Origin of the sequence: Pseudomonas kitaguniensis (genome assembly GCF_049199985.1) — a bacterium.
Classification (GTDB): Bacteria; Pseudomonadota; Gammaproteobacteria; order Pseudomonadales; family Pseudomonadaceae; genus Aquipseudomonas; species Aquipseudomonas kitaguniensis.
The window spans coordinates 1-57,671 of record NZ_JBLZPT010000006.1; the positions used below are offsets into that span (position 1 = coordinate 1).

51 protein-coding genes are annotated in these 57,671 nt (G+C 60.1%); 21 read left to right on the forward strand and 30 right to left on the reverse strand.

Going from position 1 to position 57,671, the window contains the following annotated elements; translation table 11 throughout:
* Positions 1-342 precede the first annotated feature (342 nt).
* The 4 genes from ACOZK9_RS10255 to ACOZK9_RS10270 form a co-directional block, all read right to left on the reverse strand.
* Positions 343-744 (reverse strand): DUF4440 domain-containing protein, encoded by a 402-nt coding sequence (locus tag ACOZK9_RS10255; RefSeq protein ID WP_421555776.1) that lies wholly within the window; start codon positions 742-744, stop codon positions 343-345.
* A complete protein-coding gene (locus ACOZK9_RS10260; protein WP_421555777.1) occupies positions 745-1,557 on the reverse strand; it encodes an SDR family oxidoreductase in 813 nt (270 codons plus the stop codon). It lies immediately after the preceding gene.
* A 13-nt stretch (positions 1,558-1,570) separates the two neighbouring features.
* Entirely contained in the window at positions 1,571-2,035 is a 465-nt protein-coding gene (locus ACOZK9_RS10265) for a hypothetical protein (RefSeq protein ID WP_058414242.1), read from the reverse strand.
* A gap of 272 nt (positions 2,036-2,307) precedes the next feature.
* Positions 2,308-2,856, reverse strand: coding sequence for a hypothetical protein (locus tag ACOZK9_RS10270; RefSeq protein WP_421555778.1), 549 nt, complete (start codon positions 2,854-2,856; stop codon positions 2,308-2,310).
* 93 nt (positions 2,857-2,949) lie between these two features.
* Here ACOZK9_RS10270 and ACOZK9_RS10275 point away from each other — a divergent pair, with 93 nt between their 5' ends.
* The gene (locus ACOZK9_RS10275; protein WP_421555779.1) at positions 2,950-5,940 is read left to right on the forward strand and encodes a dermonecrotic toxin domain-containing protein; all 2,991 of its coding nucleotides are present in this window, start codon (positions 2,950-2,952) and stop codon (positions 5,938-5,940) included.
* 50 nt (positions 5,941-5,990) lie between these two features.
* On the opposite strand, the gene ACOZK9_RS10280 is transcribed toward ACOZK9_RS10275, so the two are convergent.
* From ACOZK9_RS10280 to yaaA, 14 genes are all read right to left on the reverse strand, one after another.
* Positions 5,991-6,266 (reverse strand): DUF3077 domain-containing protein, encoded by a 276-nt coding sequence (locus ACOZK9_RS10280; protein ID WP_058414241.1) that lies wholly within the window; start codon positions 6,264-6,266, stop codon positions 5,991-5,993.
* A 1,178-nt stretch (positions 6,267-7,444) separates the two neighbouring features.
* The gene (locus tag ACOZK9_RS10285; RefSeq protein ID WP_122250900.1) at positions 7,445-8,896 is read right to left on the reverse strand and encodes a mannose-1-phosphate guanylyltransferase/mannose-6-phosphate isomerase; all 1,452 of its coding nucleotides are present in this window, start codon (positions 8,894-8,896) and stop codon (positions 7,445-7,447) included.
* 170 nt (positions 8,897-9,066) lie between these two features.
* Positions 9,067-9,720, reverse strand: a complete 654-nt coding sequence (locus ACOZK9_RS10290) for an alginate O-acetyltransferase AlgF (RefSeq protein WP_058412017.1) — start codon at positions 9,718-9,720, stop codon at positions 9,067-9,069.
* Between the two features lie 16 nt (positions 9,721-9,736).
* Positions 9,737-10,921: an alginate O-acetyltransferase gene (locus tag ACOZK9_RS10295; protein ID WP_058412016.1), complete on the reverse strand. Its 1,185-nt coding sequence runs from the start codon at positions 10,919-10,921 to the stop codon at positions 9,737-9,739.
* A gap of 10 nt (positions 10,922-10,931) precedes the next feature.
* Positions 10,932-12,464: an MBOAT family O-acyltransferase gene (locus ACOZK9_RS10300; protein WP_421555780.1), complete on the reverse strand. Its 1,533-nt coding sequence runs from the start codon at positions 12,462-12,464 to the stop codon at positions 10,932-10,934.
* Positions 12,465-12,692: 228 nt separating this feature from the next.
* On the reverse strand, positions 12,693-13,802 hold the full coding sequence (locus ACOZK9_RS10305; RefSeq protein WP_082648995.1) for a mannuronate-specific alginate lyase: 1,110 nt from the start codon (positions 13,800-13,802) through the stop codon (positions 12,693-12,695).
* An 8-nt stretch (positions 13,803-13,810) separates the two neighbouring features.
* On the reverse strand, positions 13,811-15,259 hold the full coding sequence (locus tag ACOZK9_RS10310) for an alginate O-acetyltransferase (RefSeq protein ID WP_421555781.1): 1,449 nt from the start codon (positions 15,257-15,259) through the stop codon (positions 13,811-13,813).
* A gap of 11 nt (positions 15,260-15,270) precedes the next feature.
* A complete protein-coding gene (gene algG, locus ACOZK9_RS10315) occupies positions 15,271-16,860 on the reverse strand; it encodes a mannuronan 5-epimerase AlgG (protein ID WP_421555782.1) in 1,590 nt (529 codons plus the stop codon).
* Positions 16,860-18,347 (reverse strand): alginate export family protein, encoded by a 1,488-nt coding sequence (locus ACOZK9_RS10320; RefSeq protein ID WP_421555783.1) that lies wholly within the window; start codon positions 18,345-18,347, stop codon positions 16,860-16,862. Before ACOZK9_RS10320 ends, algG begins: the two co-directional genes overlap by 1 nt.
* Entirely contained in the window at positions 18,344-19,867 is a 1,524-nt protein-coding gene (algK, locus tag ACOZK9_RS10325) for an alginate biosynthesis TPR repeat lipoprotein AlgK (protein WP_421555784.1), read from the reverse strand. The genes ACOZK9_RS10320 and algK overlap by 4 nt, the downstream gene beginning before the upstream one ends.
* Before the next feature lie 8 nt (positions 19,868-19,875).
* A complete protein-coding gene (locus ACOZK9_RS10330; RefSeq protein ID WP_058412011.1) occupies positions 19,876-21,042 on the reverse strand; it encodes an alginate biosynthesis protein Alg44 in 1,167 nt (388 codons plus the stop codon).
* 35 nt (positions 21,043-21,077) lie between these two features.
* Positions 21,078-22,559, reverse strand: a complete 1,482-nt coding sequence (gene alg8 / locus ACOZK9_RS10335; RefSeq protein ID WP_058412010.1) for a mannuronan synthase — start codon at positions 22,557-22,559, stop codon at positions 21,078-21,080.
* A gap of 113 nt (positions 22,560-22,672) precedes the next feature.
* Positions 22,673-23,989 carry a nucleotide sugar dehydrogenase gene (locus ACOZK9_RS10340; protein WP_058412009.1) on the reverse strand — a complete coding sequence of 439 codons (1,317 nt, stop codon included), beginning with the start codon at positions 23,987-23,989 and terminating at the stop codon, positions 22,673-22,675.
* Positions 23,990-24,900: 911 nt separating this feature from the next.
* Positions 24,901-25,680 carry a peroxide stress protein YaaA gene (gene yaaA / locus ACOZK9_RS10345; protein WP_058412008.1) on the reverse strand — a complete coding sequence of 260 codons (780 nt, stop codon included), beginning with the start codon at positions 25,678-25,680 and terminating at the stop codon, positions 24,901-24,903.
* 119 nt (positions 25,681-25,799) lie between these two features.
* Here yaaA and ACOZK9_RS10350 point away from each other — a divergent pair, with 119 nt between their 5' ends.
* From ACOZK9_RS10350 to moaE, 5 genes are all read left to right on the forward strand, one after another.
* Positions 25,800-26,924, forward strand: coding sequence for a polysaccharide deacetylase family protein (locus tag ACOZK9_RS10350; protein ID WP_122250906.1), 1,125 nt, complete (start codon positions 25,800-25,802; stop codon positions 26,922-26,924).
* A 347-nt stretch (positions 26,925-27,271) separates the two neighbouring features.
* Positions 27,272-28,666, forward strand: coding sequence for a PhoH family protein (locus ACOZK9_RS10355; RefSeq protein WP_058412006.1), 1,395 nt, complete (start codon positions 27,272-27,274; stop codon positions 28,664-28,666).
* A gap of 96 nt (positions 28,667-28,762) precedes the next feature.
* Positions 28,763-29,236 (forward strand): cyclic pyranopterin monophosphate synthase MoaC, encoded by a 474-nt coding sequence (gene moaC, locus ACOZK9_RS10360; protein WP_421555785.1) that lies wholly within the window; start codon positions 28,763-28,765, stop codon positions 29,234-29,236.
* Positions 29,233-29,475 (forward strand): molybdopterin converting factor subunit 1, encoded by a 243-nt coding sequence (moaD, locus tag ACOZK9_RS10365; RefSeq protein ID WP_058412004.1) that lies wholly within the window; start codon positions 29,233-29,235, stop codon positions 29,473-29,475. The genes moaC and moaD overlap by 4 nt, the downstream gene beginning before the upstream one ends.
* Before the next feature lie 2 nt (positions 29,476-29,477).
* Positions 29,478-29,927 (forward strand): molybdopterin synthase catalytic subunit MoaE, encoded by a 450-nt coding sequence (gene moaE, locus ACOZK9_RS10370; RefSeq protein ID WP_152749908.1) that lies wholly within the window; start codon positions 29,478-29,480, stop codon positions 29,925-29,927.
* Positions 29,928-30,069: 142 nt separating this feature from the next.
* Here the strand turns inward: moaE and rhlB are convergent, their stop codons facing one another.
* Together rhlB and ACOZK9_RS10380 are read right to left on the reverse strand one after the other, a co-directional pair.
* Positions 30,070-31,539, reverse strand: coding sequence for an ATP-dependent RNA helicase RhlB (gene rhlB, locus ACOZK9_RS10375; RefSeq protein ID WP_058412002.1), 1,470 nt, complete (start codon positions 31,537-31,539; stop codon positions 30,070-30,072).
* 96 nt (positions 31,540-31,635) lie between these two features.
* The gene (locus ACOZK9_RS10380; protein ID WP_058412001.1) at positions 31,636-32,292 is read right to left on the reverse strand and encodes an alpha/beta hydrolase; all 657 of its coding nucleotides are present in this window, start codon (positions 32,290-32,292) and stop codon (positions 31,636-31,638) included.
* A gap of 346 nt (positions 32,293-32,638) precedes the next feature.
* On the opposite strand from ACOZK9_RS10380, the gene ACOZK9_RS10385 reads away from it, so the two are divergent.
* From ACOZK9_RS10385 to ACOZK9_RS10400, 4 genes are all read left to right on the forward strand, one after another.
* Positions 32,639-33,670 (forward strand): amino acid ABC transporter substrate-binding protein, encoded by a 1,032-nt coding sequence (locus tag ACOZK9_RS10385; protein ID WP_053254520.1) that lies wholly within the window; start codon positions 32,639-32,641, stop codon positions 33,668-33,670.
* A 72-nt stretch (positions 33,671-33,742) separates the two neighbouring features.
* Entirely contained in the window at positions 33,743-34,924 is a 1,182-nt protein-coding gene (locus ACOZK9_RS10390; RefSeq protein WP_058411999.1) for an amino acid ABC transporter permease, read from the forward strand.
* A gap of 10 nt (positions 34,925-34,934) precedes the next feature.
* A complete protein-coding gene (locus ACOZK9_RS10395) occupies positions 34,935-36,032 on the forward strand; it encodes an amino acid ABC transporter permease (RefSeq protein WP_058411998.1) in 1,098 nt (365 codons plus the stop codon).
* Positions 36,033-36,043: 11 nt separating this feature from the next.
* The gene (locus ACOZK9_RS10400) at positions 36,044-36,808 is read left to right on the forward strand and encodes an amino acid ABC transporter ATP-binding protein (RefSeq protein ID WP_003171943.1); all 765 of its coding nucleotides are present in this window, start codon (positions 36,044-36,046) and stop codon (positions 36,806-36,808) included.
* 63 nt (positions 36,809-36,871) lie between these two features.
* Here ACOZK9_RS10400 and ACOZK9_RS10405 read toward each other — a convergent pair whose 3' ends face one another.
* Positions 36,872-37,363 carry a type II toxin-antitoxin system MqsA family antitoxin gene (locus ACOZK9_RS10405; RefSeq protein WP_421555786.1) on the reverse strand — a complete coding sequence of 164 codons (492 nt, stop codon included), beginning with the start codon at positions 37,361-37,363 and terminating at the stop codon, positions 36,872-36,874.
* A complete protein-coding gene (locus ACOZK9_RS10410) occupies positions 37,363-37,671 on the reverse strand; it encodes a type II toxin-antitoxin system MqsR family toxin (RefSeq protein WP_421555787.1) in 309 nt (102 codons plus the stop codon). The genes ACOZK9_RS10405 and ACOZK9_RS10410 overlap by 1 nt, the downstream gene beginning before the upstream one ends.
* 159 nt (positions 37,672-37,830) lie before the next feature.
* Here ACOZK9_RS10410 and ACOZK9_RS10415 point away from each other — a divergent pair, with 159 nt between their 5' ends.
* On the forward strand, positions 37,831-38,490 hold the full coding sequence (locus ACOZK9_RS10415) for a FadR/GntR family transcriptional regulator (RefSeq protein WP_421555788.1): 660 nt from the start codon (positions 37,831-37,833) through the stop codon (positions 38,488-38,490).
* Positions 38,480-39,745: a CynX/NimT family MFS transporter gene (locus tag ACOZK9_RS10420; RefSeq protein WP_421555789.1), complete on the forward strand. Its 1,266-nt coding sequence runs from the start codon at positions 38,480-38,482 to the stop codon at positions 39,743-39,745. The genes ACOZK9_RS10415 and ACOZK9_RS10420 overlap by 11 nt, the downstream gene beginning before the upstream one ends.
* A gap of 2 nt (positions 39,746-39,747) precedes the next feature.
* Here the strand turns inward: ACOZK9_RS10420 and ACOZK9_RS10425 are convergent, their stop codons facing one another.
* The 7 genes from ACOZK9_RS10425 to ACOZK9_RS10455 form a co-directional block, all read right to left on the reverse strand.
* Positions 39,748-40,398 (reverse strand): DUF1120 domain-containing protein, encoded by a 651-nt coding sequence (locus tag ACOZK9_RS10425; protein WP_152749903.1) that lies wholly within the window; start codon positions 40,396-40,398, stop codon positions 39,748-39,750.
* A 22-nt stretch (positions 40,399-40,420) separates the two neighbouring features.
* On the reverse strand, positions 40,421-41,566 hold the full coding sequence (locus ACOZK9_RS10430) for a DUF1120 domain-containing protein (protein WP_152749900.1): 1,146 nt from the start codon (positions 41,564-41,566) through the stop codon (positions 40,421-40,423).
* An 11-nt stretch (positions 41,567-41,577) separates the two neighbouring features.
* Entirely contained in the window at positions 41,578-44,007 is a 2,430-nt protein-coding gene (locus tag ACOZK9_RS10435; RefSeq protein WP_152749898.1) for a fimbria/pilus outer membrane usher protein, read from the reverse strand.
* Positions 44,008-44,136: 129 nt separating this feature from the next.
* A complete protein-coding gene (locus ACOZK9_RS10440) occupies positions 44,137-44,832 on the reverse strand; it encodes a fimbria/pilus chaperone family protein (protein WP_421555864.1) in 696 nt (231 codons plus the stop codon).
* 50 nt (positions 44,833-44,882) lie between these two features.
* Complete coding sequence (locus ACOZK9_RS10445; protein WP_421555790.1) at positions 44,883-45,509, reverse strand: DUF1120 domain-containing protein; 627 nt, start codon at positions 45,507-45,509, stop codon at positions 44,883-44,885.
* A gap of 90 nt (positions 45,510-45,599) precedes the next feature.
* On the reverse strand, positions 45,600-46,217 hold the full coding sequence (locus ACOZK9_RS10450) for a DUF1120 domain-containing protein (protein ID WP_421555791.1): 618 nt from the start codon (positions 46,215-46,217) through the stop codon (positions 45,600-45,602).
* A 37-nt stretch (positions 46,218-46,254) separates the two neighbouring features.
* The gene (locus ACOZK9_RS10455; RefSeq protein WP_058411988.1) at positions 46,255-46,875 is read right to left on the reverse strand and encodes a DUF1120 domain-containing protein; all 621 of its coding nucleotides are present in this window, start codon (positions 46,873-46,875) and stop codon (positions 46,255-46,257) included.
* Between the two features lie 528 nt (positions 46,876-47,403).
* Here ACOZK9_RS10455 and ACOZK9_RS10460 point away from each other — a divergent pair.
* The 9 genes from ACOZK9_RS10460 to dacB all read left to right on the forward strand — a co-directional run bounded on the left by ACOZK9_RS10460 (position 47,404) and on the right by dacB (position 56,817).
* Positions 47,404-48,135 (forward strand): response regulator, encoded by a 732-nt coding sequence (locus ACOZK9_RS10460; protein WP_421555792.1) that lies wholly within the window; start codon positions 47,404-47,406, stop codon positions 48,133-48,135.
* A gap of 209 nt (positions 48,136-48,344) precedes the next feature.
* Positions 48,345-48,980 (forward strand): response regulator, encoded by a 636-nt coding sequence (locus ACOZK9_RS10465; RefSeq protein ID WP_058411986.1) that lies wholly within the window; start codon positions 48,345-48,347, stop codon positions 48,978-48,980.
* 224 nt (positions 48,981-49,204) lie between these two features.
* Positions 49,205-49,843 (forward strand): DUF1120 domain-containing protein, encoded by a 639-nt coding sequence (locus ACOZK9_RS10470; RefSeq protein WP_421555793.1) that lies wholly within the window; start codon positions 49,205-49,207, stop codon positions 49,841-49,843.
* Between the two features lie 100 nt (positions 49,844-49,943).
* Positions 49,944-50,414 carry a nuclear transport factor 2 family protein gene (locus ACOZK9_RS10475; RefSeq protein WP_421555794.1) on the forward strand — a complete coding sequence of 157 codons (471 nt, stop codon included), beginning with the start codon at positions 49,944-49,946 and terminating at the stop codon, positions 50,412-50,414.
* Between the two features lie 36 nt (positions 50,415-50,450).
* The gene (locus ACOZK9_RS10480) at positions 50,451-50,726 is read left to right on the forward strand and encodes a GIY-YIG nuclease family protein (protein ID WP_058412020.1); all 276 of its coding nucleotides are present in this window, start codon (positions 50,451-50,453) and stop codon (positions 50,724-50,726) included.
* A 74-nt stretch (positions 50,727-50,800) separates the two neighbouring features.
* Positions 50,801-51,736 carry a glutathione S-transferase family protein gene (locus ACOZK9_RS10485; RefSeq protein ID WP_058411983.1) on the forward strand — a complete coding sequence of 312 codons (936 nt, stop codon included), beginning with the start codon at positions 50,801-50,803 and terminating at the stop codon, positions 51,734-51,736.
* A 108-nt stretch (positions 51,737-51,844) separates the two neighbouring features.
* The gene (locus ACOZK9_RS10490; RefSeq protein WP_421555795.1) at positions 51,845-54,265 is read left to right on the forward strand and encodes a TonB-dependent siderophore receptor; all 2,421 of its coding nucleotides are present in this window, start codon (positions 51,845-51,847) and stop codon (positions 54,263-54,265) included.
* Positions 54,265-55,305, forward strand: a complete 1,041-nt coding sequence (locus ACOZK9_RS10495; RefSeq protein ID WP_122250915.1) for a YncE family protein — start codon at positions 54,265-54,267, stop codon at positions 55,303-55,305. The genes ACOZK9_RS10490 and ACOZK9_RS10495 overlap by 1 nt, the downstream gene beginning before the upstream one ends.
* A 54-nt stretch (positions 55,306-55,359) precedes the next feature.
* A complete protein-coding gene (dacB, locus tag ACOZK9_RS10500) occupies positions 55,360-56,817 on the forward strand; it encodes a D-alanyl-D-alanine carboxypeptidase/D-alanyl-D-alanine endopeptidase (protein ID WP_421555796.1) in 1,458 nt (485 codons plus the stop codon).
* Position 56,818: 1 nt separating this feature from the next.
* Here the strand turns inward: dacB and ACOZK9_RS10505 are convergent, their stop codons facing one another.
* Positions 56,819-57,598: an IclR family transcriptional regulator gene (locus ACOZK9_RS10505; RefSeq protein WP_058411979.1), complete on the reverse strand. Its 780-nt coding sequence runs from the start codon at positions 57,596-57,598 to the stop codon at positions 56,819-56,821.
* Positions 57,599-57,671 lie beyond the last annotated feature (73 nt).

The window sequence follows — 57,671 nt, forward strand, 5'->3', positions numbered from 1 at the left end:
ACACCCTACCCCGACCTACTCGATCTAAACACCCCATATCGTACGCTGCGGGAGTTGTGTTTCTGCGTATTGCGGAGTGTCAGTCACCCAATATTTTGACTGAACCACTGCCATCGGGAGCAAGCCCCCTCCCACAGTTTTTGAGCTGTGTCAGGCTTTGATAAAGGGCTCATGCGCAGTGACGGGCTCATATCGATGCTGTGCCGGAGGTGGTTCTATCGGCAGCAACATTAAACTGTGGGAGGGGAGGCTTGCTCCCGATGGCGGAGTGTCAGTCACCCAATATTTTGACTGAACCACTGCCATCGGGAGCAAGCCCCCTCCCACAGTTTTTGAGCTGTGTCAGGCTTTGATAAAGGTTTCGTGCAGGTGGCGCCAAAGCAGCGCGCCGCTTGCTTGCTTCTCGAACACCACCGTCGCCCGTCGATCCGTTTGCGTGCCGCTGGCATCCACCTGATGCTCGCGGTAAGTCACTGTCGCACCGCGCGCATGCCGGTCGATCCCGGCCATTTCACTCAAGGTGATTTTCAACCCAGGGCGCATGCCGCCGAGGCGGGTGAACAGGGCATTCACCCCCGCCGCATTGACGCGCGTACCGGTGGCGGGCGCTACCATGCTGAACTCGGGGGAGAAACGCGCAAGCAGGTTCTGCAGGGTGCCTTCAGGTGCAACGCCTGCAAACCATTGTTCGATCTCGACGTGGGTCTGGATCACTTCTTCGAAAAAGTCGCTGTATTCGATCATTTATAAACTCCTGTTCAATCCAAAACGTTTCTTCAACACCGTCTCCAGCAGCCCCTTGGGCAACAACGCCGCCAGCAACGGCAACGCGCGGCTGCCATTGCCTGAACGCAACAAGCGCGGCGGCTGCGGCCGTTGTACCGCCTTGAGCACATCGGCGGCGAACACGTTGGCGGCTGTCGGCTTGTCTTGCGAGGCCTGCGAGCGCGCACGGATGCCCTCGCGCAGCGGCCACCACGGCGATGTCTCGTTGATCAACAGTTCAGCCTGCGCGCCGGCATTTTTGGCGAAGCGCGTATCGATCGCCCCCGGTTGCACTTCCATCACGCGCACGCCAAAGGGCGCCAGTTCCATGCGCAGCGCATCGCTCAGCGCGTGCACGGCTGCCTTGGACGCGCAGTACGCGCCGGCGAACGGCGTGACCAGTACGCCGGAGACGCTGCCGATGTTCACCACCAAACCTTTGCTGCGCCGCAGCGCCGGGAACAGCGCTTGGGTGACGCCGACGATGGAAAACACATTGGTGTCGAACTGGCGCTGCATCGCGTCGGTGCCGCCATCGAGCAACGGGCCCATGGCGCCGTAACCGGCGTTGTTGATCAGCACATCCAGCGTGTCGCACTGCTCGGCCAGGCGCTGCAAGGCGCCGGGGTCATTCACATCCAACTGCACGGCGTTAAAGCCGGCGGCGGCCAAGTTGGCGACGTCTTGCGGCTGGCGGGCGCTGGCCCATACGTCGAAGCCTGCGGATTTAAACGCGTCGGCCAGGGCGCGGCCGATGCCGCTGGAGCAACCGGTGATGAGTACGTTGGGCATGGGTCAATCCTTGTCAGTCCGAGAAACTGCCTTGCAGGTGCTCGGCGCGAAATTCCAGGGTTTGCGGGCGGTAGCCGGGGCGCAAAGGCGGTGTGGGCAGGCAGTCTTCCCACGTCGCGCCGGCCTGCAACTCGCCGGGGCCACGATAGCGTGGGGCGGCGTAAACGTTGTCGGCGAGGTTGACGGTATCGCCCGGCGCATAAGCGGCAAGGCGCCAACGCAGTTCGGTCAGGGGCACGTCGTTGCCGTTGTTCAGGGTCAATTTCAGCGGGCGGTCGGCGGGGCATTCCTGCGGCGCGTAGCTGATGCGCAGTTCCAGCCGCGCCAGTTGCGCGGCTTCGCGGTTATCCAGCCACACCACCCAAATGGCCACCAAGCCCAGCCCGACGGCGGCGGCCAGGGAAACCGGCAATGCCCTGGCAGGGTAGCGCAGCAGCAGGATCAACCAGGTGATGATCAGTAGAACGCCGAAGAACATGGAGGCAGCCTCACAAATGGATGAACCATCCTACCCGTCGGCGGGCGAAATTGACTATGCACATGTCTTGGGCGGCAGTGGGCTGACAGCGATTTGGTACTGGAGCTTACATTTGCGGCAGGAACCAGCTCATCTCGAACAGTCACTTATCTGACGAATTACAGGGAATGTAACGACAACGTTCACCACCTCCATGTAAGGCTCAAATTATGTTGGCACCTTCCCAAGCTTCGCTCCGCGCTGTCCCCGTGGGTTCTCGCGATGCCTACTTGTTAGCCGCAGCCGTCGCCGGCGATGATAAAAAAACGCAAGACCCCACACCGCCTTCGCCCGCCTTGACCTTCTCGCCCACTGGCATTCCTGTGCCCACGTCGCCCGGCATACCGGCGGTCACAGTGGAGTACCCGGCCTTGGTGAAGACGTTCAATGTCACCGATCAGGAAGCGCTGGTCACCCAACATGCTTTTAAAACCAGCGACATGCAGCGCTTGCACAATGAGCAACCGCGCTTCGAGAATTTCCTGCGTGAGCAACTGCTGCAAATGTTTGCGGACAAGCCGGGCCTGAAGCCAGAAGATCTGACCTTGCAGCGCAGGGTGAAACTGACTAACGATGGCAGCACCAAGACACTGTCTTCGCAGCCACTGCTGGAGGCGTTGAACCAAAAGGTTGCGGCACTGCTGGCCAATCCTGACAAGCCGCTCGAAGACAACAGCGCGGTGAGTTCCGATATATTCACCGCCAAAACCGCTAACGAGCCGAGCAGCCTGGTGGTAACGAGACTTTCGCTGGACGAGGTTGCCCAACGCATTGTCACGCAATTCCCCAAGAGCCTTGAGGCATTCTGGACCACACCTCGCCCGACGTTGCGAGACCCTGGCGTTCTGGAGTCGCCTCAAAACCTGTTATTGACCTTGCACAAGCAACAACTGTCGACCCTCGCCGCAGTGCGCGTGAGCGATGGAACGCTGAGCGCTGCGAGCAAGCGATTGATCGACGCCGCGTTGCAACACCCCACACTGGCCGAGCGCGAAGCAGCCTTCGCTGATGGTGCACGGCCTGGTGTGTACCCGCTGACTGTGGATGACGGCACAGAGCGGGGCGCATTGCTGGCGGGTAGCTTCCTCCTCACCAGCACCGACGGTTCCCACGCTACGGTGCCCACTTGGCCCAAAGGCCGGGCCCTGCCACTTGATAACGCCAACGGGCCGGTCGTGCTGTATACCCAGGGTTGCGGGTACGAAGAGTTCGCGACCCCTGCGCTCGCCCGCCAGGCGATTGCCCGGCGCCTTGATGAGGGCGGTGCTGGCGCGGATCAACTCCTGCAAACGTTGCCGTTGGCGCTGCAAAACCGGCCCGAACCGCCCTCCGGCAACGATGTGATGCTGAGCGCTGAAGCCTTGAGCGGTGATGTGCTGGCTGAGGCCATACCCTGGATGCTCAAGCGTCAGCAAGAGGAAACCAAGGCGGCATTTGCCCGGTCTGCGACAGACCCAGCGGCATTAAACGCCATCGATGATGCTGCCGACTGGTCGTACCTGCTCAGTGGCGACAATGCCATGGCGGCGCGGGATGAAAAGCTTGCCGATAAGCTGGCGCCGCAATGGCTGAAAAACCTGAGCCCGGCGCAAGATGAGCTGTTTGGTTTTCTGGAACATTGCGAGGCAAGCAGTGCGCGGGTGCTGGCGCCCTTGCTTGAAAAAATCCCGGCGTTGGGCGTCTTTTCTCGGGACCGGATGAATGCAGCCATCCAAACGCTGTACCCCAGCGCGCAGGTGGATGCCGATAAGTTGATGGTGCAGGTGCACACCAGGACCGGTCTTCACAGCGGCGGACAAAGCAGTACGCATACGCGCAGTGTCAAAAACCACCAACTGCCGTTAACGGATCTGGCGCTGAAAAACCCCAGTGAGTTTCCAGCCGTCCAGAATGGCCTGTTCACCCAAGTGACCTTCACATTGCCGCTGACTGACGCCCACGGCAAACCCATCCTGGGCGCCGACGGTGAACAGGTCATCCTGGACTCCGAGCAGCTCAAGGCGATGGTCAATACCGCCGATGTCGGGGGAGGGTATACCCAACTGCTTAAACAGTCGTTGGCGACAGACGCTCAGTCGGGTGCTGCGGGTGAAGTGCGCAAAGCGTGGAAAACCAACCTGAGCGACATGCTCGACAAAGAAGCTTTTTTGGCAGCACTCAACCCGGATACCTATAAGGCAGACGCCACTCAGGACACCAGCAGCAAGCTGGGTGCGCAGTGGGTCGCGGCGGTGCTTGATCATCCTGACCCGGCCGACCGGCCTCAGGTTGACGGAAAAGATATTCTCGCCAATGCCCTTATCCAGCATGGGTTGACGGTTCAGGGCGTCATGGTCATCGGCAATGCAACCGATGCATCGCTGGTGCTGTGCACGCCGGATGCGCCCGACGGTGTGGTTTTTCGCGAAGTGGCGGACATCGGCGGACTGAATGCCTTGATGGATAAAAAAGAGTGGAGGCTCTACACCGCGAGTAGAAAATCACTGGTCAATAAAGATGATGTGGACAAGGCGCGCGCAGCACTTCAGGAGTACGCCCTCGATTTGACGAAGAATCCCGTCCGCACCCTTGATATGTTGATCAAGATGCTTAACTTGACCAGTGATCCCGTCACGCTCAAACCCCTCGACGGCAATGTTCAGGATGAACTGTACAAGCAGAAAGTAGCGTTGGTCATCGACCGGGCGGAGCATCAATCTGTCAGCAGCGCAGAGGTCGCGGCGCAATCGAGAATCAACAAAGTGCTGTTTGGCGTTGAAGTGGCCCTGATTTTTATAGACTTGCTGCCAGTGGTCGGCAAAGGCGCGTCCCTCGGGCTTCGTTTGGGAAAGGCTGGCGTGACGGCCTTGCGCGCCAACGCTCGAGTCCTGCCGCGGCTGATCAGAAGTCCGGGCGGGTTGCGGGCCATCTACTCGAAGTTCACCCTCGCAGCCTCAGGTATTCCCAACGTGAGTGCCGCGCCGTTGCGGCCGGTGGTAAAGAGCCCGGTGGCGCTGGCCGTCCCTTCAGTGATCGGCCCTGCGCCATCGACGGCCGCGAGCCAACACCTCAACCTGGGCGCCTTCGCCGTCTCGGATGACATTATCAAGGGCCGACCTTTGGGGGCAAACGGCACCTATAACGTTGACGGCAACTGGTACGTACGGTTTACCGACAGTACCGAGGTCAGCAGGGTGTATCAGATTGACTCGGCGTTTCACGCACGGGACATGCGCGTCGCTATCGTAGATCCGAATGCACCATTGACGACGCCAAAGCTCTTTAGAATCAAGGCATTTTTGCAGAACGCCGGTAATGGTGAATGGCGATCAAGCCGACTGCCAGGCGGCGCCCCAACCGAGCCGGTGACCGCTCAAGCAACCAAACGGCCGGCGGACCCAACTGGCTCAATCGGCCAACCGGCCTATAAGCGACCGAGAGTGCCTGAAAGTTTTCCGGGTGAAAAAGCGCTGATGGAACCCCCCGTCAAAGGCAAGACGGTTTTTTATCACTACACCGGGGCCAAGCCGCATGCTGCGATCAGTGCCAGCCAGCATCTTGAGTCTTCAAGTTCAAAACTCAACGGTGAAGCTTTACCCCGAGGGCAAGGCAGGCATTATTTTACCGACCTGGCGCCAAAGGATATGCCTACACGGCAAATTTCAGAGACCATTTTCGGGAAACGCAAATACGGTAATGCGCTGGACAAAATGACCCACTACTACGAAGTAAATACCTCGGGGTTAAAGGTCGTCCAAAGTCCCGATAACCCGCATATTTTTTATGTGGACGTGCCGTTTTCCATTCCCTTGACCTATCGGGGTGGCCCTAACGGTGATTTAGTCAAACGCGTCATTTCTCACGGGAAGACGCCGATGAGTTTCTGAAGCCCATCACGCCATCGCAGGCGAGCCGAATCGTTACGCCGATGACTTACTTACTGAGCACAAGACTCTGCCTGCAAGCCATCAATGGACGCTTCAACCAGAGCCAACCCCGTTTCGGCCAAGTGCAGGCTCGCCCAATTCAGGTAGCTCTGATGTTCAGTGCAGAGGTCTTGCGCCGCCAGGGTGAGTACGCGCGCGGTGCCCAGAACATAACTGGCATGCTCAAGGGCATGTTCAATGGGGATGCCGGGTTGTACGCAGAAGAGCGGTTCTTCGCTGCGTTCGCTGAGGCCGAAAGGAGTGGGGCGGGTGGTTGGTTTGGACATTATCTTGCTCCTTGAGAAAAAAGAAGCTGCCTTGAATCGCCGTCAAACGATTGGGTGGCAACTGTGCGCAGGTTGACGGACCGGTCTCAAGGACCCGGCGCACCCGAAGGTGCCCCACGCACAGTCGCCATAACGCTGTGCTGCGGGCACCTGGGTGCACGAGCAAAGAGAAGGGACTATGCATCTTGAGAACAGCGAGGCCGTCAAACCTCATCACGAATGAGTCGTGACAGGCGCGAGGATAGGCAGGATGCGGGCGTGGGTCAATGATGGCGGTTGTGCTTTCGGACGCCATCGGGAGCAAGCCCCCTCCCACAGTTGGACCGGGTGCAGCTTTGAAACAGGGTCAAACCTTGAGGGCTTGCCCCTCCCACAGTTGGACCGGGTATAGCTTTGGAACACGGTCAAACTTTGAGGGCTTGCCCATCCCACAGTTGGACCGGGTATAGCTTTGGAACACGGTCAAACTGTGAGGGCTTGCCCATCCCACAGTTGGACCGGGTGCAGCTTTGGAACAGGGTCAAACTTTGAGGGCTTGCCCCCTCCCACAGTTGGATCTGGTGCAGCTTTGGAACAGGGTCAAACTTTGAGGGCTTGCCCTTCCCACAGTTGGACCGGCTGCAGCTTTGGAACAGGTTCAAACTGTGAGGGCTTGCCCCTCCCACAGTCGGACCGGGTGCAGCTTTGGAACAGGGTCAAACTTTGAGGGCTTGCCCTTCCCACAGTCGGGCCGGGTGCAGCTTTGGAACAGGGTCAAACTTTGAGGGTTTGCCCCCTCCCACAGTTGGACCGGGTGCAGCTTTGGAGCAGGGTCAAACTTTGAGGGCTTGCCCCCTCCCACAGTTGGATCGGGTGCAGCTTTGGAAAAGGGTCAAACTTTGAGGGCTTGCCCTTCCCACAGTTGGACCGGGTATAGCTTTGGAACACGGTCAAACTGTGAGGGCTTGCCCCCTCCCACAGTCGGACCGGGTGCAGCTTTGGAACAGGGTCAAACTTTGAGGGCTTGCCCCTCCCACAGTTGGACCGGGTATAGCTTTGGAACACGGTCAAACTGTGGGAGCGGGCTTGCTCGCGATGAGGCCCTCAAAACCCCTGCAAAACCCAAAAAAAAGCCCCCACCCAGCCCACTGCGGATAGGGGACGCAATGGGCTGAATGAGGGCTTCTTGTCCGACTGCTTTATTGCGCGATAGTTTTCACCGACACGCCACGTTCTATCGGCGTGGAGCGCCCGTAAATATCTTCAAAACGCTCGATGTCGTCTTCGCCCAGGTAGCTGCCCGATTGCACTTCAATGATCTCCAGCGGGATCTTGCCCGGGTTGCGCAGGCGGTGCACCGAGGCGATCGGGATGTAGGTGCTCTGGTTTTCGCAGAGCAGGAACACGTTCTCGTCACAGGTGACTTCGGCAGTGCCGCTGACCACAATCCAGTGCTCGGCGCGGTGGTGGTGCATCTGCAGCGACAGGCACGCGCCCGGTTTGACCGAGATGTGCTTGACCTGGAAACGCCCGCCCATGTCCACCGAGTCGTACGAGCCCCACGGGCGGTAAACTTCGCAGTGGTTCTGGGTTTCGTTGCGGCCCTGCTCGTTGAGGGTCGACACCATCTGCTTGACGCCCTGAACCTTGTCCTTGTGGGCAATCATCATCGCGTCCTTGGTTTCCACCACCACGATGTTGTCCAGGCCGATCACCGACACCAGTTTGCCGTTGCCGTGGATCATGCAATTGCGGCTGTCCTGGATCACCACGTCGCCTTTGCTGACGTTACCGTTGACGTCTTTATCGTTGACCGCCCACAGCGACGCCCAGCAACCGACGTCGCTCCAGCCGGCACTCAGCGGCACCACGCAGGCGCGCTGGGTTTTTTCCATCACGGCGTAGTCGATGGAGTTGTCCGGGCAGCAGGCGAAAGTCGCTTCGTCGAAGGTGATGGTGTCGGCATCCTGCTCGCTGCGTTCCAGGGTCAGTACGCAGGTGTCGTAGATGTCCGGCTCGTGCTTTTTCAGCTCTTCAAGGAAGCGGCTGGCGCGGAACAGGAACATGCCGCTGTTCCAGAAATAGCCGCCGCTTTTGACGAACTCGATGGCGCGTTTTTCATTCGGTTTTTCAACAAACTGCTCAACCCGGCTGACGCCTTCGGGCAGCAGCGAATCGTTGCTCGACTTGATGTAGCCGTAACCGGTTTCAGGGCGGGTCGCCGGCACGCCGAACAGCACCATTTCGCCACGCTCGGCCGCTACAGTGGCCAGCGCCAGTGCGCGTTGCAGGGCTTTCTGGTCGTCCAGCACGTGGTCGGCAGGCAGCACCAACATCAGTTCGTCGCGGCCTTCGTTAACCAGCATCATCGCGGTCAGGGCCACGGCCGGCGCAGTGTTGCGGCCGAATGGTTCCATCAGGATGCGCTGGGCTTCGAGCTTGCGGGCGCTCAGTTGCTCGTTGACGATAAAGCGGTGGTCCTTGTTGCATACCACGATTGGGGTGTCCATGCCTTCGAACACCAGGCGCTCCAGGGTTTGCTGGAACAGCGTGTGCTCGCCGGTCAGGGCCAGGAATTGCTTCGGGAACTGTTTACGCGAAAGCGGCCAAAGACGTGAGCCACTACCACCGGAAAGGATTACTGGGATCATGTGTTTCTCCTTGAAACGATATGGGTCAGAGCTACGAAGGTTTGTCGTTTCACTCTTGTATTTGTCTCGGTCCTTGTGGGAGCTGGCTTGCCTGCGATGCAGGCGACTCGGTCTGTCAGTGACACCGAGGTGATGCCATCGCGAGCAAGCCCACTCCCACAGGGAAATAATCAGCGGGTCGACACGGGGCGTTTTACCCAGACTGGCGAGATGCTCGAACCCGAGCCGGTCACATACAGCACCGCCGCTTCACCACGTTCCAACGCAACCGGCTTCACATCGCCGACTTTCTTGTCACCGTCGTACAACGCCAGGCTTACTTTCACCGGGTTGATTTCGCGTTCGCCACGGCCTTTGGCAGCCACGGATTTGACCACGTCGGTTTTGCCGTCGGCGGTTTTCAGGGTCAGCGCCTTGTCACTCAGGTTTTGCACGCGCACCAGGGATTTTTGCTTGTTCTTGAACGGCGGTTCTTCGATCAACTGTGGCTGGCCACTGCCGTTATTCACCAGCGTGTAGTAATGGTCGGCGGCGAGTTTGACCGGCACGGTCTGGCTGCCCAGCTTGGCGCTGTAGTCACCGCCCGGCATAAAACTGAAGTCGCTGCTGGCCAACGGCGCCACTTCGCTCAGGTTGGTGCTGCCAACGGTGGCGCTGACTTCCTGGTTGCTGGCGTTGTACACGCGCACGAAGCTTGAGCCTTTGGGGGCGACAGGGCCGTACAGGGCGGCGTCGCCGGCGAAGGCGGACATTGAAGCAACGCTGATACCGGCAGCCAGGGCCAGAGTCTTGGCGAGACGACGAGGAGTTGTAGTGAAAGTCATGTGAGTTACCTCTCTTTCAGTTTTGCGCCCGGTCGGGCGTCTCGGATTTTTGCTGGTTAACTGGGGTGTTGCTTGCCATGTTCTGGTGACGTGAACCGGCTTGTTTAAGCTGTGCAACCCACTGCGGGTCGGCGTCGCCGATTTCGTTGTTCACCGGCAGATAACGTTCAGGAAACTCCCAGATCAGCACCTGTGGCGGGCTGTTCTTGAAGTCGTCGCTGTTCAGGTAACTGAGCATCGGCAGGATCGGCCCGTGGCCGTCTTCGGAGTAGTTGATAACGTCGCTGTGCAAGGCTTGCTTGAGCGCGCCGACGAAGTTCCAGTTGGGGTTGGCGCTGTAACTGGTGCCCACCAGTGCCACCGGGGTTTCGCTGTCGCTGAACAGCGCGTCGTCGCCTTTGTTTTCGGCCAGGTGCGTGACGCGTTTTTGCAGCGGTTCTTTGGGCGGCATCAGGTTTTCAAACAGCGGGTCCAGCGGCAGGAACAACCGCAGGTCGCCCTTGTGTGGCTCGGTTTTCTCGGCTTCGGTGACGAAGCGCTGCGGCGCGCCGCTGAGCGGGGTTTTGTCGGCAATGGTTTTAGCCAACTGCTTGGCGGCGATTTCGGCGCCGTCCGGCGTCCAGTGGGTGTCGGTGCGCAGGAACACTTGCGTGCCGCCCAGCTTGGCCTGTTGCAACGGGCCGAGCAGGTCGGGGGCGATGATCTTGTCGGCCGCCACGCGGGCATGGAAGTCCTGGTACAGGTTGGCGTGGATGCTCGCCGGTTTTACTTCGCCCAAGTGCTCCGGGTACAGGCGCACCTTGGCCGGCACAATCGCCATCACCAGTTGAATACCTTTGGCCTTGAGCGTCTGGCGCACGCCTTCGACCAGCGCGTAATTGCCCTCAAGGTTCTGGTCTTCATTGACGGCGGGGTTGAACTCCTCGTCGCTGTACAACCAGTGATCGCGGCCCAGCACCACGCCGGCGCGGCCTTCATTGAACAGCTTGTAGTCCAGCGCGGCCCAGAGGTTGGTGCCCAGGCGTTTGATCGGGAACGCGTCGTCGTAGTGCGTCTCGACGGCTTTGCTCCAGCGCCCGTTGAGCACCGTCGCGTCGGCGTTGGTGCTGAAACCCATGAAGCTGCGCAGCGACCAGGCGCCCAGCGCCAACAGCACCAGCATGAACAGGCTGACATAGAGCACGCGTAATGAACGAGTCATGGCAGGCCCCTCAGAATTGGAAGTAAAGGAACGGCGAGAAACTCTGCGCCGACAGTTTCAGAATCGAGGCCACGAACAGCAGCAGCACCGCCGCGCGCATCGCGTAGCGTGGCCAGTCAGCCGCCCAGTAGGCCGGTTGCACGGTGGCGTCTGTGCCCACCGTGAAACCTGGCTGATGGATGCTGCCGGGGTTGTCGCCCGGCACGGCCTTGATCAGGCTCGGGTCGGCCGGCTTGGCTTTTTCCGCTGGGCGATGGGTGTAGAAATCGCGCAGGCCGAAGAACCCCAATGTGGCGTACGCCACCACCAGGGTCGCGACTTGCAGGCCGGTGAGGTTGGCGCGGTTGAGTTCCGACAGCGACCACTCGCCAAAGCTGAACATCGCGCCGTACATGCGGCCGGCGACGTGCAGGTTTTCGGAGCGGAAGATTACCCAGCCCATCACCACCAGCAGGAAGGTGAAGGCCCAGCGCACCACGTTGAAGCTGCGCGGCGCGGTGTTCAGGCCGATGGCTTTTTCAATCGCCAGCCACATGCCGTGCCAGGCACCCCAGACGATGTAGGTGATGTTCGCACCGTGCCACAAGCCGCCGAGCAGCATGGTCAGGAACAGGTTGCGGTAAGTGGTGAGCGTGCCTTTACGGTTGCCGCCCAGCGTGATGTACAGGTAGTCCCGCAACCAGGTCGACAGGCTGATGTGCCAGCGGCGCCAGAACTCGGTGATCGACTGGCTGATGTACGGCTGTTTGAAGTTTTCCATGAAACGAAAACCCATCATCAAGCCCAAACCGATGGCCATGTCGCTGTAGCCGGAGAAGTCGAAGTAGAGCTGCGCGGTATACGCCAGCGCGCCGAGCCAGGCGTCACCGGTGGTGGGGTTTTGCAGGGCAAAGCAGTGGTCGGCGACCACCGCCAGGGTGTCGGCGATAAATACCTTCTTGATGAAACCCTGCATGAACCGCGTGCAGCCCTCGGAGAACTTGTCGAGGGTGTGCGTGCGGTTGTTGAACTGGTCGGCCAGGTCACGAAAGCGCAACACGGGGCCTGCGATCAAGTGCGGGAAAATCGCCACGAACGCCGCAAAGTCGATGAGGTTGCGGGTGGCCGGGGTGTCGCCGCGGTACACGTCGATGATGTAGCTGATGGACTCGAAGATGTAGAACGAGATACCGATCGGCAACAGCACGTGGGTGAGAATAAACGGCTCAAGGCCTGCCGACTTCATCATCAGGTTGATGCTGTCGACGCCGAAGTTGGCGTACTTGAAGTAGCCGAGGATGCACAGGTCGACCGCAACGCCCAGCAGCAGCCAGCGCTGCGCCGGCTTGGTGCGCACGCCGGCCGCACCGACCTTGAGGCCGATCCAGTAATTCCACAGCGTGACGGCGGCGAACAGCGCCAAAAAGTCCACTCGCCACCAGGCGTAGAACACGTAGCTGGCAATCAGCAGCAGCAGGTTGCGATAGCGTTGCCCGCTTAAATAGTACAAGCCGAGAAAGATCGGCAAGAACAAAAACAGGAACACATTGGACGAGAAAACCATCCCGATCTCTCCATGTTTAACCAACAGTCAAGGGCCGCAGCCCCCCCAAACCCCCCCACGATTTCGCGGGAGGGCGGTACAACATTTCCACTGACAAAACCGCTTCAAACGGTGGGAGGTGGCTTGCTCCCGATAGCGGTGTGGCATTCAACACAGCGGGCGACTGTTACACCGCTATCGGGAGCAAGCCCCCTCCCACATTTGAACCCGGTTTCGTCCGCTGGATTTTCAGCTGCCTTTGTTGCCCTTCTCGTGCGTCGGGTCGTAGACCTTGGTCAGGTCACCCCCAAGCCGGAAGGTCTTGAACGGTTGCATCGCGTGCTTGCGTTCGATCACGTCCGGGGCGCAGGTGTAGAGGGTGCAGAAGGGTTCCAGCCAGGCAAATTTCATGTCTTGCTTGAGGTCCTTCATGTCCTGCTCTTTGCCGTTCTTCTGCTCGAAAATTTCCGGGTCTTTCACCCCGGCCAGCACTTTTTCGCCGAGGCGTTTGAGCGCGCTGTTGTTTTCCTGGCGTAAATCAACACCGTTGACCAGCGCGAAACTGGCGATCATCGACAGCGGCGGCAGGGCGTAGTTGTGGTACGACAAAGCGCGTTGCTGACGCTTCAATTCGTTCGGCAAAAAGCCCTGGGCGTCGACCTGGTTGGCGCCGACCTTGTATTCCTTCACCGCCCAGTCAAACAGGTCGCGGCGGTTGGTGGCGACGGACGTGGCCATCACCGACCAGGCGGCCCAGTAAGAGTGGTTGTTGGTTTTTTCCAGCGGCAGGTTGTCCCAGTCGCTGACCACCTGATCCGCCATTTTGCTGAACCAGCCCTCGATCAACTGCGACTCCTGCTGGTGGTTGGCCAACGGGTGGGAGTCGGAGAACTTCAGGCGTACATAGGCCGAGGCCATGCTGCCCAAGGCCCATTTGCGCATGGACTTGCCGGTGTGGTTGAAGTCTTTGGACATCAACGCATCCGCCTTGGCCCAACTGGTCAGCCAGTTCAAGGTGCATTCCAGCTGCTCCGGGCGGCCGTCGCGCATGAACTGCATCACGCGCTTGCTGGTGTCTTTTTCCAGCGTAGTGATGTCGGCGGTGCTGTCGCGAAAGGCTTTTTCGGATTGCACGTTCAGGGTCGAGCGCGCCTTGTCGGAGCCTTCGTACTTGCTGCGAAATTGCAGCGAGCCGGTGTAGGGTGCGGGCATGGCGCCGCAGTCATTCTTGAAATCACCGGTCTTGAACGCCTCGATCGGGGCCATATAGCCCTGTGGCGGACGCAGTGGGGCGGCGGCGTTAACGGAGCCGGCGAAGATCGCCATGCCCAGCAGCGTTGGAATCAATAACTTCTGCATAGGTAACCTCATTGCCCAAGTTGAGCGGTCTGTTGACCACGGCTCGGGAATACGTTGCGTGTGCAAATTTTCGCTTCAACCTTCTGCGCGGCCTGGCCCGCTTCCGGGCCTTGCACTTCCACGGCCAGCAAGTTCTGCGAGGCCCAGTCTTCATCAGTGCGCAGTTCGAAGGCGAAACGCCCGTCTGTATCGGATGTTTCGGGTTTTTCGATTTTGATGTCCTCGTGGCGACCGTTCATGTACCAGAGGGTGGCTTGCAGGGTTTTCACCGACGGGTCGGCGAAGCGGATGTCTACCTGGTGACTGCTGTTACGCAGGTCTTTGTTCGAACTGTTAACCAGCAATTCGTTCTTGCCGGGTTTAAGCGTGGTGCTGGCGCTCATCTGCGCGGTTTTGCCTTCGCAGCCGTTGTCGAGCAGCGACATCATCTGGCGGTAGATGGTCTCTTGGTCGAGGCGGTACAGCGGCGAGAATTCCCAAATCAGAATTTTCGGCGGGCTTTTCTGGAACTCCTCGCTGCCCAGGTACTGGATCATCGAGCCCTCAAGGCCACCGCCAGGGAAGGCCACGTTGAGGATGTCGGCACCGATTTCCTGTTCAAGAAAGCCGGCGAAGTTGTAGTTCTTGCCGCTGTGGCTGGTCCCGACCAAGGTGATCTGCGGGTTGCCCGTATCACCGAACAGGTCGCCATCACCGGCCTCGCCCTTGGGCTCGGTGGTGAACTGGTCCATGTACTGGATGGCGTAGCTGGTGCCGCAGAGTTGCCCGGCCATGTTGTGCAGGGTGCCGGTCTTGCCCATGCGCCCGGAGCGTTTGGTTTCGAACTCACGTTGGGGGATGTCGGCGAATTCAGGCATCGCACGCACTTTGGCGCCGACGATTTTTGCCGTGCGCTGGGCGCCGTAGGGTGTCCAGTGTTGGTCGCCACGGAAGTAAAAATCGTGCGCGGGCAATTCGTCCGGCAGTTGCTCGTTGGTCAACGGCGAGAGGTCCGGCACCACGTAGCCCATCTTGGCGAAACGCCCGAGCATGGTCTTGTAGTTGCCCAGCGCCTTGTCGAAATCGAACGAGGCTTTTTCTTCCGGGTCGAGCTTGTTGCGGTTCACCAGGCCACGGGTCGGCTGGTAGACCACGACCAATTCGACACCCTTGGCCTTGAACGCATCGTGCAGTTGTTGCATGCGCTTGTAGCCGGCGGGGCTGGTGTCGAATTCGGTGCGCAAGTCTTCTTGGGTACGGAACAGCCAATCGCCCTGCGCTTGCACCAGCGTGGTGAAGTTCTGCTGGTAACGCGTGGTGTAGTTCTTTGCGTCGTGCGCTGCGGGGCACAGGCTGCAGCACGGTTCGGCGCTGAAGGTCGGCGCCTTCACATCGTCAGCGCGTACGCCTTGGCTGGCCGCCAGCAGGCCGAGGGTCAAGCCCGAAAGGCTGAGCAGTTTGATCATGTGTGGGTGCATAAGGGTCATCCTCAGTCCTGCATTTCGGTCTGGCGTTCGACAGGGTCGATCAGCACGGCTTTCTGCTGGCGCACCAGCAGGTCGAGAATTTCTTCCTGGCGATCACCAAGAACGCCGGAGAAGCTGATGCCGCTGGTTTTGCTCGGCGCCAGCATCGACACGCGGTACAGCTCGATGCTCAGCGGCGAATCAATCGACAGCGGCCCGCTGCCGTTACCCGCCAGCTCACCGCCGACCACGATCAGCGACACCTTGGCGTCGAACGGGTCGAGCGCGATGTCGCGGTCGGTGTCGGTCAAGTCTTTGATGTGGCCGTACACGCCGGTCAAGCCGTTGGCCATCGAGGTGTTTTCGTACAGGCGAATGTTCACGCTGTTACGCACCCGAATGCCGTGGCGACGGTTGGCGATCACCTTGTTGCCCCACAGCAAGTTGTCACCGCTCTCATAGAGCGTGATTCCGTCGGTGTGGTTGCGGTAGAACTCGTTGTCGACGACGAGGTTATTCACGCTGTTACGGTCGAGTACCAGGCCCGAGAGCTTGTTGTCGTAGCTGCGGTTGTTGAAGATGAAACTGTCGTTCACCTCCCGGGAAATGATGATGCCGTGCTTCTTTTTCGTGCCGTACACGGTGTTGTCCGCGATGATCAGGCCGTGCGAACGGTCGTGCGGGTCAATGCCGTAGACGATATTGTCTTTGTAGGTGTTGCCCTTGAGCACAAAGCCTGTGGTCTCGTAGCAGTAGAAGCCGTACCACATGTCCGAGAACTCGGAATCAATGATCCAGCCGGTCGGCTCGGCTCGTTTGAGCACCTTGGCCATGTTCGGCGTGTACTGGGAGATACTCACCCCGTACGACTTGCTGTTGGCGTAGCCGAAGCTGGCCATTTTGGTCTTGGAAATGTAGGTCTCGGTGCCGCCCCAGGCCAACAGGAACGGGCGAAATTCCTTGGGCGACTGGAAGGTCGCCGGGCCGTTGGTTTTTTCGTTCCAGCCGGTGATTTTGGTGTCACGCACAAACAACTGGCCGTCGTTGATCAGGAACGCGCCGGCTTGCTGGGACAGGCGCAGCTCTTGGGTCTTGTTGTCGATGTCGAGGATGCCTTTGCGCCCGACCACGATCGGCAACTTGGCCAAAAACACCCCCGGCGAGGTTTCGCTGAGGTACTGCTTGGGCACTTTGCCGAGCAGGTCCTTGAGGTTCAGGTAGCCGTCGTCGACGAAGATCGCCTGGGGAATGCCGTGCTGGCGCACCACCCATTCGGCCATCTTGTTGTCGCCGCCGATAAAGTCCTTGAGCGCGTCTTCCTGCATCATGCGGCGCAGGCTGACTTTGCCCACTTTGGTGCGCACTATCTTCTTTTCCATCGCTGCCGCGGTGTAGCCCGACAGGTCCGGCAGGGTTGGCTTGGCCATTTCCAGGGGCGCCGTCGGCGGGCTGGAAATGGTGTAGGTCTTGGCCTGTTGCAGCTCTTTGGCAATGGTCGGCGCCTTCACCGCCGCACCGTCGGCAAAGGCCGAAGTGCTGGCCAGCAGCATCGCCGCGACCAGCAGGCTGACCGAGCCTTTGAGGGCTTGAGGGTTCATCGCGCAGGCTCCCATCAGAATTTCCAGACCACGTCGACAAACGCGCGGTGCATGTAGGAGTCGACGCCGCTGCCATACGCATCGCCCGGCTTGAACACGCCGGCACGCAAGCGCACCAGCGCCGACGGTTCGTCGACCGACTGGCTGAGCGCGGCCGGCAGCAGGCCTTTTTTGAAGTACTTGGTGACGACCAGGTCCATCTCTTGGCCCAAGTCTTTTTTGCCGTCTTCAAGCGGCAAAGACGTGCTGGAGAGGATCGCGCCGGTCACGTCATCGGTGTTGTTTTGCACCGCGTCCACACCGTTGCTGCCCACCGGCTTGTTGCCGTCCACGCGCCAGAACTTGTGGTACACCAGGCTTGCGTCATAGTCCTCGCGCAACTGCCAGGACCCGAACAGGCTCATCGACTGCATGTTGTTCATTTCGCCGCGAAACGCTTCGCCGAAGCGGTGCACGCGCGATTGCGTGCCGGTCCAGTTCGAACGGTTGCTTTGCAGGCCGTTCTGCTCATATTCGGCGCTGGCGCGTGAATAGGCCGCGCCGACTTGCCACTGCGGGTCGAGGCGCAAGCGCACGCCTAGGTCGGTGGCCCAGCCACTCACATCATCGCTGCGCTTGGCGTTTGTCGGGCGGCTGCCGTCGGCGTTCAAGGCGTTGACCGTGTCGCGGTCGCCGCGCATGCCGGTGACGCTGGCCCAGTAGTTAACGGTATTGGTGTTGCGCCAGTTATAGGCGTCGCTGTTGGCTTCGATGCCGAGCCATGTCAGGTCGCCGTTTTCGCGCTTGTCCAACGGGTCACTGGCCACGCCCGGTTCGGCATAGTCGAGCTTGCCGTCGTCATGCGTGTGGTGGCCGCGCACGCCGACCCAGTTGCCCGGCGCCCACTGGTAAGCGGCGTCTGCGTAGACGTGCTGACGGTCTTTATCGACCGGCGACAGTTCTTTGAGGTCGGTGCGGTATTCGCTGAAACGCTCGGCCGCGCCGACATTCGCCTTGAGCAGCGTGGTGTCGAAGGTCCAGTTGAGCGCTTCGATATTGGTGTCGCGCCATTGGCCGTCGTCGTTGCGCAGGCGTTGGCGACCCAGTTTGAGGATTTCGCCGGGGTAGGGCGTGAAGCCGCTGTAGCCAACCCAGAACTCGCGCAGGGCCAAGTAGTTTTTCTTGGTTTTGCGGTCGTCGTTGCTCGATTGCTCGGTGCTGTCATCGGAGGACTGTTGCAGGGTGTCGGTCTCGATGATGTCGCTGGAGGCTACCGCCTGGCCCATCGCGTAGGCGCTCCACGCACCGCTTTCGCCGTAGACCCACGGGCGCAGGTCGAGGCCGATGCCGTTAACGTCGCCGCCTTTTTGCGTGCCGAGGTCGCGGTCATCTTCGGACTGCCCGGTGATTTTTACGTCGACGCCGAAGTTCTTGGTTTCGGTCAGCGCAGCCAGGGTCGGGCACGACCACAGCAGGGCAAAGGTCAGGCCGATACCGGCCTTGACGAATGGGTTGAGCTTCATAGGGATTCCTCGCCGTCTTCTTCTTGCAGGGCATGCAGTTGCAGCGTGTTCTGGGCCAGGCTGCCGCGCGCGGCCAGTTCCTGTTGCACCAGGCGTTGGCCTTCGGCGCGTTGCTCAGGCGTCAGCGGGGCTTCGAGTTGCGTGGCCAGTTCATTCGCCTCTGGCGTGTCCTGGGCTTTAGCCAATTGGCTAAAGACATAGGCGTTCAATGGGTTGGGCTGGGTGCCCTTGCCTTGGGAAAACAACTGCGCGATGGCGAAGTCGGCGCTGTTCTGGCCGTTGCGTGCAGCGGTCAGCAAGTGGTCGAGGGCTTTTTGCGAATAGACCTTGCCCAAGTAGCCACGGCGGTAGATCTGGCCGAGGTAATAATCGGCGGCGACTTCTTTGCCCACGGCTTTTTCGAAATGCGCTTCGGCCGCCTTGGCATCTGCCGGTACCCACTTGCCTTCGAAGTAGAGTTTGCCCAGCACCAGTTCGGCGCGCGGCTGGTCGGCGGCGCGGCCGTTGTCCAGGTACTTCATCATCTGGTCGACGTCGCCCAGTTCCGGGAAGTCGTAGAGCAGTTGCGCCAGGCTGACCCAGGACGCCGGGTAGCCAGGGGCGATTTTTTCGAGCAGCGCCTGCGCGGTTTTTTCGTCGGTTTTGCCCAAGCTGGCATCCCCCAATACACGCGCCACGCTGTCGACGCGTTGTGCGGTGACGGTGCCACGGCTGTAGCCGGCTTCCATCTGCTTGAGCAGTTCGGCTTGTTTTTCCGGCTCGGCTTTTTTCTGGTAGACCGTGGCCAGCTCGACGTAGCAGATGTCGGTGCTGTTCAGCGCGGCCTTGCAGATGCGCTCCACGTCATCCAGGTGCTGGTCGTAGGTGCCCTGAGTGCGATAGAGCAGCACTTGGGCCAGACCGGCTTCCGGGTAACCCGCTGCCTGCCATTGACTGATTTGCTGCTGGGCATTCACGTTCGGGAAGCTGTGCGGGTATTGCAGGTAGAGCATTGCCAGCGGGATCAGGGTATTGCCTTCGCCATTGGCAAAAGCTTTTTTCAGCAAGCCTTCGGCTTCGTGCTGCTCGGCCTCGGTGGCGCCCGGTTTGGCCACCAACAGACGGCCCAGGCGTGCCTGTGCACGCGGCGAAGTATCGGCGGCCGCGCGGTAAGTGGCTTCGGCCTGCTTGATCTGCGCCGGGTCGCGGGTGCCTACCTGAATGTCGGCGAGGCCGACTTGGGCCTCGCTGTAGCCGAGGTTGGCGAGCTGCTGGTAATTCTGCTGCGCGGTCACCGTGTCGCCACGCTTCAAGGCTTCATTGGCCAGGCGCTGGTCGGGCAGGCCGGCGCAACCGGCGAGGCTGACGGCCAAGGCCAGCGCGCAGTACGCCGCGGCGAAGTGCGAGCGGCTCCGTGTGGGCGCTGGCTTGCCTGCGATGGCGTCCCCTCGGTGCATCTGAAAAACCGGGTCGCCTGCATCGCGGGCAAGCCCGGCTCCCACAGGGGGCAGTGCTATGGTTGAAATAGGGTTCACAGGCATGTCCTCGCTTACAGACCGTGAGCCATGGCTTTGTTGATCAGCCAGTTCAGGGACGGGCCACGGTCGCTGGTGACTTCTACCGGGCGACCGGCGTAGGTGCTGTCCAGCGGCGCATCGGGCTTGATCTGCACACGGATGTCGGAAGACAAGTCGGCGCTGTTCAGGCTGGTGCTGCTGACGATGGTGCCGGTGCGGGTCTGTTCTTCGTCGGCCACCTGGAAGTTAACCTGCGTGCCGGGGCGCACGTCGCCGAACTGGCGATAGGTGAAGCGTGCTTCAACCGTGGCCTGGCTGCCGCGGGGCACCAGTTGGAAGATCGCATCGCCCTTGCTGGCGTACTGGCCGTCGGCGACCAATTGTTGAGCGACCACGCAATCGCACGGCGAGGTCAGGGTGCCGGTCATTTGCTTGCCGAACAGTTCTTCAACCTTGGCCGGTTGCAGTTGGTCTTCGTCCAGATGGCCCTTGAGCACATCGAGCATGCTGGTGCTGAACGTGGCGAGTGGCGCGCCTTTGGCCGCTACCGAGTCACCTTTGAGCAGGCTTTGCACGGTGCCGTCGCGCGGCATGGTCACGTTTATGCCGGGTACGCTGACCAGGCCCGCCTGGGCGTGGCTGACGAAGTACATGCCGTACACCGATTTGAACACGAAACCGAACGCCGCCAGGCCCACCAAAAAGATCGCCAGGCTGAAGGTCACGGCGCGCAGGCGCCCGAACGCGGTCATGCCGCTGCCGCCATCCTTGACCTTGCGCGCCTTGGTGAAGTTGTCACGTTGCAGGGTGGCGAGCACGTCGCCCATCGACACGATGTCACCCGACAAGTGCGAGGTGATCAAGTGGCGCAGGGTCGAGATGTCTTGCTGTTCGAGGTTCTGGAACTGGCAGCCGGTGCGGCCGTCCTGGCGGTTGTAGGAGCGAATTTGCAGCTCTACGTCCATCGCCAGGCCGAGGTTATCGATGACGAATTGCAGGCGGCCCTTGTGCACTTCACCCACGGTCAACGGCTGGGTGGCGGTGAACGCCAGGCCGCCGGCGGAGAGGTCGATGACCCGCGCTTCGGTCGCTTTGCCGTCATTGCCGAAAAAGCGCAACTTGGCGGGGATTTTGACCCGCGCATGTTGGCGCTGGGCTTCGGATTCGTGGACTACGTTGGCGTTTACTTGGCTGTTCATCAGGGCATTCCTTAAGTTAATTCAGGCTTGGCAGGTCAGACCATCATCAGCAACACGGCAACAAAAATGCTGCCGGCGGAGAAGGTCATGGTCCGAGACGACCAGGTGTTGAACCAACGTTGAAAGCTGGCCAAATCGCGGGTCAGTTTGGTGTCCTGGCGGGTCCAGGACTGTTGATCAAGGCGGAAGAACACGTAGATTTTCACCAGTGCGCCCATGATCTGGTTGTAATACAGAATCACCGGGTACGCCGGGCCGATCGTGTGGCCGGAACACGACAGCAACAGGGTCAGAATCAGGCGGGTGATGCCGATCCACAGCAGGTACGCGAGGATGAAGGCGCCGCCGTATTTGAAGGTGGCGATGATCGCCACGGTCAGGCCGAGCAGCGAGGTCCACATCGACACGCGCTGGTCGAACAGCACGATGCTGGTGAACACACCGAGGCGGCGAACACCCAGGCCGAGGGCGCGGGAGTTCTGGCGCAGGTTGTTGCCGTACCAGCGAAACATCAGTTTGCGGCTGGCCTTGATAAAGCTCTTTTCCGGCGGGTGTTCCACAGTGTTGATCGCGGCGTCCGGCACGTAGAAAGTGTCGTAGCCGAGGCGCATCAAGCTGAACCAGCTGGACTTGTCATCGCCGGTCAAAAACTTGAAGCGGCCCAGGCGCCAGTGTTGCAGCGAGTCGCTTTCCACGTCGGCGATAAAACCCGGGTCGGTGACCACGCTGGCACGGAACACCGACATGCGCCCGGTCATGGTCAGCACGCGTTTGGACAAGGCCATGGAGCACATGTTGATGTGGCGTTGGGCGAAGCGCAGCTTGTGCCATTCGCTCATGATGTAGCCGCCGCGCACTTCGCAGAACTCGTTGGTGGTCAGGCCGCCGACATTGCCGAACAGCTGGAACCACGGCACGGTTTTGCGCACCACGCCTTCGGCGAGCACGGTATCGCCGTCGATCACCGCAACCACCGCGCGGTCATCCGGCAGGTGGCGGGAGATGGCACGGAAACCGAAAGCCAGGCCATCGCGCTTGCCGGTGCCGGCGATACGCACGAAGTCGAGCTTCACGTGTTCCGGCGGGTTCATGCGTTCCCACAAGCTCTTCACCAGCAGCTCATCGGACATTTCCACCAGCGAGCAGACCACGGTGGTGGGGAAGCCGCATTCGATGGCTTCGCGAATCACCGAGCTGTAGACCTGCGCGGTGGTCAACGCATCAATCCTGAAGCTGGTGACCATCAGGAACACATGCGAGGGGTCGGCGGCCTTGCCCAGCTTGCGCACTTTGCGCCGCAAGTGGGGGTAGACCACGTACAGGAACAGCATGCCGCGAAAGAAGTGCGTAGCACCCATCGAGTAGCGCCAGATACCCACGGCGCCAATCAGGAAGATAAAATTCTTCGACTCGGCGTCGAACGTACTCGCCGGCAACAGCAAGGCGAGTCCCATCAGCAGGCTCAAAAACAATAGCCAGCCTGCCGACTGTAAAAGTAGGTGTTTTAACTTGGACATGAGCGTCATCCGAAGGTGGTGAAAGCGGCTAGTTACAAGCCGCAAGCCGCAAGCTGCAATGGGCGGTGCTTTTACTCGCAGCTTGCAGCTCGAAACTTGCCGCTGCTCTTCCGTTACCAGCAAATGCCTTCGGTGCGGCCAGTCACGCTGGTGGCCTTGGACATGAAGCCCACCAGGTCGACCACTTGCTTGCCGTGCGGTGCGTTATGCGCCAGGGCACGGAATTTCTCGTCGCGGTTGCCAAGGATGATCACGTCGGAGTTGTTGATCACGGCGTCGAAGTCCGAGTTGAGCAGGGACGACACGTGCGGGATCTTGCCTTCGATGTAGTCTTTGTTCGCGCCGTGCACGCGGGCATATTCGACGTTGCTGTCGTAGATGCTCAGGTCGTAACCCTTGCCGATGAGCATTTCCGCCAGCTCGACCAATGGGCTTTCGCGCAGGTCATCGGTGCCGGCCTTGAAGCTCAAGCCCAGCAGCGCGACTTTGCGTTTGTCGTGGCTTTCGACGATGTCGAAGGCGTTCTGTACTTGCGACTCGTTGCTGCGCATCAGCGAGTTGAGCAGCGGCGCTTCCACGTCCAGCGAACCTGCGCGGTAGGTCAGGGCACGCACGTCTTTTGGCAGGCACGAGCCGCCGAACGCAAAGCCTGGGCGCATGTAGTACTGGGACAGGTTGAGGGTTTTGTCCTGGCAGACCACTTCCATCACTTCGCGACCATCGACGCCGACCGCTTTGGCGATGTTGCCGATCTCGTTGGCGAAGGTGACTTTGGTGGCGTGCCACACGTTGCAGGTGTACTTGATCATTTCGGCGACCGCGATGTCCTTGCGGATGATCGGTGCGTCGAGTTCCTCGTACAGCGACTGCAAGACATCGCCGGAGGCTTTGTCGAACTCGCCGATGACGGTCATTGGCGGCAGGTCGTAGTCGGCGATGGCGGTGGATTCACGCAGGAATTCCGGGTTGACCGCAACGCCGAAGTCGACGCCGGCTTTTTTGCCGGAGCAGTCTTCGAGGATCGGAATCACCACATTGGCCACGGTGCCGGGCAGCACGGTGCTGCGCACTACCACGGTGTGGCGGGTGGTTTTGTCACGCAGCACAAAACCGATCTCGCGGCACACCGCTTCGATGTAATCGAGTTCCAGGTCGCCGTTTTTCTTGCTCGGCGTACCGACGCAAATCATCGACAGGTCAGTATCACGGATCGCGTCGGCGAAGTTGGTGGTGCCACGCAGTCGACCGGTTTCGATACCTTGGCTCAACAGTTCGCCCAAACCCGGTTCAACGATGGGCGATTTGCCTGCATTGATCAGGTCGATCTTATCCTTTGAGATGTCCACGCCGACCACTTCATGGCCCCGTGCAGACAGGCAACCGGCACAGACTGCGCCAACGTAACCCAAACCAAATATGCTGATGCGCATCGCATTTACCTCAATATTAATCATGCCAATTAGATGGCCGGAGTTCATGTTTGCAAACGTCACTGTTATCGCGAAAGTTAGGCGAATAGACGCCTACTTACTGCGAAACGGCAGGTTAAATAACGAGTGACTAACAATGGCACTCAAGTTGTGCGCAACGTGGCCTTGTAATTGGGGCTTGCCCTGGAATGCAGCCAGCCTTCATGGGAGAAGGGCCTGACGCCAGTGCCGCAGGGTATTGATAAAGGTTATAAGCCTTTGATTATCAATGCCTTGGGTTGTCCCACTGACACATTCAGGTAAGCTCGGCCTTGGCCTTATAGTGTGTGGCAAATCATCCTTGTCGCCGCTCTTAACTATTCAATGGACAGGTGACCTGTGAGTCAAAGTTTAGCCGTGGCAACTTTGCTACTTCCGCTGGTCTTCAGGTAAGCCTTCTCTTACAGCAACAGAGAATTTCGCTACCGGTGGTATGAGCGGCGGTTCAGGATGAAGTTCCTGGCCACTCATCCTGTTTGCGGAAATTTCTTGAGATATTAGAAAAGATGGCACTGGTATTATATTGATAGTACCGGCTACTTGAACCCGTAGTTATAGGGAGTTGATGCGAAGAGATGGTTTTGTGCCACTACTGTTTTGAAAAAACGGTGCCACTACGAAAAAAAATGAAAATTGTCGAATGAAATTTTTTTCATAAAGACGTACGGACGGTTTTTTTGCGTCAGAAAAATGACGACAGAAGGGAGGCACGCGGATAAAAATGTGGGAGGGGGCTTGCTCCCGATAGCGGTGTTTCAGTCATAGATGCTTCGACTGACCCCACCGCTATCGGGAGCAAGCCCCCTCCCACAGTTGACCTCAAGCAGCCTGAACAGCTGGGTATGGGAACGATCAATAGGCTGGGTATGGCGTTATTGCGGTGCGTGATCGCGCAAAAACACCAGGTTGTCCGGCTTGGACTGCTGCGCATCGAAGCGATAGCCCTGCACATCAAACTGCTTGAGCCTGGCCGGGTCGTTGATGCGTTCTTCAATCACAAAGCGGCTCATCATGCCCCGCGCCTTTTTGGCGTAGAAGCTGATGATCTTGTACTGGCCGTTTTTCAGGTCTTTGAACTCGGTGTTGATGATTCGCGCGTTCAGCGCCGTGCGCTTGACCGCCGAGAAGTACTCGTTGGACGCCAGGTTCAGCAGCAGGTCATCGCCTTGTTCGGCGAGTGCTTCGTTAAGCCATTCGCTGATGCGCGTGCCCCAGAAGGCGTAGAGGTCTTTGCCGCGCGCGTTGGCGAGTTTGGTGCCCATCTCCAGCCGGTACGGCATCATCAGGTCCAATGGGCGCAGCAGGCCGTAGAGGCCCGAGAGCATGCGCAGGTGGTCCTGGGCGTAGTTGAAATCGGCGTCGCTGAAAGTCTCGGCATTCAGGCCGGTGTAAACGTCGCCTTTAAAGGCGAGCAGGGCTTGTTTGGCGTTGGCCGGGGTGAAATCCGGTGTCCAACTGCCGAAGCGTGCGGCATTCAGGCCACCGATTTTGTCGGATACGTGCATCAGTTCGCTGATGTGCGCCGGGCTTAGTTGGCGCAGTTGCTCGATCAGTTCCCGGGAATGGTCCAGGTACTGCGGCTGGGTAAAGCGCTGGGTTACCGGCGGTGTCTCGAAGTCGAGGGTCTTGGCGGGGGAAATCACCATCAGCATGAAGTCGTCTCCTTTAATCGTGGGAGGATTCTAGGGGGTTGGGCGTTTTGACTCCACCTATGATGGCGATAGGCATGATCCGCTATGATGGGCGGTGACTCTGGAGAGGGAGACCCCGTGTGCGAATAGCGCTTTTATTGTCCGCGTGCCTGATAGGCCTGACCGCACACGCCGCCCCGGTGGATGTGGCCAGCCTGGACCGTGGCACCTGGCCCGAAAAACTCAGCAGCCCGGCGTTGTTCGACGTCGCCTCACGCGCCGAAATCCTGATGTTCGCGCACAGCCTGATCGCCAGCGAAAACCAGGACGAAGCTGCGCTCAAGCAACGCCTGGGCCTGAAGATCATCAACCTGGCCGCCATTGACGATTTGCGCCGCCAGCTCTGGCAGCGCCTGCTGGAAAACTACACGTTCGCCCAGCAAAGCTGTGAGGAAGACGCCTCGTTCTGTTACCTGGTCGAAAGCATGGATGACCTGCGTGAGCAGGCTGGCAAGTTCGCGCTCAGTGACGACTCCTTTTATATAGGCTGGGCTGGCCCCAGCCATAACTTCCATGAGCGTTACCTGGACGAGCTGCTGCGCAAAGCCGCGCTGTTCCCGCAGATCAGCAGCGAAGTCGCGCGTTTTGGCGACCACGAACGCAATGGCGAAGAATTCAACGACCGCATGTTCCTGATGACCTTCGACGGCGGCCCGGCACCCGTGAGCGGCGCTACCGACTGGCTCACCGACTACCTGCGCAAACAAAAGATGAGCGCCACCTTTTTTGTGCTCGGCAGTAGCCTGCAAACCCGCGTCGAGCGCAGTTCTGCCGCGGATGTTCAGGCGCTGTATCAGGGCCAGTGCGTGGGCATACAGGGCTGGCAATACCGTTCGCACAGCCATTGGGTCGACTGGCAAAGCTCGATCACCCGCAGCGCATCGTTGGCGCAGAACCTGATGCCGGAAAACTACATGCCGCTGTTTCGCCCGCCTTACGGCCAGCGTCGCGCCGACAGCCAGGGGTTCTTTCAAGCCCAGGGTTTGCAGGTGGCGTTGTGGGACATCGACTCCCAGGACGAACCGGGCAAACTCAAGGCCGATGAGGCGCAGGAGCGAGTGCTGACCTTGATGTTGCTGTGGCGCAAAGGCGTGATTGTGTTTCACGACACCCAAGACAGGGCGCGGGTAGCGTTGCCGATGTTATTGCAGGCAACGGCGCAAAGTGGGCTGGGTTGGCAGGACTGCCGGGAGGCGTTTCGCTGAAAAGCTCAAGTGCCCGGCCCTGCTGGACATGAGGCGTTCAAGCGGTGATTTTTTGCGGCATTTCGATGCAGGCGGACTTCCGACTTTAACGGCGTGGCTGGCACTCGGCTAGTGCTATTCGTCATCCTGAAAAATAAACTTCAAAAAAACGTCAAAGTGCTTTTTTCTGTCATGCCTTTTGCGGTATTACGAAGTCAGACCGCCGAAACCTGCAACACAGGTGGCGTCTTCCAAGACTCCTCATGTGGGCACAGCACTTGACGTCACTCAGGTGCTGTCGGTGGTTGAATCGAGGCGCAGCACTGTTGTGGTATTGCGTCGACTGGCTCCCACAAAGGTGACCGAGTATGGATGATCATGGACGTAACCCTTCTTCCGACCAGCCAATCCTTTATGTGCTTGATACCAACGTATTGATTCACGATCCAAACGCACTGCTCAATTTCGAAGAACACCACGTCGCCATCCCGATGATCGTGCTTGAGGAGCTCGACAAACTCAAAAGCGGGCACCACAGCGTTGCCGCCGAATGCCGTCAGGCCATCCGCTTGATCGACAAGACGCTGGGCGAAGCCTCGCCCGATGACGTTGAAGTGGGTGTGCCGATCCAGCGCGGTAAAAGCGGGCCGAAGGGCTTGCTGTCGATTCTGATGAACAAGCGCAGCGAGCCCAACAGCCTGCTGCCGGAGAATCTGAACGACAACAAAATCATCAACCAATTGATCGACCTGCACGCACGCGACAAGGACTTGCGCCTCGTGCTGGTGACCAAAGACATCAATATGCGCCTCAAGGCACGAGCGTGTGGGATCGCTGCCGAGGACTACAGTACCGACCAACTGGTCGACGACGTGTCGATGCTTTCGCGTGGTTATCACACGGTGACCGGCTCGTTCTGGGACCTTGTGAGCAAGGTTGAAACCCGTCAGGACCACGGCCGCACCTGGCATCAGGTGCAGTTGATCGACAACCTGCCTTCTGTGCACATCAATGAATTCATCATCGACGAACAGGGTTTTGTCGGCTGGATCAAAGAGATTCAAGTCGACAAGCTGCTGATTCTTGATCTGCACCAGGAACCCCTGTTGCATCAGGAAGCCTGGGGCCTGAAACCGCGTGACATCTACCAGAGCCTGGCGCTGTATGCGCTGCTCGACCCGGACATCCACTTGGTCAACCTGACGGGCGCTGCAGGTTCGGGGAAAACCATCCTCGCGCTGGCGGCCGCCATTGAGCAGACGATGGTGACCAAGCGCTATCGGCGCATCATCGCTACCCGCAGCGTGCAGGGCCTGGACCAGGAAATCGGTTTTCTGCCCGGCACCGAAGCGGAAAAAATGGAGCCGTGGCTGGGGGCGATCACCGACAACCTCGAAGCCTTGCACATGGATGACGAAAACACCCATGGCAGCGTCGATTACATCCTCAGCAAAGTGCCGTTGCAGTTTAAATCCCTCAACTACATCCGCGGTCGCAGCTTCCAGCAAAGCCTGATTTTGATTGATGAATGCCAGAACCTGACACCGCACCAGATGAAAACCATCATCACGCGTGCGGGTGCCGGTTCCAAAGTGGTGTGCCTGGGCAACCTGGCGCAAATCGACACCCCTTACCTGTCCGCGACCAGCTCCGGGCTTACGTACCTGACGGAACGCTTCAAAGACTTCCCGAACGGCGTGCACATTGCGCTGCAAGGGGTTCCTCGTTCGATTCTGGCTGAATACGCCGAGTCGCATCTCTAAGCAGCAAGCTTTAAGCTACAAGCTGCAAGTGGGTTCAGTGGGTTGTTCACTGACCGCTTGCGGCTTGTAGCTTTTTTGCTGCCTCAAGGAGGCCCCGTGCTGACTCATCTCGATTCCCAAGGTCGCGCCCATATGGTCGACGTCACCGACAAAGGCGTGACGTTCCGTGAGGCCGTGGCCGAAGCGCGGGTGCGCATGCTGCCCGACACCCTGAAAATGATTGTCGACGGCGCCCATCCCAAGGGCGACGTGTTTGCCGTGGCGCGTATTGCCGGGATTCAGGCCGCTAAAAAAACCAGTGATCTGATCCCCCTGTGCCACCCGCTGATGCTCACCGGGGTCAAGGTTGAGCTGCGCGCCGAGGGCGTCGATGCGGTGCATATCCTGGCGCGCTGCAAACTCAGCGGCCAAACCGGTGTGGAGATGGAGGCCTTGACCGCCGCCAGCGTCGCGGCGCTGACGATCTACGACATGTGCAAGGCGGTGGACCGTGGCATGACTATCGAAAGTATTCGCCTGCTGGAAAAACTCGGCGGTAAAAGTGGGCACTTCAAGGCGGATCAAGCATGAGCATCAACGTATTGTTTTTTGCGCGCTACGCCGAAGCGGTGGGCCTGGATTCTTTGGAAGTCGAAGGCGACTTCGCGACAGTCGACGCGGTGCGCCTGGCGCTGGCCGGTGACCCGGGCTTTGAAGTGCTCAACGAGACGAGCCTGATGTGTGCGCGCAACCAGGAGTTGTGCGGCCTCGACGAGCCGTTGCAAGCCGGTGATGAAGTGGCGTTTTTCCCGCCTGTGACCGGAGGCTGACCATGGCGATTCGGGTGCAGGCCGAGGCGTTTGATCCCGGTGCCGAGCTGAATGCCATGCACGCAGCCAATGTTGGCGTGGGCGCGGTGGTGAGTTTTGTCGGTTACGTGCGCGACTTCAATGACGGCCACGAGGTGTCGGGGATGTTCCTTGAACACTACCCCGGCATGACCGAAAAAGCCCTGGCCAAAATTGCCGTGGAAGCCGGGCAACGCTGGCCGCTGCTCAAGCTGAACGTGCTGCACCGTATCGGCGCGCTGGAGCCGGGCGAGCCCATCGTCTTCGTCGCCGCCGCCAGCGCGCATCGCCAGGCCGCGTTTGATGCCTGCGCGTTTGTGATGGACTACTTGAAGACCCGCGCGCCTTTCTGGAAGAAAGAAAACACCCCAGAAGGCCCGCATTGGGTTGAAGGGCGAGGCAGCGATCACGCTGCGGCAGACCGCTGGAAGTAAACACCTGACTAAAGGTGTATGGAGATCCAAATGTGGGAGCGGGCTTGCTCGCGAATGCGGTGTAACAGTCAGTACATCTTTAACTGACAGACCGCATTCGCGAGCAAGCCCGCTCCCACATTTTGTAACCGCATTTCAGCCTTTAAGGGCGTTTGCGCTCTACCGCTCGCAACAAATGCGTCGACGGCGTTTCACAGCTGATCTTGCGCCCCAGCAGCGTCTCGATAGACGGCAACTGATACGAGTCATCTTCGCCGGCAAAGCTGATCGACACACCCGCAGCGCCTGCACGCCCGGTGCGGCCGATGCGATGCACGTAGTCATCCGGCACTTCCGGCAGGGTGAAGTTGATCACGTGGCTGATGCCGTCGATGTGAATACCACGGCCAGCCACGTCAGTGGCGACCAGCACGCGAATCTTGCCTTCGCGAAAGCCTTCCAGCGTCTTGATGCGTTTGTGCTGCGGCACGTCGCCGGACAACTGCGCGGCGTTGACGCCATCACGCACCAGGCGTTCTTCAATGCGGCGCACTTCGTCCTTGCGGTTGGCAAAAACCATCACGCGTTCCCAGCCGTTGTCGGTGATCAGATTGTAGAGCAGCTTGTACTTGTCGGCGCCGGCCACCGCGTAGATGTGCTGTTCGACGTTTTCACTGGCGACGTTCAGCGCTTCGATCTCGACGATGGACGGGTCGGTGGTCCATTGCTTGGCGAGGTTCATCACGTCTTCGGTAAAGGTCGCGGAGAACAGCAGCGTCTGGCGCTCGTCTTTCGGCGGGGTCTGGCGAATGATCTGACGCACTTGCGGGATGAAACCCATGTCGAGCATGCGGTCGGCTTCGTCCAGCACCATCACTTCGACCATGTCCAGGTGCACGTCGCCACGCTGGTTGAAGTCGAGCAGACGGCCAGGCGTTGCCACCAGGATGTCGCAATGGCGGGCTTCAAGGTGCTTGAGCTGCTTGTCGAAGTCCATGCCGCCGACGAACGTCATGACGTTGAGGCCGGTGTACTTGGTCAGGTCGGCGGCGTCCTTGGCGATCTGCACCACCAGCTCGCGGGTCGGGGCGATGATCAGCGCGCGCGGCTCACCCATGTAGCGTTCTTTGGGCGGCGGGGTTTGCAGCAGTTGGGTGATGATCGAAATCAGGAACGCGGCGGTCTTGCCGGTGCCGGTTTGCGCGCGGCCGATGGCGTCTTTGCCTGCCAGCGTAAAGCCCAGCACTTGCGCCTGAATCGGCGTGCAGTAGGGGAAGCCGAGGTCCTGGATGGCGTGCATCAGTTCCGGGGCCAGTTTGAAGTCATGGAAGCGGGTTTTGCCTTCCAGCGGCTCGACGGCGAAGTCTTCGAGCTTCCACGCGGCCACGGGCGGTTTGGGTGCAGGCTCGCGACGCGGTGCCTTTGGCTGGGTAACAGGCGCGGCCTGTGCCGGTTTTGCCTGTTCCGGCGCTGTCACCGGTGGTTTTTTCGGCGAGGCGGCACGCGCGGTCCGGTCGGGCTGATTACCGTCATTGCGGTTGCCGGGCATTGGGACAGGAGCACTGGGAACAGGCGCGAGCGGCTCAGCCTCGCTTTTGCCGAACATTTTCTTGAGTGCTTTGAGCACGGTGATCTCATTGTTTGGTTAAGGAATGTACGCCGGCCAGTGTAATGCAAGAATCGGGCGCGGCGTAGTGCGTTGGTCACACGGCTACATAATGTATGGATTTCAGCCCAGGCGAGCGGTCAACCACGCCCCTATGTCGTGTATCTCTTGAGGTAACACTTCGTGGCCCATTGGGTATTCCTGCCATGTCACGGTGACACCACGGGTCTTCAAATGCTCAAAGGCGCTGCGGCCCATGGCGTTCTGTACCACGTCGTCGTGCTGGCCGTGAAGGCACAAGGCCGGAATGCGCTGCTGGCTGGCGGACAACTCCAACTCGTCGTCGAAGGTTGGGGCGTAGGTGGAGAGGGCAATTACGCCACCGAGTGCGCCTTGCCATTTGATAAACGCGGTGTGGAACACCACGGCGCCGCCTTGTGAAAAGCCCGCCAGAAAAATCCGCGAGGCGTCTATTCCGCTGCTTTTTTGTTCTTTGATCAAATCCGTGAGCATTTTTGCCGACACGTCCAGCTCTTCCAGGCTGATCGAGCGGGCCGGGCTCATGGCCTTGATGTCGTACCAGCTGGGCATCTCGTAACCGCCATTAATGGTCACCGGGCGGTTCGGCGCCTGCGGCAACACAAAGCGGGTGGTCAGTAGGGTGTCCTGCAACGCTTCAGCCACTGGCATAAAGTCGTAGCGATCGGCACCCAGGCCATGCAACCAGATTACGCAGGCGTCTGCGGGCTTGGCGGGCTGAAGAATCAAGGGTTCGGTCATGTCTGCTCCATAAATGTGCGTGCGCTCCGATTGGGTGCGTCGGAACAGTGCGCGACGGGTTGATCTGTTAAGAGAATGTCGCAAGGTTGTATGTTTTTCTATTGACCATGGGCTGAAACGGCTCAGTCAGCACTCTGGTACGGGGCTTGCTATGTGTAGGACGATGTCAGAACTGTCTGACGACGGTAACACTATCAGTGACTGCCGTTTATGGGATAGCCACTGTAATTACTGCGACGACTTCATGCCGCTTGACCCTAAAAAAAGCCAACACGGGTCGATACCGCCTCATAAGGGTGCGCTGGGGTTCGAGCTTCGACACAACAAGAGCAACTTGGAGGTTTGAATGAAGGTATTGAAATCCACCCTGGCCATCGTTACTGCGGCCGCCGTACTGGGTGTCAGTGGTTTTGCCCAAGCTGGCGCTACCCTGGACGCCGTGCAGAAGAAAGGCTTTGTGCAATGTGGCGTGAGTGACGGCCTGCCGGGTTTCTCGGTACCGGATGCCAGCGGCAAGATCCTCGGGATCGATGCTGACGTTTGCCGTGCCGTAGCTGCCGCCGTATTCGGTGACGCGACCAAGGTAAAATTCAGCCAGTTGAACGCCAAGGAGCGTTTCACCGCGCTTCAGTCCGGCGAAGTCGACATCCTGTCGCGTAACACCACCATGACCAGCTCTCGCGATGCGGGCATGGGCCTGAAATTCCCGGGCTTCATCACTTATTACGACGGCATCGGCTTCCTGGTTAACAACAAGCTGGGCGTCAAAAGTGCCAAGGAACTGGACGGTGCAACCATCTGCATCCAGGCCGGTACCACCACTGAGCTGAACGTTTCCGACTACTTCCGTGGCAACAACCTGAAGTACACCCCGATCACGTTCGACACCTCCGACGAAAGCGCCAAGTCGCTGGAATCCGGTCGTTGCGACGTGCTGACCTCCGACAAGTCCCAACTGTTTGCCCAGCGCAGCAAGTTGGCCTCGCCGAAGGACTACGTGGTTCTGCCGGAAACCATTTCCAAAGAACCTTTGGGCCCGGTCGTGCGTAACGGCGACGACGAGTGGCTGGCCATCGTGCGCTGGGTTGGCTACGCCATGCTCAACGCCGAAGAAGCCGGTATCACCTCGAAAAACGTTGAAGCTGAAGCCAAGTCCACCAAGAACCCGGACGTTGCTCGTCTGCTCGGTGCTGACGGCGAATACGGCAAAGACCTGAAAGTGAAAAAAGATTGGGTTGTACAGATCGTCAAGCAAGTCGGTAACTACGGTGAAGTGTTCGAGCGCAACCTGGGCAAGAGCACCCCGCTGGAAATCGACCGTGGCCTGAACGCACTGTGGAACAACGGCGGCATTCAATACGCACCACCTGTACGCTGATCGCTGATGGTTCAATCACCCGGTGGGCCAACCACCGGGTGATGTTCTGTTCCATTATTTCCGGGGCACTTCATGCAAAAACAAATCGGCGCACCAAAGCAGAAGCTCAGCTTCAGCGATCCCAAAGTGCGTGCGTGGCTCTTCCAGATCATCACCATTGTGGCGGTGATCTCGCTGGGCTGGTACCTCTTCGACAACACCCAGACCAACCTTCAACACCGGGGCATTACCTCGGGTTTCGACTTTCTTGAACGCAGTGCCGGGTTTGGCATCGCGCAACACTTGATCGACTACACCGAATCGGACAGCTACGCCCGGGTCTTTCTGATCGGGCTGCTCAACACCTTGCTGGTGACGGTGATCGGCGTCGTCCTGGCGACGCTTCTCGGGTTCATCATCGGCGTGGCGCGCCTGTCGCCTAACTGGATGATCAACAAGCTGGCGACCGTGTATGTGGAAGTTTTCCGCAACATTCCGCCCTTGCTGCAAATCCTGTTCTGGTACTTTGCCGTGTTCCTGACCATGCCGGGGCCGCGCAACAGCCATAACTTCGGCGACACCTTCTTTGTCAGCAGCCGCGGCCTGAACATGCCGGCAGCGCTTGCCGCTGACGGGTTTTGGCCGTTTGTGGTCAGCGTGGTGGTGGCGATTATCGCGATCGTGCTGATGACCCGCTGGGCCAATAAACGCTTTGAAGCGACGGGCGTACCGTTCCACAAATTCTGGGCGGGCCTTGCGCTGCTGGTGGTTATTCCGGCGCTGTGCGCGTTGATTTTCGGCGCGCCGCTGCACTGGGAAATGCCCAAGCTTGCGGGCTTCAACTTCGTCGGCGGCTGGGTACTGATCCCTGAACTGTTGGCGCTGACCCTGGCGCTTACCGTTTACACGGCAGCGTTTATTGCCGAGATCGTGCGGTCGGGCATCAAGTCGGTCAGCCACGGCCAAACCGAAGCGGCGCGCTCCCTCGGCTTGCGCCCTGGGCCAACGCTGCGCAAGGTGATCATCCCGCAAGCGTTGCGGGTGATCATTCCGCCGCTGACCAGCCAATACCTCAACCTGGCGAAAAACTCGTCGTTGGCCGCCGGTATCGGTTACCCGGAAATGGTTTCGCTGTTTGCCGGCACGGTGCTCAACCAGACCGGCCAGGCCATCGAAGTCATTGCCATCACCATGAGCGTGTACCTGGCGATCAGCATCAGCATTTCCCTGCTGATGAACTGGTACAACAAGCGCATTGCGCTGATCGAGCGGTGAGGAAACGCCCATGAGTACGCATACTTTCAAACCTGACATGCCGCCGCCGAACAAAGTCTTCGGGCCGGTGGCATGGATGCGCGCCAACTTGTTTTCGAGTTGGCTCAATACCCTGCTGACATTGCTGGCCTTCTACCTGATCTACCTGGTGGTGCCGCCGATTTTGCATTGGGCGATTCTGGACGCTAACTGGGTCGGCACCACGCGCGCAGACTGCACCAAAGAGGGCGCCTGCTGGGTGTTTATCCAACAGCGCTTCGGGCAGTTCATGTACGGCTACTACCCCGGCGACCTGCGCTGGCGCGTGGACCTGACCGTGTGGCTGGCGATTATTGGCGTGGCGCCGTTGTTCATCTCGCGTTTTCAACGCAAGGCGGTCTACGGCCTGAGCTTCCTGGTGCTGTACCCGATCATTGCCTACTTCCTGTTGCATGGTGGGATCTTCGGCCTGACCAACGTGGCCACCAGCCAATGGGGCGGCTTGATGCTGACCCTGGTGATCGCCACGGTCGGCATCGCCGGCGCCTTGCCACTGGGCATCGTGCTGGCGTTGGGGCGGCGTTCGAACATGCCGGCGATTCGGGTGGTCTGCGTGACCTTCATCGAATTCTGGCGCGGCGTACCGTTGATCACCGTGCTGTTCATGTCTTCGGTGATGCTGCCGCTGTTCCTGCCGGAAGGCATGGGCATCGACAAGCTGCTGCGGGCGTTGATCGGCGTGATCCTGTTCCAGTCGGCTTACGTGGCCGAAGTGGTGCGCGGTGGCTTGCAAGCGATTCCCAAGGGGCAGTACGAAGCGGCCGCAGCGATGGGCCTGGGTTACTGGCGCAGCATGGGCCTGGTGATTCTGCCGCAAGCCCTGAAGATGGTGATTCCGGGCATCGTCAACACGTTTATTGCGCTGTTCAAAGACACCAGCCTGGTGATCATCATCGGCCTGTTCGACCTGCTCAACAGCGTTAAACAAGCCGCCGCCGACCCGAAATGGTTGGGCATGGCCACTGAAGGCTACGTGTTCGCCGCCCTGGTGTTCTGGATTTTCTGTTTTGGTATGTCGCGCTATTCCATTCATTTGGAACACAAGCTCGACACAGGCCACAAGCGTTAGGAGTTGATGTTATGAGCGAAGCGATCAAACAGCCTGTGAGCCCTGAAGGCATTATCCAGATGCAGGGCGTCAACAAGTGGTACGGCCAGTTCCACGTGTTGAAAGACATCAACCTCAACGTCAAGCAGGGCGAGCGTATCGTGCTGTGCGGCCCGTCGGGTTCGGGCAAGTCCACCACCATCCGCTGCCTCAACCGTTTGGAGGAGCACCAGCAAGGCCGCATCGTGGTCGATGGCGTGGAACTGACCAACGACCTCAAGCAGATCGAAGCGATCCGCCGTGAAGTCGGCATGGTGTTCCAGCACTTCAACCTGTTCCCGCACCTGACCATCCTGCAGAACTGCACGCTGGCGCCGATGTGGGTGCGCAAGATGCCCAAGCGCAAGGCCGAAGAAATCGCCATGCATTACCTGGAGCGCGTGCGCATTCCAGAACAGGCGCACAAGTTTCCGGGGCAACTGTCCGGCGGCCAGCAACAGCGTGTGGCCATCGCTCGCGCGCTGTGCATGAAGCCGAAAATCATGCTGTTCGATGAACCAACCTCGGCGCTGGACCCGGAAATGGTCAAGGAAGTACTCGACACCATGATCGGCCTGGCCGAAGACGGCATGACCATGTTGTGCGTAACCCACGAAATGGGCTTCGCCCGCACCGTGGCCAACCGCGTGATCTTCATGGACAAGGGCGAAATCGTTGAGCAGGCGGCGCCGAATGACTTCTTCGACAACCCGCAGAACGATCGGACCAAGCTGTTCTTGAGCCAGATTCTGCATTGATCGATGAGTGATGCTTGAACATAAACCCGGCCGTGTGCCGGGTTTATTTTTGCCTGTTGTTTTTTAGGCGGACGCCTGAGTTGCCAGCGGTTGAGCGTCTTTTGCACTGAGCAATTGGTTGAGGTCTTCGCCGGCCTTGAGGGCTTCTATCTCGGCCAGCAGGTGCGGGTGTTTATCCAGCAGGCGCATCAGCGTGAGCAGTGGCTCGGGCGGGAAAATCTCGGCCCTTTCATAGCGGGAAAATGCATTGTGCCCACGGCCGATCAAGAGACTCACGGCTTGCTTTTGGGTCAGCTGCAATTTTCGGCGGATGCGCTTCATTTCGGCGGCGATGATGTGCCTGGCATCAATCAATAACTGGTCACTGGCAGCGGAGTAACGTTCTGCGCTGTCGTCGTCGTAATCGAATTCGATTTCCTTGCAGGCCTGGCATTCCCAGCCCGCGATGCCTGGAATAGCGCGGGTCATGCCGCGTGTGTTGATCGTGAAGGTACGCCCCTCGAAATGCTGCATTGCGTCATCAGACCCGCAGCTCACGCATTGTTGGGTTTTCATCAGGTGTTCTCCTTGAAGGAGATTACGGGAGGCCCACCGCCTGGGCGGTAAGTCACTTTGATGTAAATCTCCATAGCGTAAATTTTGATCAAATAGACGTCCTGCCACAGCCGGTGGTCCGAGTAGGTCGTCATTGACTTGTACAACATGCGGTTCTCAAGGGCGCAGACCACGAATCGCATTTGGCCGAGGCTCAATTCAAGTTGTCGAGCCCCCTCACGCGCGCTTGCTGTAAATGCTCTTATGCCCAGCTTTGTAACATCCGCCTTGATCACCGCGAGGTCGTAGTGAGGTGTGTACTTTTCCATAAGACATCTGAGCTCCATGATTACCCTCTGAGGGTAATTTTACCAATCGAAAATTCAGTTCCTTTCCCTGCCCAACAACCCTAGTGCGTTGCCTTTGTAGGCAAGTCCGAATAGGCTGTGGGAAAATTCATCCCATGATTGGACGAAAGTGCGAAACCCATGACAGACATCGCCCCGCTGATCAAACGCTCGCTGGTCGACCAGGCCCTGGAGCAATTGCGCCAGCGCATCGCCCAAGGCGTATGGGCTATCGGCGAGCGCCTGCCCACCGAGCCTGAGCTGTGCGCCGAGCTGGGCATCAGCCGCAACACCGTGCGTGAGGCCATGCGCGTATTGGCATTTTGCGGGTTGATCGAAATCCGCCAGGGCGACGGCAGTTACCTGCGTTCGATGAGCGACCCGCTGGGGGCGATGCGTGCGTTATCGCACTGCACCCTCGAACAGGCGCAAGAGACGCGGCAGATGCTCGAAGTGGAGGCCATCGGGCTCGCCGCCATGCGCCGTACCGAGTCAGATTTGCACGGTTTGCGCGCGGCATTGCACGCGAGCGCCGCGCTGTATCACGGTGAGCTGGAGGCCTATATCAGCGCCGACCTGGTGTTCCACCAACGCTTGGTGGACGCGGCGCACAACCCGGCGTTGAGCGAGCTGTATCAGTATTTTTGCGCCATTGTCGCCGCGCAACTGCGCCAGACGCTGAGTATCTCGCCACGTCGCCAAGCGGTTTTTGACCTGCATATCGCCCTGCTCGATGCGGTGGAACAGCAAGACCCGCAACGCGCCAAATCCCTCTGCCGGCAGTTGATCAATGAACCGTGAAGCCAAGCACAGCCCCGAACTTCAAGCACTGCTGATCGACGCCGAAGCCTGCGACGAGGTGGTGCAGCACACCGCGCCGGTCGTCACGCGGCCCTGGCTATTGCTGTTGGGCCTGATTCTGGTGGCGATGAACCTGCGCCCGGCGTTGTCGAGCATGGCGCCGCTGCTGGCCGAGGTTTCGACTAGCCTGGGGTTGTCAGCGGCCAAAGCTGGGTTGCTGACCACGTTGCCGGTGCTTTGCCTGGGGTTGTTTGCGCCGATGGCGCCGATCCTGGCCCGACGCTTTGGTGCCGAGCGTGTGGTATTGGGGATTCTGCTGACGCTGGCTGGCGGGATTATCCTGCGCAGTTCGTTCGGTGAGGTCGGGCTGTTCGCCGGCAGCCTGATCGCCGGTGCGAGCATCGGCATCATCGGCGTATTGCTGCCGGGTATCGTCAAGCGCGACTTTGCCAAACAGGCCGGCACCTTCACCGGCGTGTACACCATGGCGCTGTGCCTGGGCGCCGCGTTGGCTGCAGGCTCCACGGTGCCACTCAGCAAATATTTCGGCGACAGCTGGAACATCGGCCTGGGCTTCTGGATGCTGCCGGCGCTGGTGGCGGCGCTGTTCTGGTTGCCGCAAGTCGGGCAAAAGCACGGCGCGCATCAGGTCGCCTATCGCGTGAAGGGTTTGCTTCGCGACCCATTGGCCTGGCAGGTCACGCTGTACATGGGGCTGCAATCGTCGCTGGCCTACATCGTATTTGGTTGGTTGCCGTCGATTCTTATCGGCCGCGGCCTTAGCGCGACTCAGGCCGGGTTAGTGCTCTCGGGTTCGGTGATGGTGCAACTGCTCAGTTCGCTGGCCGCACCGTGGCTGGCCACCCGTGGCAAAGACCAGCGCCTGGCCATCGTGGTGGTGATGCTGTTGACCCTGGGTGGTTTGTTTGGCTGCTTGTATGCGCCCATTGATGGGCTGTGGGGCTGGGCGATTGTGTTGGGCTTGGGGCAGGGCGGCACGTTCAGCCTGGCGCTGACCTTGATCGTGCTGCGTTCGCGCGATGCCCATGTGGCCGCCAACCTGTCGGGTATGGCGCAAGGCATCGGCTACACGCTGGCCTCACTTGGGCCGCTCACGGTCGGGCTGGTGCATGACTGGACCGGCGGTTGGGCGGCTGTCGGCTGGGTGTTTGCGGTGCTTGGCGCGGGGGCTTTGGTCGCCGGCCTTGGCGCCGGTCGCGCACGCTACGTGCAGGTCACCTGCGAGAAACGTTGAGGTTACAGGTACACCACCTCCAGGGTCGCGAAGCCGTCCAGGCGTGTTTCGCTGCTCAGGTCGAGGTTCTGTTTGGCATTGATCACCGTATCGATTTTGATCGTGCTGCTCAGGTGCTTGATGGCCACCGGGCCTTGCGTACTGCCTTCGGTGTCGGTGAAGCCCAGATAGCTGTTGGCGCCTATGTCTATTGCATTGCGGTTGGCGCTACGCCAGGCGACGCCGCCAGTGGTGGACTCGGTGCCGTAAACGGTCGGCATCGAGTCGGCCACGGTGTGTGCCGGGTCAAAACTCACGGAATACACGCCGAGCCGATTGCCGCTATTGTCGAACCCCAGCCCGTAGTAGATCTCGCTGTTGACCGACGCCGAGCCCTCGCGGTTGTCGTGCATGCGCAGCGCGAAGCGGCTTGGGCCGTTGCAACCCAGCTCGATTTGCAGGTGCTTGGCCGGCAAGCGCGTGTTCTTGTCCTGGTTCAGGTCCTGCCGCGAAATTTTGCCGTAGTCGATCACGCCGCCACTGGAAAGCAATGGCGTGCAAGCGGCGGGGATGATCAGGCCCTTGACGGCCAGGTCGGCGGTGGAGGCGGCGAAAGTGGGTGGCGCGCCCGTCAGGCAAAACAGGGTTAAAACGGCAATACAGTGGATGTTCATGCTGTGGTTCCTCGCGAAACGCTTACTGATAAAAGATTTCGAGGGTGCCGGCACCGTCGATTCTCACCACATCGCTCAAGTCCAGTTCCTCGGTGGGTGCCAGGTAAGCCCTGATACGCACCGTGCCAGCCAGGTTCTGAATCGCCACCGGGCCGGTGGTAATGCCGATGCTGTCGGTAAAGCCCACGTAGCTGTTGGCGGCCATGGCGATCTGCCGACCGCTGGCACTGCTCCAGGCCGCGCCATTGCTGGTGGAGTCGGTGCGATAAAGCTGCGCCACGGTGTCGGCGGTAAAATCCGCCGGGTCGATGGTCAGGTAGTAGCGCCCGATTTTGTTGCGGCTGGCATCCAGGTTCAGGCCGTATGCCGTGCCGTCAATGCCGCCGGTGGCCGTGCCGTCGCGGTTGTCTTGCATCACCAGGGCAAAGCGCGCCGGGGCGTCGCAGTTGATGGAAAACAGCAGGCTCTTGGCGGCCAGCGAGGTTTCGCTCGTGGCATTCAGGCTTTTGGCCGACAGCGTGCCGTAATCGACAATGCCGCCGCTGGACAACTGCGGCGTACACGCCACCGGAGCGAAACGCGCGCGCAGGCTCAGTTGGCGGTAACGCTCGGCCCGGCGGGCTTCGAACTGCCCGGAGACGTCCCAGGTAGTCGCCTCCCTGACTTGGGTGGCGGCAATGTCGGCCCAGGCCTTGACCAACAGCTGCACGGAAAAATGCTTGCCGCTGAGCACGGCACCATTGTGCACCGGCGCAATCGCATGCTCAGGGCGCCAATTGAGCGTCGCTGCGCTGGCCGCAGGCGCTTGGCCGACGCCTGGCAGCAGGCCTAATTCCACCGGTTTTCCGTCGAGGATGGCATCACTGACCTGGATCTTGTAGGTGCCGTGGTCGGTGAAGCGAAACCGTTGCGCGTTTGCCGCCAGCGCGGTGTAAAACAGGCTCGGGTCCAGCGCTTGAGGGCAAGACAGGCTCAGGCTCACGCGGCGCTCGCCGAGCAAGCGTTGCGCATCGCTGTCGTTTTGCGCGAGGCGGTTCATCTGGCCGAAATCCAGCAGCGCTTCACTCAGGTTCAACTGGCACTCGTCCAGCGCCAGCGCGTTGCCGGCCAGGCCGAGCGTCAGCACGCCGGCACTCAACAGGCGTCGCGTAACAGGGATGTAGCGCATGGCAGTGGTCCTCAAGGTTGATGGCAACGGGCTGCCGCGGTTTCGAAATACACCTCGGGGTTACCCTTTGCCGGCAGCTCAAACTGCAGGTGGCATGCAGGCATGCCAGGCGCTTTGATCCACAGCGGCGGTTGGTCGATGACGTTGGGTAGAAACACTTGGCCGGCCTCCTGCACCACGGTGACAAAATCACCCTCGGCGGTGCTGACCGTGGCGCCGCGTGGCAACGATGTGCCCTGGTCGGTGGTGACGCTGAGCAATACTCGCCGGGTCATGGCCACGCCGAAATCGATGCGGTCGACTGCGCCTCGACCGGCGGTGACAATCGCCAGGCCGTTGTTGATGTCGGCATTGCGCGGCAGTGAGCGGGTTTGCACTTCGACCGGGCTGCGGCCATAGGCATTCACCTGCGGCACCACGGCTTGGCCTTGCCAGTCGGTCCATACCGGGCCGCTTGGGGTGCTCACCTGGACGCCGCTCATGTCGCCCACCGAGAGCACGGCGAAAGTGTCGCGCACCGGGTAGGGCGAGAGTGTGACCCCGCCGCCATGCACCACCACCGCACCGCGTGCGCCACCTTGATAGCTTGAGCGTTCGGCATCGGAACGGCTGTAACTGAAGTCGAGCTGGCTGTAGCGCGGCAGGGTCGAAATGCCCACTGTGGTTTCCACCTGTTGATCGCGAGAATCGTGCTCGGCGCTGACGCGGTAACTGAATTGATCGTTGACCTGCTCGTTCAGGCCCACACCGCTGCGCTGTTCGCCGCCCGCGTTGCGCACCCAACTGCGTGCCCGGCGGTTTTCGCCCAGCGGCATACTGATATTCAGGTACACCGCGTTGTCTTGCTGTTGGCGACCGCCCATTTGCCATTCGGCACTGGCCGACAGCGACACGCCAGCGACGCTGGTGCCCCAGGACGCGAGGGCGCGGCTGCTGGTCTCGCCGGCAAAGGTGCTGGAGCGCGAAACGCCACTGCTGAACGCGCCCAGCCAAGGGTGCGACCAACTCAGGTTGAGGCTTTGCTGATCGCGGTAACGTGAGCTGCGTTGCGCGGTTGTGTCGGTCTCGTAGGTGGTCTCCTCCAGCTCTCGGTAGCCCGGCGTACGCCAGGAGTTTGCCGCGCTGAACGCCCATTGCTCGCTCAATTGTTGCGACCAGGCGAGGTCAGTCTGCAGGCCGCGAACCTTGCCCCGCGCAGAGGCGTCCGAGAGCTGGCTCGACAACTGGATCTGCGTGTCCAGCCCCGGCAGCCAGCCCACACTCAAGCCGGTGGAACGGTAGTCACTCGCCGCCAGGATGCCGCTGCCCACAATCACCTGAGGGTGCACCGCGCCGCTCCAGCCTGCGCTGACCACCCACGGGTCGCTGCCTTGCGCATCGCCGATCGAGCGCACACGCCCGGCGGCCACCGAGTAGCCCGGCGCGGGCAGGCCCAGGCCCAGCATGGCGGCGGGCACGCTGAAGCGGCGTTCGTCGCCGCTGCTTTCCTTGACCGTCACTTCAACGTCGGAGCGAGTGTTCAGGCGCCGTACGTTAGTCAGCGAAAACGGACCGGCCGGGACCACCGCGGAATGAATCAGGGCGCCGTTCTGCCGCACCTCGACCTGCGCCGGGCTATTGGCGATACCGTCGATGGTTGCGCCTTGGCCCTGGTCTTGCAGCGCCTGTTCGGTCAGCACTTGCACGCCGGTGATCTGCGCGCCGGACAACACCGGGTTGTACAGGTTGATCTGCCCGGCCTGCAGCACCGCCTGTTGGCTGGCGAAGGTGCGTTGGGCATAGGCTTCCAGGTGAGTGCTGCGCGACAGGCCGTCCTGCCAGGTCTGCACCTGGCGGCTGCGCACGATCCAGTCGCCGGCATTAAAACCCACTTCGGTGTTGGCCGAGCCGAACCGGCTGGCGTCGTCACCGTACTGATTAACAAACCCGGAGAGGTCGTAGTTGAGCAACCCGGCGAAACCGCCGGTGTCGTACCCGGAAATATCCTGGCGTATCGGGCGCAAGGCCTCGGTCGGCACCACCAGCGACACCGACAGTGTGGCCGGGTCGGGCTCAACCAGGCTTTGTGGAAAGCGCCGCAGAAAGCCATCGCAACCGCTGTTGTCGTCAGCGGCCACCAGGTCGGCGGCATCCAGCAAGGCCTGGTCAAAACACAGCGCGCCTTGCGCATCAAAATTTACCTCCAGGCGCCCCTGCCGCTGGCCGTTGACGATCAGGCTGACGGTATGTCGCCCGGGCGCGAAACGCGGTGCTTGCAGCAGTAACCTGGCCAGTTGCGGGTCAATGCCGCGCTGGCGCAGGGTGTGGGTGTCGAAGCTCAGGTTGGGCGGTGTGTCTGCCCGCGTCTCCAGTGGCGACAGGGCGCCGGCGAGCAACAGCGCCGGCAAGGCAAAGCGGGGAGGCACGGCGAAGCCGTCACGGTCTATGCGTACTGTTTTCAAGAAGGGCTCTCAGGCGATAGCACGCGTGGCTGAATCCTTATCAGGCGGTGCCGCTCGGTAACGGTCTTTTGCCGTCACCTCGTTCCCCGGGCGCCTGGCTATCCTTGAGGCACCTGTTGCGTCATCGGGTTATGGGTTAAGGGGGGCGTCGTAGGCCGCCACGGCAAAACCGTACACGGTGGCCGGCTGGAACCTGACGCCCGTGGCGGCGCTGCCTGTAGCCTGCACACTCAAGGTTTCGCCGGGCAGTACATACGTGCGCGGCAACATGGCGGTTGCGTCGCCTGGCAGCAGCTTCAGTTCCTGCGCCAGGCGCACCACATAGGCGGTGTTGTTGCTGACCTGTAATTGGCCGTCCCGTAGCGTCCAGGTCAAGTCGGTCCAGGGTTTCGGGTTGCGCGCCAACCCTTCGGGGTGAATGATCAATGGCAGGTTCTGGCGCACCGTTACGCCGACCCGCGCGTGCCCGGCTTCGGTGGCGGGCTTGCCCTGCGGCATGCCTTCGAAAATGACCCGCTTGAGCCGCTGGGTGGTCAACGGTTGCGTGGTTTGCAGGATGAACCGCACCAGTTGTGATTTGGAGGCCTCTACCCGCGACAACGGCGGTGTGACCACCAGCAGCGGCTCGCGGTCTTCGGGAATGTCTTCGAGCGTGACGTGCAACAGCGCCAGTTTGTTGTCGGTGTTAGTCACCGAGACGGCGGCTTCACCGTCGGCTTCGTAGACGATCACCACCGAAGTGTCCGGGACCATGCCATCGGCCCTGATCGCAGGGGCGAGCAGTACCAGTGCGCCGAGAACGGCGCTGCTGATCAAGTGTTTCATCGTCATGACGGATATTTTCCGGTAGGGCGCCGGCCAAGCCGACGCCAGGGTCACAGGTAACGCAAATCCAGAACAATGGAGCCGTCCAGCGGCACCTCCTGGTTCAGGGTCAGCGCGCGTGAAAGGTTGATGGCCGTGTCGATGCGCAGTTGGGTAGTGAATTGCCTGATAAAGTCGGGCTGGCCCTCGCCCGGTAACGCAAAGCCCATGTATTGCCTGGGGTAGGCATTGGTTTGCGCGACCCATGTTTCGCCGCTGTCGCTGGACCCCAACGCTTGCATCGGCTGGTTGTCGCCTATCGGGTCGCGGTAGGACAACGACACCGACCCCAAGCGTTCGTCGGGTGCATGCACGTTTGTGCCCAGGCCGTAGAAAAAGTCGGGTGCGAGCGAGGAGTCCGCCCGATTGTCGATGCCCACCAGTGCAAACAGCATCGGCCGACTGCAGTGAATACCGAGCTCCAGTACGCGTGTCGGCAACACTGTGAATTCGTCCGGCTTCAGGCTGCCGGCGGCAATTTTGCCGTGGTCAACGGTGCCGCCATCGGACAACACCACGTAACAGGCGTCGGGCGTGATGCTGCCACTGACGGCCAAGTCGACCGCCGAGGCGGCCAACGCCAGTGGGTGGTCGCACACAAGCAATAACAGGGTTGAGACGCGTAAAAACCAGTTCATCGAGTTGGCCCACAGGCAGGGTTGGGTTGGGCCTGCTTTACAGTGCCCGCGCCTTTGAATCACGCCAATGCATGCGCGGCCATGGTTGGGTTACAGGTACATCACTTCAATTGTTGCCGAGCCGTCGATGAGTACTTCGTCATCCAGACCAAGGCCATCGGCGCGGCTAATAATGGTTTCTACCTCCAGATCGAGCATCAACTCCTGAGTCGGCAGCGGCTGGGTGTCGTCGTCCACGGCGCCGACTGACATGTACAGGCCTGGGCCCATGAGTTTTTCCTTGTACCAAGTCACGCCCAGGTCAGACGAGGCAATCGTCTGTACCGCCACGTTGTCGGCTATCGGGTTTCTCAAGGTCACCTTGTAGTGCCCCAGCTTCTGATCGCTATTGATCAGGCCCAAGCCGAAGTCAGCGTTCGAAATGGATGAACCTGCCTGGTTGTCGATTGCCTTGAGAGCAAAGGCAATGGCTGCATCGCAGTTGACGCTTAAACTCAGCGTGTCGTTGCCGATAATGGTTTGATAGGTCTGGTTCAAGTCGCTGGACGAAATTTTGCCGTGGTCAATGATGCCTCCGCTGGACAGGGCGATGTCGCAGGCGCTGGGTGTGATCAAGCCCTTGACGATCAACTCGGTAGTGGAGGCTGCGAAGGCGAGCGGGGCGCTGAACAGCAGGCTGCTGGCCAGCGGCAGAAGTAGCTTTTTCATGGAAGACATCCTTGGATTTTCAGCGTGTAAAACCGTATTAGAGGTACTTCACTTGCAAGGTGGCGCTGCCGATCAGCTCCACCTCGTCTTTCACCGTCAGCCCTGCAGCCGGAGCGATGTGGGTATCGAGCTCAAGCTGCGCGGTGAAGTCTCGGACGGCGATGGGCGCGAGCGCGCTGCCGGTGGTCACGGCAGTCAGTATCAAGTGGCTCAACTGCGCCGAAGGCTGCCACGTGGCACCGCCATCCAGCGAAGTGATGATGAGCGCGGGCACGCCATCGGCCACCGGGTTGGACAGGCGAAAGCCTGAACCACCGAGGTTTTCCCCCTCGGGCGTCATGCCCAGCCCGTGCCAGCTGTCGTGGTTGGGAGAGGTGCCGGCCTGGTTGTCGACGGTGGTCATCGTGAAAACCGTCGGCCCTTCGCACAACACCCTCACGTCCAGGGTTTGGCTGGCCAGCAGGGTGTATTGGTTCTGGTTGAGTTGCTTGGCCGACATTTTTCCGTAGTCCACTACGCCATCTGCTGAAATTGATGGTTTGCAGGCGCTGGGAGTAATCGTGCCGCTGACGCTGAGGTCGGTGTTGCCGGCTGCAAAAGTGAGTGAAGTGCTGGTGATTAACAGGGCGCTACTTAATAGCAGAAGGGAATTTTTCATTGCAGTAGCTTCCAGTGCACGCAGGCGAGGTGTGTCACGTGCCGCAGCACCGCCTGATCATCAAAATGTCGACGGACGCGTCACGGCCTTGTATCCAGTGACCGTGAAAGAGAGTCAGTGCCTTGCCCTCGCGGTGTACATTAATTTAGCGAGGAGCCGGTACCGATGACATGCAACTATTACGAGAGTGTTTTGGGTAATGGAAAGGTGCTCATGATCACCGCAGAAATACTTAACTGCGGGTGGTAGTTAGCGCTCGGTTTCGTAGTAGTTGTATCGCCAATGCACTATTCAAAACGATATATTATCTTTGCGATGACGGTTCTTTGAGTGTCATAAACATCCTGCGCAGTGCTCCCCACTTAACTGTCGCGTCAGTGCTCTTAACCCAGGCCGACCCAAGTTGCCCGGGCGTTGGGCGTTGAATCAACGACAGCATTGAGGAGGTGAGCGAGCGTGGGTTCCAGCGATGTCGCTTCGCAGCAAGACCCTTTCCGGTTCTGCCCCCCGGATCATTGGCGGCATAGCGTGATATTGGTGGCCGATGACCACTCGGTCTATCGACTGATGATTGGCGAGTTTCTAAACAAACTTGGGCTGGGCCGTGAATTGGTCGGTGATGGTCGTGAAGGGCTGTTGGCCTTTTCCCGAACGCGCTTCGACCTGGTGATCAGCGACTGCCATATGCCGCTGATGGATGGTTTTGTCATGGCCCGTGAAATCCGCCTTCTGGAGCAACAGCGCGGCCTGCGGCGGGTTCCGCTCATTGCACTGACCGCTAACCCGCGGCACGACGACGCCCAGCGCTGTCGTGATGCCGGGTTTGATGCCTGGTTGCTCAAACCGTTGACGTTTGCGCGGTTGTGCGAGGTGCTGCTGCATTGGCTGCCAGCCACACCCGGCGACCCTTCGTCACAGGCGCCGCAGCGATCAACGAGTTGGCCGAATCGGGCGGACATGGTGCAGACCTTCGGCAGTGAAAGCGTGGTGGAACAGATGCTCGACAGCTTGTTGCGCGAAGCGCTCACGGACACTGCGGCGCTGGCCCACGCGCGCCTGACGTTGAATGCCGAGCTCACGGCCGAGCGGCTGCATCGCCTGTTGGGCAGCCTGGCTTTTTTGGGCTGCGACGCGTTGGGCGCGCGAGGCGGTTGGTTGGTTGAGCAAGTGCGTGCGCATGGCGTGGCGAAAAATAGCGTACGGCTGGAGGCGTTTGAGAATGATCTTAAATTTTACCTCGCCTACTTGAATAAACTGTGACGCTTAATTACGCGAGTCGCGCTGTAGGATTTTGTACTTTAGTGCTGTAGTTTTTGGATGTAGGCGTATTCTTTTTATATTGTAAGTTAATGGTTGTATCCCCTATAACGCTGGGTTTGGCTGAAATGACGCCTGCGCCAAGCGGTTGTTGATAAGCCCCAGCAGAGGTAATTTGCGCAGGTTCAAATTGCCATCATTCGTGAGTATTTATGTTTCGAGTCATTATTGCCGATGATCATCCTATTGTCCGGATCGGGCAAAGAGTCGTGATTGAGGCGAGCGGCAAGTACAAGGTCGTCGGTGAAGCCAGTGGCCCTGATGAGCTGCTGGCGCTGCTAATCACCACACCCTGCGACGTTTTGGTCACCGATTTCGCCATGCCGGGCGGGCGCCAGGCCGACGGTTACGTGTTGTTGAGCCTGTTGCAGCGCCTGTACCCGGCGACGCCGGTAATTCTGGTGACGATGTTTGCCAACATTGTGACATTGCGTGAATCTTTCGCCCGTGGCGCGCAAGCTATCGTGGCCAAAAGTTCATCGGCCAAAGAGTTGCCATTGGCAATCAAGGCGGTGGTGAGCGGCAAGACCTTTGCCAGTGCCTGTTTGCGCGAGCAGTTGAGCGAAGCCGGCACGGGGGATCAATCGCAACTGCCGAGGTTGTCCGGCAAAGAGCGCGAAGTGGTGCGAATGCTGGCCACCGGCATGACCGTCACGCAGATAGCTGCACGGCTCAATCGCAGTATTTCAACGATCAGCAAACAGAAAGGCACGGCCATGCAACGCCTGTGTATTTCCACGGACGTGGACTTGTTTGCCTATGCCCGCGACGTTGGAATGGTGCCGTAGGAAGTTGCAGTTTATAACTGACCTTAATTAATCATTGTGCCGGTGGTCATTCGTATTAGTTGTATTCAGCTGGCGTGAATAGTTCGTTATCTTGTCACGGTCGCTCTAGTGTTAATGGGCGGCATCACACACCCGTCTATTAATTAAGTCGAACTTAGCGGTTGGCAGCGCGCCGTGGTGCGTCTGTTGAGTCTGTTAATAAGCGACCGACAGTGAGTCTTGATATGCAACCGTCTCGTGCACTTATTAGCGCCGCGTTTATGCTCGCCGGCGCTTCCACTGTAATGGCCGCGTCCAGCCAGGACCTGACCATCACAGGTTCGATTACGCCTTCTGCCTGTACAACCCTGATCACCAGCGGAGGCATCGTGGATTACGGAAAAATCTCGGCCCAGGACCTGCATCCTACCGCTGTCACCCCACTGCCCGAGGCCTCTGTGCAGGTGTCGGTCACGTGTTTGGCGCCGACATTGATGGCCTTGAAGAGTGCGGATAACCGCCCCGGCACTGCGGCTGACCAAATGGGGTCGGTGTCGATGTTTGGCTTGGGCCTGGCGGGCGGCAATGAAAAAATCGGTTGGTACACACTGACAATGGCCGATGTTATCGCCAACGACCTACCGACTACCCCGATTGAAACCGTGGATGGCGTTGTATGGTTAGATGCATTCAATTCGGTCTGGCAACCAGGCTGGATGCGCACCGCCACGGACCCGAGCATTCCAACCCCCGCGCCTCTTGCTCTGACCACCTTTAAAGCAGACGTGGTGGTGGCCGCAACCATCACTAACAAGAAAAACCTGCCGATTACCGAAGAAATCAAAATCGACGGCAGCGCCACCCTCGACCTCATCTACCTTTAACTGCGCCGGGCATCACTCAGGTTTGTCGCGAATAGCCGTGGCTTTCCCGCGTCACGCGCATTATCGTTCAGCACCCCTGACCATCGTGCGAAACCTGCCCATGAGTGATGCCCACAACGCCCTGATCACCGAGTTCTACACAGCCTTCCAGCGCCTGGACGCCGAAGCCATGGCGGCCTGTTACACCGATGATGTGCTGTTCAGTGACCCGGCGTTCGGCGAGTTGCGCGGGCGCGATGCCGGCGATATGTGGCGCATGCTGACCACCCGCGCCAAAGACTTTTCGCTGACCTTCGACCATGTGCGCAGCGATGAAAGCACCGGCAGCGCGCATTGGGTGGCGACTTACCTGTTCAGTGCCACCGGCAACACGGTAGTCAACGACATTGGCGCGCGGTTCGTGTTTCGCGATGGCAAGATCTGCGAGCACCACGACCACTTTGACCTGTGGCGCTGGTCGCGCCAGGCATTGGGCCTCAAAGGGCTGCTGCTGGGCTGGTCACCTGCGCTGAAAAACGCCGTGCGCGCCCAGGCGCTTAAAGGCTTGAAGGCATTCCAGGCCAGTCGTTGATAAGATTCGCGCTCCTCTGGTTTGCAGCAATCGCCCGTGACTGACACTTCTGAAGCCAAACCCTGGTTCGTCTACCTGGTGCGCGCCGCCAACGGTTCACTGTATTGCGGCATCAGCAATGACCCGGTGCGCCGTTTTGCTTCGCACCAAAGCGGCAAGGGCGCGCGGTTCTTTTTGTCGAGCCCGGCGGTGGCGCTGGTGTACACCGAGAAGTGTGCCAGCAAGGGTGACGCGCTGCGCCAGGAGCGGCTGATCAAACAACTGAAGAAAAGCGCCAAGGAATGCCTGGCCGCGAGTGGCTCATCAGCTTGATTGATCGCTGCCCATCACGCTATTGAATGCCTTTGCGCGCTAAGCTGCGGGTTCACTCGTTTAAGGACCCCAGCATGCCTGAGCTCATTCTTCACCACTACCCGACGTCTCCCTTCGCGGAAAAAGCGCGGCTGTTGCTGGGCTTCAAGGGCTTGTCCTGGCACTCGGTGCTGATCCCGCCGGTGATGCCCAAACCCGACCTGACTGCGCTGACCGGCGGCTACCGCAAAACCCCGGTTCTGCAAGTCGGCGCCGACATTTACTGCGACACAGCGTTGATCGCCCGTCGCCTGGAACACGAAAAGTCTTCGCCCGCGCTGTTCCCGCTCGGCCAGGAAATGATCAGCCAAACCTTCGCCACCTGGGCTGACAGCGTGGTGTTTGGGCTCGCAGTGAGCCTGGTGTTCCAGCCGGAATCGGTGGCGGTGCGCTTTGGCAAATTAACCCCCGAAGCGGTCAAGGCGTTTATGGCCGACCGCGCCGCGCTGTTCAGCGGTGGCACCGCGAGCAAACTGCCCGCTGAGTTGGCCAAACACCAATGGCCGGCGATCATGGCGCGCCTTGAGCAACAGTTGCAGCGCGAACCCGGCGACTTTTTGTTCGGCGAACCGTCGATTGCCGACTTTGCCCTGGCCCACCCGCTGTGGTTTCTCAAGGCCACGCCGGTCACCGCGCCGATGGTGGATGCTTACCCGGCGGTTTCGGCATGGCTGGCACGCGTGCTCGGCTTCGGCCACGGCACGCCCAGCGAGATGAGCGCCGGGCAAGCCCTGGAAATCGCCCGCAACGCCACGCCGGCGCCGTTGCCGGATGAAGTGTTCGAGGACTTGAATGGCTTCAAGGCTGGCCAGCAGGTGAGCATTGCCGCCATCGACTACGGCGTCGACCCAGTCGCCGGTGAACTGCTTTTTGCCGGCCGCGAGGAGCTGATCCTGCGGCGTAGCGATGAGCGCGGCGGCACCGTGCACGTGCATTTCCCGCGCTTTGGGTTTTGCCTCAAGGCGCAATAATCAAATTATTTTCAATCTGAGGTGAGGTAAACCCACCGCCCATCCGTGTAGTGCTTGAAACTGCGAGCTATTCGCATTAACAGCGTTTTTTACACGGGTTCTCAGAGCATGAAGTCAGCGGCGGGCGGTTGGGTAAAACAGTGGCTGGGAGCCTCGGTATTGACGGTATCGGGGCTGGCGTTGCTGCCCTTGAGCGTGGCGCAGGCGCAGGAACAGCAAAGCGCGCAGTTCAACTTCGCGCTGGCGGCCAAACCGCTGCCGCAGGCCTTGAGCGATTTCAGCCGGGTGACCGGCATCAGTGTGATCTACACCGATGAAGCGCCGTATGGCCTGAATGCCCCGGCCGTCAGCGGGCAGATGAGCGCCACCCAAGCCCTGCAACGCCTGCTCGGCAGCTCTGGTTTTACCTTCCGCCAGATCGACGCGCGTACCCTGGCGCTGGAGCCGCTGCCGACCGGCGGCGCGGTTAACCTTGGCGCCACGACCATCAGCGGCGCCAGCCAAACCCAAGACACCACCAGCTACCAGCCGCCGCCCACCAGTTCGGTGATGCGCTCGCGTGGCCTGTTGCTGGAAACCCCGCAAACCGTGAATGTGGTGGCCGCCCAAGTGCTGCGCGACCAACAGCCGCGCAACCTCGATGACGCGCTGGGCAACATCAGCGGAATCACCCAGGCCAACACCTTGGCCAGCACCCAGGACGCGGTGATGCTGCGCGGTTTTGGCGACAACCGTAACGGTTCGATCATGCAAGACGGCATGCCTGTGGTGCAGGGCCGCGCATTGAATGCCACCGCCGAGCGGGTCGAAGTGCTCAAAGGCCCGTCGTCGCTGCTCTACGGCATCCAGGACCCGGGCGGCGTGGTCAACATCGTCAGCAAGAAACCCGAACTGGTGCAGTCCACCTCCCTGACCGCGCGCGGTTCGACCTTCGGCGATGGCAAAAACGGCAGCGGCGGCAACCTGGATACCACCGGCCCGCTCGGTGACAGCGGCTTGGCCTATCGCTTGGTCGTCGACCATGAAGACGAAGACTACTGGCGCAATTTCGGCACCCACCGTGAAACATTGGTAGCGCCGTCGCTGGCCTGGTACGGCGACACCACTAAAGTGGTCTTCGCCTATGAACACCGCGAGTTTCTGTCGCCGTTCGACCGTGGCACCGCCATCGACCCCAAGACCAACCACCCGCTGAACATCCCCGCGACGCGTCGCCTGGATGAGCCGTTCAACAACATGGAAGGCCGCTCCGACCTGTATCGCCTGGAAGTCGACCACGACTTGAACGACGACTGGAAAGCCCACGTCGGCTACAGCTGGAACCGTGAAACCTACGACGCCAGCCAGGTGCGCGTCAGCGCCGTCAACGCCAACGGCACGTTGACGCGCAGAATGGACGGCACCCAAGGCGCGCTCAGCACCGACCGTTTCGCCACCGCCAGCCTGGAAGGCAAGGTCAACGTACTCGGCATGCAACATGACCTGGTGTTCGGGCTGGATGACGAATACCGCAAAATCTACCGTGCCGACCTGATCCGTCAGGCCTCGCGCGGCGGCTTTAATTACAACAACCCGGTGTATGGCAACGAAGTCGCGGGCACCACCGTCAGCGCCGCCGACAGCGCCCAGACCGACCTGCTGCGCAGCGACTCGCTGTTCTTGCAGGACGCGATTCACCTGACCGATCAATGGATTCTGGTCGGCGGCGCGCGCTATCAAATGTATGACCAATACGCCGGTAAAGGCGTGCCGTTCACGGCCAACACCAACGGCAATGGCCAGGCGTGGGTGCCGCGTGCGGGGCTGGTGTACCGCTTCACCGATGAGTTGTCGTTCTACGGCAGCTACACCGAGTCGTTCAAGCCTAACTCGACCATCGCCGCATTGGCCGATGGCAGCGTATTGACCGGCGACTTGACGCCTGAAGAGTCCAAGTCATGGGAGCTGGGGGCCAAACTCGACATGCCGGGGCGCATCACTGCCAGCGCGGCGTTGTTTGATATTCACAAACGCAACGTGCTGGTGTCGGTCGGTTCCGGCGCGAATACCATTTACAGCATCGCCGGCGAAGTGCGCTCGCGCGGCCTGGAGCTGGACGTCAGCGGCCAGTTGAGCGACCAGTGGAGCCTGATCGGCAGCTACGCGTTCACCGACGCCCAAGACACCAAAGACCAGGACCCGACGCTGCAAGGCAACCGCCTGCAAAACGTCGCCAAGCACACCGGCTCGCTGTCGGCGGTGTACGATTTCGGCAACCTTTTTGGCGGCGATCAACTGCGCGTCGGCGCAGGCGCGCGGTATGTCGGCGAGCGCGCCGGCGATGCGGCCAACGACTTCAACCTGCCGGGCTACACCGTCGCAGACGCGTTTGCCAGCTACGACACCAAAATCGAAGGGCAGAAGGTCAAGTTCCAGCTCAACGTGAAGAACCTGTTCGACCGCACCTACTACACCTCGGCGGCCAGCCGCTTGTTCGTGTCCATGGGTGACGCACGGCAGGTGTCGGTTTCCAGCACGTTGACCTTCTGATGAAACCTTACGCCTGGCTTTTTAGCGTGCTGCTCAGCACCTCAGCGCTGGCAGACACTGGCGCCTACCACCGCGAACACCGGGTGACACTGCCCGGTTCCGGCCACAGTTGGGGTTTTGTCGGGCTCGACCCGACACGCCCGTACCTGTTTTTGGCGCGGCGCGAAAACGGGTTGACGGTGTTTGATGTGCAGCGCCAACGCGCGGTCAAGACCGTGGCGCAGTCTGACGGTGCAAATGGCGTGGTGTTCGTGCCTGAGTTGGACCGCGTGTTTGTGCTCAATACCGACGGCAGCTTGAGCGTGGTGCAGTTATCCACACTCAAACCGCTGAAGCGTATTGCGGTGGCGCAAAGCAACCTCAACAGTGCGGTGTATGAGCCTTCTACCGGCAAAGTCATCATCGTCAGCGGGCGCCGGGCAGACCGCTCGACGCTGTTTGAGTTTGACCCTAAACAAGCGCGCATTACCGGCGCGCATGAACTGGCGGTGAAGAAAATCGACCCGCTGTTGCTCAAGGGCGATGGCAGTTTTTTCCTGCCCATGCGCGATGAAGGCAAGGTAGCGCGTTACGCGGCCAGCACCTTCGCGGTGCTCGATACCTGGCAGTTTGCCAATTGCGCCAAACCCAGCGCGTTGGCTCAGGACGTTGAGCGTCAACGGTTGTTTGTGGCCTGCCGGGGCGATGCGCCGGTGTTGATCGTGGCTGATCGGCAGACAGGCGAGGTCAAGGCGACGGTGCCGATTGGGCGTGATGTAAACGCGCTGGCCTATGACGCGCAGCGGCGTCGCTTGCTGGTTCCCAGCGGTGTCGATGCAAACGTCATGGTCATCGAGCAACAGGGCGCCGATCACTACGCGGTCGCCGCCACCCTCAGCACCTTGCCGATGGCCTACAACATGGCCTTTGACGCGCAACGCCAGCGGGTTTACCTGCCTGCCATGGACTTTGTGCAGCCCGCGCCGAGCGCGTCCGAGCCTAAACCTGATGCGCAGTTTCAGGCAGGAACATTCTCTATCACCACCCTGGCACTTGATTGAACGCAGTGAATTACCCAAGCTGCGCACTTTCGTAGATTCAGGAATGCCAGGCTTATGCGGTTGCGACGATGGATACACGCCAGCGCGATGGCGCTGGGCTTTGGCCTGTTGCTGGCGGGTTGCGCCACGCCTTCAAGCACGGGAACCGGGCACAGCCTGGACGCATTGCTGGCCGACCCGGCGCTGTATGGCGCGACTGTTTCGCTGACAGTGCGTGACGCGCGCAGTGGCAACACGCTGTATCAACACAACCCGAACACGCGGCTGGTGCCGGCTTCGAACCTCAAGCTGCTGACCACGGCGGCGGCGATGGACGTGCTGGGGCCGCAGTACCGTTTTGCCACGCAACTGCTCAGCAACGGTATACGCCAGGGTGATCGCCTGACCGGCAATTTGTACCTGCGCGGCCTCGGTGACCCAACCCTGCAGTTCGCTGATTACCAGGCACTGGCGGCGCAACTGGCCAGCCAGGGTGTGCGCCAGGTGCAGGGTGACCTGGTGCTCGATGACACCTGGTTTGACGACGAGCGGCTGGGTGTCGATTGGTCGCATGATGACGAAACCACCTACTACGGCGCGCAGATTTCAGCGCTGACCGTGTCACCCAATACAGATTTCGACGCGGGCAGCGTCTGGGTCACGGCCAAGGCGCCAGTGGCCGTCGGCCGGCCGGTCAATGTCGACATCTACCCGCCCACGGATTACCTGCAACTGAGTAATCGCGCGGTCAGCGGGCCAGGCAACACCTATGCGATCAACCGTCGCCATGGCACCAACCTGTTGCAGCTCAGCGGCGCCATCGCGCCGGGCAAGCAGAGCGCGCAACTGGTCAGCGTGTGGGAGCCGACGCAGTTGGTCGCCAACCTGTTCGAGCAAGCGCTGGCGCAGCAGGGCATTAAGGTGTTTGGGCGCCGTGTGATCGGCGGCGCAACCCCGACCACGGCGACGCAGCTGGCCGAGCACCAGTCGGCGCCATTGCAGGACTTGATCACGCCGCTGCTCAAACTCTCGAACAACAACATGTCCGAAGCCTTGCTCAAGGCGATGGGCCGCCAGAGCGCCAACAGCGGTACGGCGGCGGCGGGCGTGGTGGCGGTGGCGGGGTTTCTCAAGCGTCAGGGGCTGGACAGCGCAACGCTGAACCAGGTTGACGGTTCGGGCCTGTCGCGGCGTAACCTGGTGTCGTCGCACACCCTCACCGACCTGCTACTGGCGGCGAGTAAACAGCCGTGGTTCAACGCCTGGTACAACGCATTGCCGATTGCCGGCAACAGCGACCGTATGATCGGCGGCAGCCTGCGTTATCGCTTGCGCGGCACGCCGGCCGAAAACAACCTGCATGCCAAGACCGGCTCCATGGGCGGCGTGTCGAGCTTGAGCGGTTACCTCACCGACGCTTGCGGGCGCAAACGGGTGTTCGCCATGCTGACCAATAACTACGTGGTGGCCGGCGCGCAGGTCAAGGCCTTGGAAAATCGTGTGGTGCTGGCCCTGTCAGGTTGTGACAATTGATTCAAGGCTGATAGCCCATCCGCCAACTCACGGCTCGCGTCGCCGCCAGCAAGCGCTGCGCCGCGGGGCCGTCTTCGTCGGCATGGAACAGTGAGGTGGGGCCAACCACCGTCATCACCGCCGCCACGTGCCCGACCGCATTAAACACCGGCGCCGACAACGCATCGACACCCGGCATCAGCAACCCATGCACAAAATGCAGGCCACGGCGGCGGATCTGCTCGCACGCGCTGGCGTAGGCTTGCTCGTCGGCCAAGGCATGCGCGCTACCGGCTTGTACCTCGCGTTCACGCAGCTCCACGGTTTCCCGCGAGGGCAGGAAAGCGCTGAACACCAGCCCGGTGGACGAACTGAGCAGCGGCAAAACCGAACCCAATTGCGTCACCACGGTGATCGCGCGTACTGCTGGCTCAATGTGCACCACCGTCGCGCCCTGGTTACCCCACACGGCCAGAAAGCAGGTTTCATTCAACTCATCGCGCAACTCCGCCAGCGGCAGCGCGCCGACTTTCAACACGTCCATGCTGCTCAGCGCAGCCAGGCCCACGCGCAACGCTTCGCGGCCCAGGCCGTAATGGTTGGTGGCGGTGTTCTGTTCGGCAAACCCCGAGGCAATCAGCGCCTGCAAATAGCGGTGCACTTTGCTCGCCGGCATTTGCACATGCTCCGCCAGGCGCGACAGCGAGGTGGCCGGCGACAGTTCGGCAAGCGCCTTGAGAATATCGGTGCCCACTTCGGCCGAGCGGACTTTCTGTTTACCGGTGTCGCGGGGCTTTTCCATGGGGGCGCGGGAATCCGAAAGATGAATGGGCGTCTTTATAGCTTGACGCTCAAGAGTGATCAAATTACGTTAT

Coding starts and splice junctions, on each gene's coding strand:
- ACOZK9_RS10255 (WP_421555776.1), bottom strand. CDS start 744: ATGATCGAATACAGCGACTTTTTCGAAGAAGTGATCCAGACCCACGTC.
- ACOZK9_RS10260 (WP_421555777.1), bottom strand. CDS start 1,557: ATGCCCAACGTACTCATCACCGGTTGCTCCAGCGGCATCGGCCGCGCC.
- ACOZK9_RS10265 (WP_058414242.1), bottom strand. CDS start 2,035: ATGTTCTTCGGCGTTCTACTGATCATCACCTGGTTGATCCTGCTGCTG.
- ACOZK9_RS10280 (WP_058414241.1), bottom strand. CDS start 6,266: ATGTCCAAACCAACCACCCGCCCCACTCCTTTCGGCCTCAGCGAACGC.
- ACOZK9_RS10285 (WP_122250900.1), bottom strand. CDS start 8,896: ATGATCCCAGTAATCCTTTCCGGTGGTAGTGGCTCACGTCTTTGGCCG.
- ACOZK9_RS10290 (WP_058412017.1), bottom strand. CDS start 9,720: ATGACTTTCACTACAACTCCTCGTCGTCTCGCCAAGACTCTGGCCCTG.
- ACOZK9_RS10295 (WP_058412016.1), bottom strand. CDS start 10,921: ATGACTCGTTCATTACGCGTGCTCTATGTCAGCCTGTTCATGCTGGTG.
- ACOZK9_RS10300 (WP_421555780.1), bottom strand. CDS start 12,464: ATGGTTTTCTCGTCCAATGTGTTCCTGTTTTTGTTCTTGCCGATCTTT.
- ACOZK9_RS10305 (WP_082648995.1), bottom strand. CDS start 13,802: ATGCAGAAGTTATTGATTCCAACGCTGCTGGGCATGGCGATCTTCGCC.
- ACOZK9_RS10310 (WP_421555781.1), bottom strand. CDS start 15,259: ATGCACCCACACATGATCAAACTGCTCAGCCTTTCGGGCTTGACCCTC.
- algG (WP_421555782.1), bottom strand. CDS start 16,860: ATGGGAGCCTGCGCGATGAACCCTCAAGCCCTCAAAGGCTCGGTCAGC.
- ACOZK9_RS10320 (WP_421555783.1), bottom strand. CDS start 18,347: ATGAAGCTCAACCCATTCGTCAAGGCCGGTATCGGCCTGACCTTTGCC.
- algK (WP_421555784.1), bottom strand. CDS start 19,867: ATGCCTGTGAACCCTATTTCAACCATAGCACTGCCCCCTGTGGGAGCC.
- ACOZK9_RS10330 (WP_058412011.1), bottom strand. CDS start 21,042: ATGAACAGCCAAGTAAACGCCAACGTAGTCCACGAATCCGAAGCCCAG.
- alg8 (WP_058412010.1), bottom strand. CDS start 22,559: ATGTCCAAGTTAAAACACCTACTTTTACAGTCGGCAGGCTGGCTATTG.
- ACOZK9_RS10340 (WP_058412009.1), bottom strand. CDS start 23,989: ATGCGCATCAGCATATTTGGTTTGGGTTACGTTGGCGCAGTCTGTGCC.
- yaaA (WP_058412008.1), bottom strand. CDS start 25,680: ATGCTGATGGTGATTTCCCCCGCCAAGACCCTCGACTTCGAGACACCG.
- ACOZK9_RS10355 (WP_058412006.1), top strand. CDS start 27,272: ATGGATGATCATGGACGTAACCCTTCTTCCGACCAGCCAATCCTTTAT.
- moaD (WP_058412004.1), top strand. CDS start 29,233: ATGAGCATCAACGTATTGTTTTTTGCGCGCTACGCCGAAGCGGTGGGC.
- moaE (WP_152749908.1), top strand. CDS start 29,478: ATGGCGATTCGGGTGCAGGCCGAGGCGTTTGATCCCGGTGCCGAGCTG.
- ACOZK9_RS10380 (WP_058412001.1), bottom strand. CDS start 32,292: ATGACCGAACCCTTGATTCTTCAGCCCGCCAAGCCCGCAGACGCCTGC.
- ACOZK9_RS10385 (WP_053254520.1), top strand. CDS start 32,639: ATGAAGGTATTGAAATCCACCCTGGCCATCGTTACTGCGGCCGCCGTA.
- ACOZK9_RS10390 (WP_058411999.1), top strand. CDS start 33,743: ATGCAAAAACAAATCGGCGCACCAAAGCAGAAGCTCAGCTTCAGCGAT.
- ACOZK9_RS10395 (WP_058411998.1), top strand. CDS start 34,935: ATGAGTACGCATACTTTCAAACCTGACATGCCGCCGCCGAACAAAGTC.
- ACOZK9_RS10400 (WP_003171943.1), top strand. CDS start 36,044: ATGAGCGAAGCGATCAAACAGCCTGTGAGCCCTGAAGGCATTATCCAG.
- ACOZK9_RS10405 (WP_421555786.1), bottom strand. CDS start 37,363: ATGAAAACCCAACAATGCGTGAGCTGCGGGTCTGATGACGCAATGCAG.
- ACOZK9_RS10410 (WP_421555787.1), bottom strand. CDS start 37,671: ATGGAAAAGTACACACCTCACTACGACCTCGCGGTGATCAAGGCGGAT.
- ACOZK9_RS10415 (WP_421555788.1), top strand. CDS start 37,831: ATGACAGACATCGCCCCGCTGATCAAACGCTCGCTGGTCGACCAGGCC.
- ACOZK9_RS10420 (WP_421555789.1), top strand. CDS start 38,480: ATGAACCGTGAAGCCAAGCACAGCCCCGAACTTCAAGCACTGCTGATC.
- ACOZK9_RS10425 (WP_152749903.1), bottom strand. CDS start 40,398: ATGAACATCCACTGTATTGCCGTTTTAACCCTGTTTTGCCTGACGGGC.
- ACOZK9_RS10430 (WP_152749900.1), bottom strand. CDS start 41,566: ATGCGCTACATCCCTGTTACGCGACGCCTGTTGAGTGCCGGCGTGCTG.
- ACOZK9_RS10440 (WP_421555864.1), bottom strand. CDS start 44,832: ATGAAACACTTGATCAGCAGCGCCGTTCTCGGCGCACTGGTACTGCTC.
- ACOZK9_RS10445 (WP_421555790.1), bottom strand. CDS start 45,509: ATGAACTGGTTTTTACGCGTCTCAACCCTGTTATTGCTTGTGTGCGAC.
- ACOZK9_RS10450 (WP_421555791.1), bottom strand. CDS start 46,217: ATGAAAAAGCTACTTCTGCCGCTGGCCAGCAGCCTGCTGTTCAGCGCC.
- ACOZK9_RS10455 (WP_058411988.1), bottom strand. CDS start 46,875: ATGAAAAATTCCCTTCTGCTATTAAGTAGCGCCCTGTTAATCACCAGC.
- ACOZK9_RS10465 (WP_058411986.1), top strand. CDS start 48,345: ATGTTTCGAGTCATTATTGCCGATGATCATCCTATTGTCCGGATCGGG.
- ACOZK9_RS10470 (WP_421555793.1), top strand. CDS start 49,205: ATGCAACCGTCTCGTGCACTTATTAGCGCCGCGTTTATGCTCGCCGGC.
- ACOZK9_RS10475 (WP_421555794.1), top strand. CDS start 49,944: ATGAGTGATGCCCACAACGCCCTGATCACCGAGTTCTACACAGCCTTC.
- ACOZK9_RS10485 (WP_058411983.1), top strand. CDS start 50,801: ATGCCTGAGCTCATTCTTCACCACTACCCGACGTCTCCCTTCGCGGAA.
- ACOZK9_RS10490 (WP_421555795.1), top strand. CDS start 51,845: ATGAAGTCAGCGGCGGGCGGTTGGGTAAAACAGTGGCTGGGAGCCTCG.
- ACOZK9_RS10495 (WP_122250915.1), top strand. CDS start 54,265: ATGAAACCTTACGCCTGGCTTTTTAGCGTGCTGCTCAGCACCTCAGCG.
- dacB (WP_421555796.1), top strand. CDS start 55,360: ATGCGGTTGCGACGATGGATACACGCCAGCGCGATGGCGCTGGGCTTT.
- ACOZK9_RS10505 (WP_058411979.1), bottom strand. CDS start 57,598: ATGGAAAAGCCCCGCGACACCGGTAAACAGAAAGTCCGCTCGGCCGAA.